This is a genomic window from Roseomonas sp. TF40 (genome assembly GCF_057219975.1).
On record NZ_JBXVVR010000008.1, the window covers coordinates 56,272 to 109,909 of the forward strand.

General features: G+C 70.9%; 57 protein-coding genes (2 of these 57 running past the window's edge). 31 read left to right on the forward strand and 26 right to left on the reverse strand.

Going from position 1 to position 53,638, the window contains the following annotated elements; all coding sequences use genetic code 11:
• Window positions 1–197: the 5' end (the start) of a lactonase family protein gene (locus AC2D9U_RS20005; RefSeq protein WP_484752177.1), read on the reverse strand. 961 nt of this gene lie to the left of the window's left edge; only the first 197 of its 1,158 coding nucleotides appear in the window; it begins with the start codon at window positions 195–197; the stop codon falls past the left edge of the window.
• Between the two features lie 123 nt (window positions 198–320).
• Here AC2D9U_RS20005 and AC2D9U_RS20010 point away from each other — a divergent pair, with 123 nt between their 5' ends.
• The 16 genes from AC2D9U_RS20010 to AC2D9U_RS20085 all read left to right on the forward strand — a co-directional run bounded on the left by AC2D9U_RS20010 (window position 321) and on the right by AC2D9U_RS20085 (window position 14,990).
• Window positions 321–1,223, forward strand: a complete 903-nt coding sequence (locus AC2D9U_RS20010) for a 2-dehydro-3-deoxygalactonokinase (protein WP_484752179.1) — start codon at window positions 321–323, stop codon at window positions 1,221–1,223.
• Window positions 1,224–1,299: 76 nt separating this feature from the next.
• Window positions 1,300–2,343 (forward strand): TRAP transporter substrate-binding protein, encoded by a 1,044-nt coding sequence (locus AC2D9U_RS20015; RefSeq protein ID WP_484752181.1) that lies wholly within the window; start codon window positions 1,300–1,302, stop codon window positions 2,341–2,343.
• Window positions 2,344–2,381: 38 nt separating this feature from the next.
• Window positions 2,382–2,879, forward strand: coding sequence for a TRAP transporter small permease (locus tag AC2D9U_RS20020; RefSeq protein WP_484752183.1), 498 nt, complete (start codon window positions 2,382–2,384; stop codon window positions 2,877–2,879).
• The gene (locus AC2D9U_RS20025; protein ID WP_484752185.1) at window positions 2,879–4,201 is read left to right on the forward strand and encodes a TRAP transporter large permease; all 1,323 of its coding nucleotides are present in this window, start codon (window positions 2,879–2,881) and stop codon (window positions 4,199–4,201) included. Before AC2D9U_RS20020 ends, AC2D9U_RS20025 begins: the two co-directional genes overlap by 1 nt.
• Before the next feature lie 16 nt (window positions 4,202–4,217).
• Window positions 4,218–5,426 (forward strand): 3-oxoadipyl-CoA thiolase, encoded by a 1,209-nt coding sequence (gene pcaF / locus AC2D9U_RS20030; protein ID WP_484752187.1) that lies wholly within the window; start codon window positions 4,218–4,220, stop codon window positions 5,424–5,426.
• A gap of 18 nt (window positions 5,427–5,444) precedes the next feature.
• Window positions 5,445–6,599, forward strand: coding sequence for a bifunctional 3-oxoadipate enol-lactonase/4-carboxymuconolactone decarboxylase PcaDC (gene pcaDC / locus AC2D9U_RS20035; RefSeq protein WP_484752189.1), 1,155 nt, complete (start codon window positions 5,445–5,447; stop codon window positions 6,597–6,599).
• 9 nt (window positions 6,600–6,608) lie between these two features.
• Entirely contained in the window at window positions 6,609–7,319 is a 711-nt protein-coding gene (gene pcaH, locus AC2D9U_RS20040) for a protocatechuate 3,4-dioxygenase subunit beta (protein WP_484752191.1), read from the forward strand.
• Window positions 7,316–7,858: a protocatechuate 3,4-dioxygenase subunit alpha gene (gene pcaG, locus AC2D9U_RS20045; protein ID WP_484752193.1), complete on the forward strand. Its 543-nt coding sequence runs from the start codon at window positions 7,316–7,318 to the stop codon at window positions 7,856–7,858. The genes pcaH and pcaG overlap by 4 nt, the downstream gene beginning before the upstream one ends.
• The gene (pcaB, locus tag AC2D9U_RS20050) at window positions 7,855–9,204 is read left to right on the forward strand and encodes a 3-carboxy-cis,cis-muconate cycloisomerase (protein WP_484752196.1); all 1,350 of its coding nucleotides are present in this window, start codon (window positions 7,855–7,857) and stop codon (window positions 9,202–9,204) included. The genes pcaG and pcaB overlap by 4 nt, the downstream gene beginning before the upstream one ends.
• A gap of 42 nt (window positions 9,205–9,246) precedes the next feature.
• On the forward strand, window positions 9,247–10,227 hold the full coding sequence (locus tag AC2D9U_RS20055; protein WP_484752198.1) for an NAD(P)/FAD-dependent oxidoreductase: 981 nt from the start codon (window positions 9,247–9,249) through the stop codon (window positions 10,225–10,227).
• Window positions 10,224–10,820: a pyridoxamine 5'-phosphate oxidase family protein gene (locus AC2D9U_RS20060; RefSeq protein WP_484752200.1), complete on the forward strand. Its 597-nt coding sequence runs from the start codon at window positions 10,224–10,226 to the stop codon at window positions 10,818–10,820. Before AC2D9U_RS20055 ends, AC2D9U_RS20060 begins: the two co-directional genes overlap by 4 nt.
• Window positions 10,817–11,092, forward strand: a complete 276-nt coding sequence (locus tag AC2D9U_RS20065; RefSeq protein ID WP_484752203.1) for a DUF3253 domain-containing protein — start codon at window positions 10,817–10,819, stop codon at window positions 11,090–11,092. The genes AC2D9U_RS20060 and AC2D9U_RS20065 overlap by 4 nt, the downstream gene beginning before the upstream one ends.
• Window positions 11,089–11,529, forward strand: a complete 441-nt coding sequence (locus tag AC2D9U_RS20070) for a DUF1499 domain-containing protein (RefSeq protein ID WP_484752205.1) — start codon at window positions 11,089–11,091, stop codon at window positions 11,527–11,529. The genes AC2D9U_RS20065 and AC2D9U_RS20070 overlap by 4 nt, the downstream gene beginning before the upstream one ends.
• A complete protein-coding gene (locus AC2D9U_RS20075) occupies window positions 11,529–13,259 on the forward strand; it encodes an ABC transporter ATP-binding protein/permease (protein WP_484752207.1) in 1,731 nt (576 codons plus the stop codon). The genes AC2D9U_RS20070 and AC2D9U_RS20075 overlap by 1 nt, the downstream gene beginning before the upstream one ends.
• Window positions 13,260–13,309: 50 nt before the next feature.
• Entirely contained in the window at window positions 13,310–14,014 is a 705-nt protein-coding gene (locus tag AC2D9U_RS20080) for a tetratricopeptide repeat protein (protein ID WP_484752209.1), read from the forward strand.
• A 40-nt stretch (window positions 14,015–14,054) separates the two neighbouring features.
• A complete protein-coding gene (locus AC2D9U_RS20085; RefSeq protein ID WP_484752211.1) occupies window positions 14,055–14,990 on the forward strand; it encodes an alpha/beta fold hydrolase in 936 nt (311 codons plus the stop codon).
• On the opposite strand, the gene AC2D9U_RS20090 is transcribed toward AC2D9U_RS20085, so the two are convergent.
• Window positions 14,980–15,930: a polysaccharide deacetylase family protein gene (locus AC2D9U_RS20090; protein ID WP_484752213.1), complete on the reverse strand. Its 951-nt coding sequence runs from the start codon at window positions 15,928–15,930 to the stop codon at window positions 14,980–14,982. The genes AC2D9U_RS20085 and AC2D9U_RS20090 overlap by 11 nt on opposite strands.
• 129 nt (window positions 15,931–16,059) lie before the next feature.
• Between AC2D9U_RS20090 and radC the strand changes: the two genes are divergently transcribed.
• Genes radC through zigA form a run of 3 tightly spaced genes read left to right on the forward strand, consistent with a single transcriptional unit; the run spans window position 16,060 to window position 18,831 of the window.
• A complete protein-coding gene (gene radC, locus AC2D9U_RS20095) occupies window positions 16,060–16,941 on the forward strand; it encodes a RadC family protein (RefSeq protein ID WP_484752215.1) in 882 nt (293 codons plus the stop codon).
• 55 nt (window positions 16,942–16,996) lie between these two features.
• Window positions 16,997–17,632 carry a DUF1826 domain-containing protein gene (locus AC2D9U_RS20100; RefSeq protein WP_484752217.1) on the forward strand — a complete coding sequence of 212 codons (636 nt, stop codon included), beginning with the start codon at window positions 16,997–16,999 and terminating at the stop codon, window positions 17,630–17,632.
• On the forward strand, window positions 17,629–18,831 hold the full coding sequence (gene zigA, locus AC2D9U_RS20105; RefSeq protein ID WP_484752219.1) for a zinc metallochaperone GTPase ZigA: 1,203 nt from the start codon (window positions 17,629–17,631) through the stop codon (window positions 18,829–18,831). Before AC2D9U_RS20100 ends, zigA begins: the two co-directional genes overlap by 4 nt.
• A 3-nt stretch (window positions 18,832–18,834) precedes the next feature.
• On the opposite strand, the gene AC2D9U_RS20110 is transcribed toward zigA, so the two are convergent.
• The 3 genes from AC2D9U_RS20110 to AC2D9U_RS20120 are packed head-to-tail and all read right to left on the reverse strand — an operon-like array spanning window position 18,835 to window position 21,640.
• Window positions 18,835–19,296 (reverse strand): SRPBCC family protein, encoded by a 462-nt coding sequence (locus AC2D9U_RS20110; protein WP_484752221.1) that lies wholly within the window; start codon window positions 19,294–19,296, stop codon window positions 18,835–18,837.
• Window positions 19,297–19,310: 14 nt separating this feature from the next.
• Window positions 19,311–21,161: a DNA helicase RecQ gene (gene recQ / locus AC2D9U_RS20115; protein ID WP_484752223.1), complete on the reverse strand. Its 1,851-nt coding sequence runs from the start codon at window positions 21,159–21,161 to the stop codon at window positions 19,311–19,313.
• Between the two features lie 47 nt (window positions 21,162–21,208).
• Window positions 21,209–21,640, reverse strand: a complete 432-nt coding sequence (locus tag AC2D9U_RS20120; protein ID WP_484752225.1) for an OmpA family protein — start codon at window positions 21,638–21,640, stop codon at window positions 21,209–21,211.
• Between the two features lie 123 nt (window positions 21,641–21,763).
• On the opposite strand from AC2D9U_RS20120, the gene AC2D9U_RS20125 reads away from it, so the two are divergent.
• Complete coding sequence (locus AC2D9U_RS20125) at window positions 21,764–22,789, forward strand: hypothetical protein (protein WP_484752227.1); 1,026 nt, start codon at window positions 21,764–21,766, stop codon at window positions 22,787–22,789.
• Between the two features lie 3 nt (window positions 22,790–22,792).
• On the opposite strand, the gene phoB is transcribed toward AC2D9U_RS20125, so the two are convergent.
• The 8 genes from phoB to AC2D9U_RS20165 form a co-directional block, all read right to left on the reverse strand.
• The gene (phoB, locus tag AC2D9U_RS20130; protein WP_484752229.1) at window positions 22,793–23,506 is read right to left on the reverse strand and encodes a phosphate regulon transcriptional regulator PhoB; all 714 of its coding nucleotides are present in this window, start codon (window positions 23,504–23,506) and stop codon (window positions 22,793–22,795) included.
• Window positions 23,507–23,524: 18 nt separating this feature from the next.
• Window positions 23,525–24,247, reverse strand: coding sequence for a phosphate signaling complex protein PhoU (phoU, locus tag AC2D9U_RS20135; RefSeq protein WP_484752231.1), 723 nt, complete (start codon window positions 24,245–24,247; stop codon window positions 23,525–23,527).
• 13 nt (window positions 24,248–24,260) lie between these two features.
• Entirely contained in the window at window positions 24,261–25,100 is an 840-nt protein-coding gene (gene pstB / locus AC2D9U_RS20140; RefSeq protein WP_484752233.1) for a phosphate ABC transporter ATP-binding protein PstB, read from the reverse strand.
• A gap of 11 nt (window positions 25,101–25,111) precedes the next feature.
• Window positions 25,112–26,014, reverse strand: a complete 903-nt coding sequence (pstA, locus tag AC2D9U_RS20145) for a phosphate ABC transporter permease PstA (RefSeq protein WP_484752235.1) — start codon at window positions 26,012–26,014, stop codon at window positions 25,112–25,114.
• A 4-nt stretch (window positions 26,015–26,018) separates the two neighbouring features.
• A complete protein-coding gene (gene pstC, locus AC2D9U_RS20150; protein ID WP_484752237.1) occupies window positions 26,019–27,008 on the reverse strand; it encodes a phosphate ABC transporter permease subunit PstC in 990 nt (329 codons plus the stop codon).
• A 67-nt stretch (window positions 27,009–27,075) separates the two neighbouring features.
• Window positions 27,076–28,143 carry a phosphate ABC transporter substrate-binding protein PstS gene (pstS, locus tag AC2D9U_RS20155; RefSeq protein WP_484752239.1) on the reverse strand — a complete coding sequence of 356 codons (1,068 nt, stop codon included), beginning with the start codon at window positions 28,141–28,143 and terminating at the stop codon, window positions 27,076–27,078.
• A 163-nt stretch (window positions 28,144–28,306) separates the two neighbouring features.
• Window positions 28,307–28,717 (reverse strand): ATP-binding protein, encoded by a 411-nt coding sequence (locus tag AC2D9U_RS20160; RefSeq protein ID WP_484752241.1) that lies wholly within the window; start codon window positions 28,715–28,717, stop codon window positions 28,307–28,309.
• A 1-nt stretch (window position 28,718) separates the two neighbouring features.
• Window positions 28,719–29,060, reverse strand: a complete 342-nt coding sequence (locus tag AC2D9U_RS20165; RefSeq protein WP_484752243.1) for an STAS domain-containing protein — start codon at window positions 29,058–29,060, stop codon at window positions 28,719–28,721.
• 141 nt (window positions 29,061–29,201) lie between these two features.
• Between AC2D9U_RS20165 and AC2D9U_RS20170 the strand changes: the two genes are divergently transcribed.
• Complete coding sequence (locus AC2D9U_RS20170; RefSeq protein ID WP_484752245.1) at window positions 29,202–30,107, forward strand: isocitrate lyase/PEP mutase family protein; 906 nt, start codon at window positions 29,202–29,204, stop codon at window positions 30,105–30,107.
• Here AC2D9U_RS20170 and AC2D9U_RS20175 read toward each other — a convergent pair.
• The 7 genes from AC2D9U_RS20175 to AC2D9U_RS20205 all read right to left on the reverse strand — a co-directional run bounded on the left by AC2D9U_RS20175 (window position 30,095) and on the right by AC2D9U_RS20205 (window position 36,436).
• On the reverse strand, window positions 30,095–30,970 hold the full coding sequence (locus AC2D9U_RS20175; RefSeq protein ID WP_484752247.1) for a polysaccharide deacetylase family protein: 876 nt from the start codon (window positions 30,968–30,970) through the stop codon (window positions 30,095–30,097). The genes AC2D9U_RS20170 and AC2D9U_RS20175 overlap by 13 nt on opposite strands.
• On the reverse strand, window positions 30,967–31,860 hold the full coding sequence (locus tag AC2D9U_RS20180; protein WP_484752249.1) for a polysaccharide deacetylase family protein: 894 nt from the start codon (window positions 31,858–31,860) through the stop codon (window positions 30,967–30,969). Before AC2D9U_RS20180 ends, AC2D9U_RS20175 begins: the two co-directional genes overlap by 4 nt.
• Window positions 31,857–33,311, reverse strand: coding sequence for an aldo/keto reductase (locus AC2D9U_RS20185; protein ID WP_484752252.1), 1,455 nt, complete (start codon window positions 33,309–33,311; stop codon window positions 31,857–31,859). Before AC2D9U_RS20185 ends, AC2D9U_RS20180 begins: the two co-directional genes overlap by 4 nt.
• Window positions 33,311–34,600, reverse strand: a complete 1,290-nt coding sequence (locus AC2D9U_RS20190; RefSeq protein ID WP_484752254.1) for an ABC transporter substrate-binding protein — start codon at window positions 34,598–34,600, stop codon at window positions 33,311–33,313. Before AC2D9U_RS20190 ends, AC2D9U_RS20185 begins: the two co-directional genes overlap by 1 nt.
• 72 nt (window positions 34,601–34,672) lie before the next feature.
• A complete protein-coding gene (locus AC2D9U_RS20195) occupies window positions 34,673–35,083 on the reverse strand; it encodes a DUF4440 domain-containing protein (RefSeq protein ID WP_484752256.1) in 411 nt (136 codons plus the stop codon).
• Window positions 35,064–36,092, reverse strand: coding sequence for an aldo/keto reductase (locus AC2D9U_RS20200; protein ID WP_484752259.1), 1,029 nt, complete (start codon window positions 36,090–36,092; stop codon window positions 35,064–35,066). The genes AC2D9U_RS20195 and AC2D9U_RS20200 overlap by 20 nt, the downstream gene beginning before the upstream one ends.
• Window positions 36,089–36,436, reverse strand: a complete 348-nt coding sequence (locus AC2D9U_RS20205; RefSeq protein ID WP_484752262.1) for a TIGR04076 family protein — start codon at window positions 36,434–36,436, stop codon at window positions 36,089–36,091. Before AC2D9U_RS20205 ends, AC2D9U_RS20200 begins: the two co-directional genes overlap by 4 nt.
• 95 nt (window positions 36,437–36,531) lie before the next feature.
• On the opposite strand from AC2D9U_RS20205, the gene AC2D9U_RS20210 reads away from it, so the two are divergent.
• Genes AC2D9U_RS20210 through AC2D9U_RS20225 form a run of 4 tightly spaced genes read left to right on the forward strand, consistent with a single transcriptional unit; the run spans window position 36,532 to window position 39,873 of the window.
• Window positions 36,532–37,278, forward strand: coding sequence for an ABC transporter ATP-binding protein (locus AC2D9U_RS20210; protein WP_484752264.1), 747 nt, complete (start codon window positions 36,532–36,534; stop codon window positions 37,276–37,278).
• Entirely contained in the window at window positions 37,275–38,000 is a 726-nt protein-coding gene (locus AC2D9U_RS20215) for an ABC transporter ATP-binding protein (RefSeq protein WP_484752266.1), read from the forward strand. The genes AC2D9U_RS20210 and AC2D9U_RS20215 overlap by 4 nt, the downstream gene beginning before the upstream one ends.
• Window positions 38,000–38,920: a branched-chain amino acid ABC transporter permease gene (locus AC2D9U_RS20220; RefSeq protein WP_484752269.1), complete on the forward strand. Its 921-nt coding sequence runs from the start codon at window positions 38,000–38,002 to the stop codon at window positions 38,918–38,920. The genes AC2D9U_RS20215 and AC2D9U_RS20220 overlap by 1 nt, the downstream gene beginning before the upstream one ends.
• The gene (locus AC2D9U_RS20225; RefSeq protein ID WP_484752272.1) at window positions 38,920–39,873 is read left to right on the forward strand and encodes a branched-chain amino acid ABC transporter permease; all 954 of its coding nucleotides are present in this window, start codon (window positions 38,920–38,922) and stop codon (window positions 39,871–39,873) included. The genes AC2D9U_RS20220 and AC2D9U_RS20225 overlap by 1 nt, the downstream gene beginning before the upstream one ends.
• Here AC2D9U_RS20225 and AC2D9U_RS20230 read toward each other — a convergent pair.
• The 4 genes from AC2D9U_RS20230 to AC2D9U_RS20245 are packed head-to-tail and all read right to left on the reverse strand — an operon-like array spanning window position 39,870 to window position 45,228.
• The gene (locus AC2D9U_RS20230) at window positions 39,870–41,099 is read right to left on the reverse strand and encodes a metal-dependent hydrolase family protein (RefSeq protein WP_484752276.1); all 1,230 of its coding nucleotides are present in this window, start codon (window positions 41,097–41,099) and stop codon (window positions 39,870–39,872) included. The two genes, AC2D9U_RS20225 and AC2D9U_RS20230, sit on opposite strands and share 4 nt — an antisense overlap.
• 26 nt (window positions 41,100–41,125) lie before the next feature.
• On the reverse strand, window positions 41,126–42,688 hold the full coding sequence (locus AC2D9U_RS20235) for an acyl-CoA synthetase (protein WP_484752279.1): 1,563 nt from the start codon (window positions 42,686–42,688) through the stop codon (window positions 41,126–41,128).
• Window positions 42,688–44,430, reverse strand: coding sequence for a thiamine pyrophosphate-binding protein (locus AC2D9U_RS20240; RefSeq protein ID WP_484752282.1), 1,743 nt, complete (start codon window positions 44,428–44,430; stop codon window positions 42,688–42,690). Before AC2D9U_RS20240 ends, AC2D9U_RS20235 begins: the two co-directional genes overlap by 1 nt.
• Window positions 44,431–45,228, reverse strand: a complete 798-nt coding sequence (locus AC2D9U_RS20245; protein WP_484752284.1) for a hypothetical protein — start codon at window positions 45,226–45,228, stop codon at window positions 44,431–44,433.
• A gap of 96 nt (window positions 45,229–45,324) precedes the next feature.
• Here AC2D9U_RS20245 and AC2D9U_RS20250 point away from each other — a divergent pair, with 96 nt between their 5' ends.
• Entirely contained in the window at window positions 45,325–46,314 is a 990-nt protein-coding gene (locus AC2D9U_RS20250; protein ID WP_484752286.1) for a thiamine pyrophosphate-dependent dehydrogenase E1 component subunit alpha, read from the forward strand.
• A 1-nt stretch (window position 46,315) separates the two neighbouring features.
• A complete protein-coding gene (locus AC2D9U_RS20255; RefSeq protein WP_484752287.1) occupies window positions 46,316–47,362 on the forward strand; it encodes an alpha-ketoacid dehydrogenase subunit beta in 1,047 nt (348 codons plus the stop codon).
• Here the strand turns inward: AC2D9U_RS20255 and AC2D9U_RS20260 are convergent.
• Entirely contained in the window at window positions 47,295–48,461 is a 1,167-nt protein-coding gene (locus AC2D9U_RS20260) for a multidrug effflux MFS transporter (protein WP_484752289.1), read from the reverse strand. The genes AC2D9U_RS20255 and AC2D9U_RS20260 overlap by 68 nt on opposite strands.
• A 149-nt stretch (window positions 48,462–48,610) precedes the next feature.
• On the opposite strand from AC2D9U_RS20260, the gene AC2D9U_RS20265 reads away from it, so the two are divergent.
• The 4 genes from AC2D9U_RS20265 to AC2D9U_RS20280 are packed head-to-tail and all read left to right on the forward strand — an operon-like array spanning window position 48,611 to window position 52,918.
• Window positions 48,611–49,657, forward strand: coding sequence for an ABC transporter ATP-binding protein (locus AC2D9U_RS20265; RefSeq protein ID WP_484752291.1), 1,047 nt, complete (start codon window positions 48,611–48,613; stop codon window positions 49,655–49,657).
• Between the two features lie 42 nt (window positions 49,658–49,699).
• A complete protein-coding gene (locus AC2D9U_RS20270; protein WP_484752293.1) occupies window positions 49,700–51,016 on the forward strand; it encodes an ABC transporter substrate-binding protein in 1,317 nt (438 codons plus the stop codon).
• A 53-nt stretch (window positions 51,017–51,069) separates the two neighbouring features.
• Window positions 51,070–52,026 carry a carbohydrate ABC transporter permease gene (locus AC2D9U_RS20275; RefSeq protein WP_484752294.1) on the forward strand — a complete coding sequence of 319 codons (957 nt, stop codon included), beginning with the start codon at window positions 51,070–51,072 and terminating at the stop codon, window positions 52,024–52,026.
• Window positions 52,019–52,918: a carbohydrate ABC transporter permease gene (locus AC2D9U_RS20280; protein ID WP_484752296.1), complete on the forward strand. Its 900-nt coding sequence runs from the start codon at window positions 52,019–52,021 to the stop codon at window positions 52,916–52,918. Before AC2D9U_RS20275 ends, AC2D9U_RS20280 begins: the two co-directional genes overlap by 8 nt.
• Window positions 52,919–52,991: 73 nt before the next feature.
• Here the strand turns inward: AC2D9U_RS20280 and AC2D9U_RS20285 are convergent, their stop codons facing one another.
• On the reverse strand, window positions 52,992–53,638 hold the 3' portion of the coding sequence (locus AC2D9U_RS20285) for an SDR family oxidoreductase (protein WP_484752298.1). Its footprint extends 121 nt past the window's final position; 647 of the gene's 768 nt are visible here — the last part of the coding sequence; its start codon lies off the right edge, out of view — the gene reads right to left on this strand; its stop codon occupies window positions 52,992–52,994.

The window sequence follows — 53,638 nt, forward strand, 5'->3', positions numbered from 1 at the left end:
ACCGTCGCCACCAGGCGCGGCGGCATGCTGGCCAGGTCATGCACGGTGATCGTGTCGGCCGGGGGATTCGCGACCACCTGCGTCGCGCCATTCACCAGCCGCACCTTGGCATCGTTGCCCGAGACCATGAGCTGCGCTGCGGCCGGCGGCGCCAGCGCCAGCACCGCGAGGCCCGCCTGAAGCGTCCGCTTCAACATGTCCTTCTTCCTCCCCGAGTGTTGCCGGCGAGCCCGGCAGGCGCCAGCATCCGCCCGCGCTGCGTCACAAGACAAGCAGCCACAGGGTCCACGCAGAAACTTTATGTCACGGAGGCAGGGCGCATGATCGGGCTCGATTGGGGAACCACCAGCCTGCGCGCCTATCGCATCGCCCCCGACGGGGCCGTGCTGGCGCGGCTGGATGTGCCGGGCGGGATCATGACCGTGGCACCCGGCGGCTTTCCCGCCGCGCTGGAGGCCGCGATCGGCCCCTGGCTGGCCGAGGGCGAGGACAGCATCCTGCTGTGCGGCATGGTCGGCAGCCGGCAGGGCTGGGTCGAGGCGCCCTACCTCCCCTGCCCGGCCGGCGCGGCGGAGTTGGCGGCGGCGACCATCGCCCTGCCCTTCGCCCGTGCCCGCGCGCGCCTCATTCCCGGCCTGACCTGCACCGATGCCGATGGCGTGCCCGATGTGATGCGCGGCGAGGAGACGAAGCTGGTCGCCCTGGCCGGGCGGGGCGGCGATGCGCTGGTCTGCCTGCCGGGCACGCATTGCAAATGGGCAAGGCTGGCCGGCGGGCGCGTGATGGGCTTCACCACGCACATGACCGGCGAGGCCTTCGCCGCGCTCTCCCAGCACACGATCCTGGCGCGCACCAGCGAGGACGCCCCGCATGCCCCGGCGGCCTTCGCCAGAGGCGTGGCGCGGGCGCAGCAGGCGGGCGGGCTGCTGCACCACCTCTTCGGCGCGCGCACCCTGCACCTGATGGACCAGCTGCCGGCCGCCGAGACGCGCAGCTACCTCTCCGGCCTGCTGATCGGCCATGAGGTGGTGGCCGCCCTGGCCGAGACCGGCGCGCGCGCGGTGGCGCTGGTGGGGGCCGAGGGCCTCGCCGCGCTCTACCACGCGGCCCTGACGCAGCTTGGCGTGACGGTGCGCCTGCATGAGCCGGACCTCGTCGCGGCCGGGCTGCACGCCTTCGCGGTGAGCCTGGGCTGGCAGGGCGCGGCCGGCGAGCGCGCTTGAACCTTCGGGCAGGTGCCTCTATTGCGGAAACAGGCGCCCGGAGCGGCGCGCGAAGGTCAATCACAGGGGGGCCACCATGCTGATCCAACGTCGCCAACTCGCCGCGCTCGGCGCCGCCGCCCTGGCCGCGCCCGCCCTGGTGCGCCCGGCCAGCGCGCAGGAGCTGACGCTGCGCCTGCATCACTTCCTGCCGGCGGTCTCCAACGTGCACCGGCATTTCCTGATGCCCTGGGCGCAGAAGATCGCGACCGAGAGCCAGAACCGGCTGCGCATCCAGATCTTCCCCTCCATGCAGCTCGGCGGCGCGCCGCCGCAGCTCTTCGACCAGGCGCGCGACGGCGTTGTGGACATGGTCTGGACGCTGCCCGGCAACACGCCCGGCCGCTTCCCCAAGATCGAGGTCTTCGAGCTGCCCTTCGTCGCCAACCCGCTGGCCGCGCCGAACGCCAAGGCCTGCTGGGAGTTCTACACGACGCATCTGCGCGACGAATTCCGCGAGGTGCACCCGATCACCGTCTGGGCGCATGATGGCGGCGTCATCCATGCCAACAAGCCGGTCACGCGGCTCGAGGATCTGCGCGGGCTGAAGCTGCGCTTCCCGACGCGCCAGGCGGGCGAGGCGCTGCGCGCGCTGGGGGCGGCGCCGATCGGCATGCCCGTGCCGCAGGTGCCCGAGGCCGTCTCCCAGGGCGTGATCGATGGCGCGGTGGTGCCGTGGGAGGTCGTGCCCTCCATCCGCCTCGCCGAGCTGGTGCGCAACCATACCGAGATCATGGGCACGCCCACCTTCTACGCGGCGACCTTCATCATCGCCATGAACCCGGCGCGCTACGCCGCGATGCCCGCGGATCTGCGCGCCGTGCTGGATGCGAATTCCGGCATGGTCGCGGCCGAGATGGCCGCCAAGGTCTGGGACGAGCAGGGCCCGGTGGTGCGCGCGCAGGTCGCGCGCCGCAGCCAGAACAGCATCGTGCAGCTCTCGGACGCCGAGAAGCAGCGCTGGATGGCGGCGACGGCCCCGGTCGTCGAGTCCTGGGTCGCGGGCTCGGGCGCGCGCGGCTTCGACGGCGCGGCGCTGCTGGCCGATGCGCGGCGCCTGATCGCCAAGCACAGCGCCTGAACGACACGGCCGGCGAGACCACACCAGGAGCGCCGGCCATGTCCGCGACCAAGGATCCCCCCGGCGGCGTGATCGGCTTCGTGGCGCGCGCCCTCGCCTTCCTGGGCGGCGCGGCGCTGCTGGTCGCGGCCTCGGTCACCTCGATCAGCGTCGTGCTGCGCTGGCTCACCAGCCAGCCGATCCGCGGCGATTTCGAGATGGTCTCGATCGCCGCGGGCGTGGCGGTGTTCGGCTTCCTCGCCTATGGCACGCTGATGCGCGCAAACATCATCGTGGACAGCTTCACCACCTGGCTGCCCGCGCGGCTCAACGCGCTGGTCGACGCCTTCTGGATGCTGGTCTGGGCCGGCGTGGCGCTGTGGCTCGCCGAGCGCATGGCGCTTGGCACCTGGGACACCTGGCGTTCGGGCATGCGCACCATCGGGCTGCTGGCGCTGCCCTATTGGTGGGCGGTGGGCATCGGCGCGCTGTGCTTCGCGGCCATCGCGCTCTGCGCGCTGCTCTGGGCGGTGCGGCTGGGGCGGGGGCGCGGCTGATGGCGCCCGAATTCGTCCTCGCCGCCACGGGCTTCGCCGTGATGCTGGCGCTGATCGCATGCCGTGCCCCTGTCGGACTTGCCATGCTGCTGGTGGGCATCGGCGGCTATGTGCACATCCTCGACTGGGCGGCGCTGGGCAACTACCTCAAGACCACGCCCTATCACCTGTTCTCCAACTACACGCTCTCGGTCATCCCGCTGTTCATCCTGATGGGCGCGCTGGCCGAGCGCGGTGGGCTGGCGCGGGATCTCTTCGCCGCCGCCAATGCGCTGATCGGGCGCAAGCCGGGTGGCCTCGCGATGGGCGTGATCGGCGCCTGCGCCTGTTTCGGCGCGGTCTGCGGCTCTTCGGTGGCGACCACCGCCACCTTCGGCCGCGCCGCCCTGCCGGAGTTGCGGCGCTACGGCTACGACATGGGCTTCGCCACCGGCACCATCGCGGTCGGCGGCACGCTGGGCATCCTCATCCCGCCCAGCGTCATCCTGGTGGTCTATGCCATCAGCACCGAGCAGAACATCGCCAAGCTGTTCATGGCCGCGCTGATCCCCGGGCTGATGGCGACCGCGCTCTACATCGTCGCCATCATGCTGATCATGAAGGCGCGCCCCGAGCTCGGCCCGCCGGGCGAGGCACCGAGTGCGGCCGAGAAGCGCGCCGCCTTCCTCAACGTCATTCCCGTGCTGATGATCGCGGTGGTGGTGGTGGGCGGCATCTATGGCGGCGTCTTCACGCCCACCGAGAGCGCGGCGGTGGGCTGCATCGCGACCCTGCTGGTCGGCGTGCTGCGCGGCACGCTCAAGGGTCGGCATGTGCGCGAGAGCCTCTTCGCCACGGCCGAGACCTCGGCCATGATCTTTGCGATCCTGCTGGGGGCGGAGATCTTCAACGCCTTCCTCGCCCTCTCCCAAGCGCCGGACCTGCTGGCGATGTGGATCACCGAGCAGGAATTCCCGCCCTATGCGGTGCTCGGCATCCTGCTGCTCTCCTACATCATCCTCGGCGCGGTTATGGATGAGCTGGCGATGATCCTGCTGACGCTGCCGGTCTTCTTCCCCGTCGTCACGGCGCTCGATTTCGGCCTGACCACCGAGGAGACGGCGATCTGGTTCGGCATCCTGGTGCTGGTCGTGGTCGGCATCGGGCTGACGGCACCGCCCATCGGGCTCAACGTCTTCGTCATCTCGGGCCTCGCGAAGGACGTGCCGATCAGCGCCACCTATCGCGGCGTGCTGCCCTTCCTGGGCATGGATGTGTTGCGCCTGGGCCTGCTTGTTGCCTTCCCCGCGCTCAGCCTATGGCTGGTGAACCTGTTGAGTTGATCCAAGGAAGCCTGCGATGACCGACGCCTTCATCTGCGACGCCGCGCGCACCGCCATCGGCCGCTATGCCGGCGTGCTGAAGGATGTGCGCCCCGACGACCTCGGCGCGGTGCCGATCAAGGCGCTGATCGCGCGCAACAGCCAGCTCGACCCCACGGCGATCGAGGATGTGATCTTCGGCTGCGCCAACCAGGCGGGCGAGGACAACCGCAATGTCGCGCGCATGTCCGCGCTGCTCGCCGGCCTGCCGGAGGGCATCCCCGGCGCCACCGTGAACCGGCTTTGTGGTTCGGGGATGGATGCGGTGGGCATCGCCGCGCGCGCCATCAAGGCGGGCGAGTGCGAGCTGCTGCTCGCCGGCGGCGTCGAGAGCATGACCCGCGCGCCCTTCGTCATGGGCAAGTCCGCCGAGGCCTTCGGCCGCGCGGCGGAGATCTACGACACCACCATCGGCTGGCGCTTCGTCAACCCGCTGATGAAGGCGCGCTACGGCATCGATTCCATGCCCGAGACGGCCGAGAACGTGGCGCAGGATTTCGCCATCAGCCGCGCCGACCAGGATGCCTTCGCCTATCGCTCCCAGCAGCGTGCCGGGGCGGCCATGGCGCGCGGGCGCTTCGCGGAGGAGATCGTCCCGGTCACCATCGCGCGCCGCAAGGGCGATCCCCTGGTGATCGACACCGATGAGCACCCCCGCCCCGACACCACGCTGGAGGCGCTGGCCAAGCTCGGCACGCCCTTCCGCAAGGAAGGCGGCAGCGTGACCGCGGGCAATGCCTCGGGCGTGAATGACGGCGCCTGCGCGATCCTCGTCGCGTCCGCCGCGGCCGCTGCGAAGCACGGGCTGACGCCGCGCGCGCGGGTGGTGGCGACGGCGACGGCGGGTGTCGCGCCGCGCATCATGGGCTTCGGCCCGGCGCCGGCGGTCAAGCTTGTGCTGGCCAAGGCCGGGCTCAGCCTCGGCCAGATCGACGTGATCGAGCTGAACGAGGCCTTCGCCGCCCAGGCGCTGGCGGTGACGCGCGACCTCGGCCTGCCGGACGATGCGGAATTCGTGAACCCGAATGGCGGCGCCATCGCGCTCGGCCATCCGCTCGGCATGTCCGGCGCGCGGCTGGTGCAGACGGCGGTGGCCGAACTGCACCACCGCAAGGCGCGCTACGCGCTGGTGACGATGTGCATCGGCGTCGGCCAGGGCATCGCCATGATCCTCGAAGCCGTCTGACGACAGGGGATCGAGGCGATGTTCCTCCCGCTCGACGATCTGCTGGCGCATGTGGCCATCGACGCACCCGCGCCGGTCATGCCGGCCGATGACGTGCCGCTGCTGATGCTGCATTCCATCGGCACCTGCCTCAGGGTCTTCGATCCGCAGGTCGCCGCCCTGTCGCGCCGGCATCGCATCATCCGCATGGATCTGCGCGGCCATGGCCTCTCGGGCGTGACCGAGGGCGATTATTCCATGGCACAGCACGCCACCGATGCGCTGAAGCTGCTGGATGCGCTGGGCGTGCGCCGCGCGCATGTGCTCGGCATGTCGATCGGCGGGCGGATCGCGTTGCAGATGGCGGCCATGGCGCCCGAGCGCGTGGCCTCGCTGATCCTGTTCGACACGGCGCTGGAATTCCCCCCGCCCCAGGCCTGGCAGGACCGGATCGATGCCGTGCGCACACGCGGCACCGAGGCGTTGGTCGATGTGGTGATGCCGCGCTGGGTGGTGGACCCCGCGCGGCCCGATTCCCAGGGGCTGCGGCGGATGCTGCTGACCACGGATCGCGCCGGCTATGCAGGTTCGGCCGCGGCGCTGCGCGATGCGCGGGCGGCGGAGATCCGGGGCCGCGTCGCCTGCCCCACCACCGTCGTCGTCGGCGACCGCGATATCGCCACGCCCCCTGCCATGGCGCAGGAGATCGTCGCCGCCATCCCCGGCAGCGCCTATGTCGAGGTGCAGGGCGGCGGGCATCTGATCACCTATGAATGCGCCGAGGCCGCCACGGCCGCGATCATCGGGCATTTCGCGCGCCTCGCGCCGCCCGCGGGGGCAGAGGCCGGGCTCGCCATCCGCAAGGCGGTGCTGGGCGAGGCGCATGTGGCGCGCGCGCAGGGCAACATCACGCCGCTCGACGCCGCCTTCCAGGAATGGATCACGGCGAATGTCTGGGGCGGCGTATGGACGCGCCCGGGGCTCTCCCGCCACCAGCGCAGCCTGCTCTGCCTTGCGATGATGGCGGCACTCGGCCGGCATGAGGAGTTCGAGTTGCATGTGCGCGCCACGCGCCACACCGGCGTGACGCCCGAGGAGATCGCCGAGGTGCTGCTTCAGGTCGGCGCCTATGCGGGGGTGCCGGCGGCGAATTCCGCGCTTAAGATCGCCAAATCCGTTCTCAAGGAAGGCTGAGGCCCGAAGATGAGCGATCCGGTTCCCTACCGCCGGCCCGACCCGGCGACGCAACCGCCCTATGACGCGACCGCCTATGGCAGCACCCGCGCACGCCACCCCAAGCAACCCCTGATCCGCGTGCCGCACAGCCTGACCGAGACCTCGGCGCCGCGCTTCACGCCCGCCTGGTACGCGCCCCATGCCGACATGTCGAAGGTGAACGGCAAGGCCGCGCTGGGCGAGCGCATCATCGTCGCCGGGCGCGTCAGCGACGAGGATGGCCGGCCGGTGGCGAACGCCATGGTCGAGGTCTGGCAGGCGAATGCGGCCGGGCGCTACCACCACCCGCGCGACCAGCATGACGCGCCGCTCGACCCGAATTTCGAGGGCCGGGCGCGGATCTTCACCGATGCCGAGGGGCGCTACAGCTTCACCTCCATCAAGCCGGGCGCCTATCCGTGGCGCAACCACAAGAACGCCTGGCGGCCGGTGCACATCCATTTCGGCCTGCATGGCGCGGGCTTCGCCCAGCGCATGATCACGCAGATGTATTTCCCCGGCGACCCGCTGCTGGCGCTGGACCCGATCTTCCACGCCACGGCGGATGAGGCCGCGCGCAACCGGCTGGTCGCGGGCTTCGACCTCGACATCACGCAGCCCGAATGGGCACTGGGCTACCGCTTCGACATCGTGCTGCGCGGGCGAGAGGCGACCCCCTTCGAGGAGGGCCACGCATGATCCCGGCCACCGCCTCCCAGACCGCCGGTCCCTACTGGCACATGATCGACTTCCCCGAATGGGCCGATCTGCTGCGACCCGATGGCCCCAATGCGGGCGCGGTGGGGGAGCGCGTGGTGCTGACCGGGCGCATCACCGATGGCGATGGCGCCGTGGTTTCCGACGCGCTGGTCGAGATCTGGCAGGCCGGGCCGGAGGGGCGCTACGACGACGCCTTCCACGGCTTCGGCCGCTGCGGCACGAATGAGGCGGGCGAGTTCCGCTTCGTCACGCTCAAGCCCGGCGCCGTGCCGGGGCTGGGCAACGCCACCCAGGCGCCGCACATCCAGCTCACCATCTTCGCGCGCGGGCTGATGAAGCATGTCACGACCCGCGCCTATTTCGCCGGCGAACCGTTGAACGCCACCGACCCCGTGCTCAATCTCGTCGAGGACCCGGCGCGGCGCGCCACGCTGATCGCACAGCCCGGCGCGCCCGGCGAATGGCGGCTCGACATCGTGCTGCAGGGCGAAGGCGAAACCGTCTTTCTCGACGTATGAGCGTCTCGCCCGCGGATGGCGCGGTCTTCGGCGCCGTCTATGGCAGCGATGCGATGCGCGCGATCATGGGAGAGCGCGCCTTCCTCGCCGCCATGCTCGCGGTGGAGGCCGCGCTCGCCCGCGCCCAGGCCGGGCTTGGCCTGATCCCGGCCGAGGCCGCCGCCGCCATCACAGCCGCCGCGCGGGTCGAGATGCTCGACCTGCCGGCCCTGGCCGCCGCCACGCGCAACACGGGCTTCCCGGTGGTGGGGCTGGTGAAGCAGCTCTCCGCCGCCGCGGGGCCCGAGGCCGGGCGCTGGACGCATTGGGGCGCGACCACCCAGGACATCACCGATACCGCCACCATCCTGCAACTGCGCGAGGCCCTCGCGCTGATCGCGGCCGATCTCGACGGGCTGATCGCCGCCCTGGCGCGGCTCGCCACCGCACATGCCGATACGGTCATGGCCGGGCGGACCCATGCGCAGCACGCCTTGCCCATCACCTTCGGCTACAAGGTGGCGCTCTGGCTCGACCCGCTGATCACGATGCGCGAGCGCCTGGCCCAGCTCCGCCCGCGGCTGCTGCGGCTGCAATTCGGCGGCGCGGTCGGCACGCTCGCCTCGCTCGGCGCCGAGGGCCCGGCCGTCGCCGCCGCGCTGGGGCGCGAGCTGGACCTGCCGGTGCCCGCCATCCCCTGGCATGTGGCGCGCGACGGCGTGGCCGAGGCCGGCTGCTGGCTCGCCTTGCTGGCCGGTACCATGGCCAAGCCCGCCACCGACATCCTGCTGCTGACCCAATCCGAGATCGGCGAGCTGGCCGAGCCCGCCGCCCCGGGACGCGGCGGCAGCTCCACCATGCCGCAGAAGCGCAACCCGATCGGCTGCGAATACGTGCTCGCCCAGGCGCGCAGCGTGCAGACCCTGCTGCCGCAGCTCCTCGGCGCCATGGCGCATGAGCATGAGCGCGGCGCCGGCGGGCAGCAGGTGGAGCAGGTCGTGCTGCCCCAGATGCTGCTCTACGCCCATGGCGCGCTGGCCACGCTGCGCCCGCTGGTCGAGGGCCTTGTGGTCGATCCCGCGCGGATGCGCCGCAACCTCGAGGCCGGCGGGGGCTTGATCATGGCCGAGGCGGTGATGATGGGCCTCGCCCCCCTGCTCGGCCGTGCCGCGGCGCATGAGGCGGTGCATCACGCCTGCGATGTGGCGCTGGCGGAGGGCATTCCCCTGGCCGAGGCGCTGGGGCGCGACGGACGGATTACGGCCCATCTGGATGCCGCGGGCATCGCCGCGCTGACCGACCCGGCCAGCTATCTCGGCACCGCCGGAACCGCGCTGGCCGCCACCCTGGCCCGGGCGGCGGGGTGAAGAAGCCCTTGCAGTTTCCCGCCGCACCGCCATAGAGGCAGCATGACCATCGCGAAGGTTGCCATCATCGGTGCGGGCCTCGCCGGCCTCGCCGCCGCCAAGACGCTCGTCGCCCATGGGGTCGGCGTTCGGCTGTTCGACAAGGGCCGTGGCGCGGGCGGGCGCATGGCGACCAGGCGCGTGGAGGTCGAGGGCCAGCCGCTCGCCTTCGACCATGGCGCGCAATACCTGACGGCGCGGCGCAAGATCTTCCAGGCGACACTCGATGCCGTGGGCGCCAAACCCTGGCCCCAGCCCGGCCGCTTCGTCGGCGCGCCGCGCATGTCGCAGGTGGCGCGCGCCCTGGCCGAGGGGCTGGACCTCACCACCGCGCGCCATGTCGTGGCGATCGAGGGCGGGCGCGGTGCCTGGCGGCTCCGCCACGCCGCCGCCGCCCAGGTGAAGCCCGGCCGTCCTGCCCCGACCGAGGGGCTGGCCGAGGAAGGCCCTTTCGACGCCGTGGTGCTCGCCCTGCCCTCGCCCCAGGCGGTCGAACTCATGCACCGCCCGGCGCCGCACCTTGCCGCCCTCGCCGACCTTGCGGTGATGGCGCCTTGCTGGACCCTGATGGTCGCCCTGCCCGAGCGCCCGAACCTGCCCGACTGGCTGCAGCTCGAGGGCGGGCCGATCGCCTGGCTGGCGCGCGACAGCGCCAAGCCTGGCCGCCACGCCGAGGATGAATGCTGGGTCGTGCAGGCGAGCGCCAGTTGGACGCGCGAGCACCTGGAACTGCCGGCGGAGGAGGTGGCAGGGCTGTTGTTCAGCGCCCTCGCGCGCCTCGCGGGCGTGGCGGCCCTGCCCCCGCCGCGCTACCTCGCCGCGCATCGCTGGCGCTACGCGCTGACCGAGGTGCCGCTCGGCGTTCCCTGCGTCTGGGACGCCGAGCTTGCCCTGGGCGCGGCCGGCGATTGGTGCCTGGGCCCACGCGCCGAGGATGCGGTGGAGAGCGGCGTGGCCATCGCCGCCGCGCTGCGCAAGGCATGAGCACGCCAGCCGCAAGCATGCCGACCCATGCGGGCGACCTCGACGCCACCCTGGCCGAGGCGCTGCGCCTGCTGGCGCGCGGCGTGGCCGACCGGCGGCATGGCTTCCACACGCCCACCCTGGCCAGCATCGGCCTCGATGGCGCGCCGCAGGCCCGCACCGTGGTGCTGCGCGCCTTCGATGCCGCCACGCGGCGTTTGCGCTTCCATACCGATGCGCGCAGCGCCAAGGTGGCGGAACTCGCCGCCGACCCCCGCGCCAGCCTGCATTTCTACGATGCCGGCGCGCAGGTGCAGATCCGCACCGCCGGGCGCGTGCGCCTGCATGACACGGACGCGCTGGCCGATGCCGCCTGGGCCGCGAGCCGGGAGATGAGCCGCATGTGCTACGCGATCGAACCCGGCCCCGGCACGCCCATCGCCGCCCCGCCCGCCGCGCCGCGCGACCCGGCGGCCGGCCGCGCGGTATTCCGCGCCGCGGTGCTGGAGGTGCGCCGGCTGGAATGGCTCTGGCTGGCCGCCGCCGGGCACCAGCGCGCGGTCTTCACCTGGGATGAGGCCGGCACGCAAGCAGCCTCCTGGCTCGTGCCATGAAGGCCGTCTCCGCCGAGGCCCTCACGGCCGAGATCCTGCGCCAGACCGCCGCGCGCGGCAGCGACAAGAGCATCTGCCCCAGCGAGGTCGCCCGCGCTTTGGCCGTGGAGGAAGAGGCCTGGCGCCGCCTGCTCGGCCCCATCCGTGCCGCAGCGCTGCGCCTCGCGCGGGAGGGTCGCGTCGAGATCCTGCGCAAGGGCAAGCCCATCGATCCGCAGGAAGAGGCGGTGCGCGGCGTGATCCGCCTGCGCGCCGCGAAGGAGAGCCCATGATCGGCCTGATGCTCGGCCGCGGCATCTCGGGGGTGCCGGAGGCCACGCCGCTCGACATCGCGAGCCTGAAGCTGCCCGCCTCCCCCAACGCCGCGCTGCTCGCCCCGGCGGGGACGACGGGCGAACGACATGAGGCGGTGGCGCTGCGCCCGATCGACCCCGACGCCGCCTGGGCCGTGCTGCGGCGCCTGGGCGAGGGGCGCGAGCGGGTCTGGGTGCAGGCCGAGTTCCCCGCGCTGCGCCAGATCCATTGGGTCGAGCGCTCGCGGATCATGAACTACCCCGACATCATCGTCGGCCAGATCGTGACCCTGCCGGGCGGCACCGGCTATTGGCTCTACTCGCGCAGCCTCGTGGGCTATTCGGACCTTGGCGTGAACGCCGCGCGGCTGGCCCGCTGGCGCGCTGATCTCGACACCCGCCTCGGCGCGCCTTGATGCGCCGGCTCAACGCCTTCCTGCGCGACGCCTGGGCGCTCACCAAGCCCTATTGGACCAGCGAGGAGCGCGGCCGCGCCTTCCTGCTGCTGGGCGCGGTGGTGGCGCTGAACCTCTCGCTGGTGGCGATGACGGTGGTGCTGACCTATTGGCAGCGCGCCTTCTACAACGCGCTGGAGCAGAAGGACGGCGCCACCTTCTGGTCGCTGCTCTTCCTGGGCGGCGAGGCCGAGGGCACCTGGTTCCCCGGCTTCACCGTGGTCGCGGTCGCCTACATCCTGATCGCGGTCTACCAGCTCTATCTGCGCCAGGCCCTGCAGATCCGCTGGCGGCGCTGGCTGACGCGCGACTACCTCGACCGCTGGCTGGCTGACCGCGCCTATTACCGCATCGCGCTGACCGACCCCGCCACCGACAACCCCGACCAGCGCATCGCCGAGGACATCAAGCTCTTCGTGGACGACACGCTGAGCCTCAGCCTGGGGCTGATGAATTCGGTGGTCACGCTCGGCTCCTTCATCTTCGTGCTCTGGGGCCTGTCGGGGCCGCTCGAGGTGCTGGGCGTGTCGATCCCTGGCTACATGGTGTGGGTGGCGCTGCTCTATTCGGCGCTGGGCACCTGGCTCGCGCATCTCATCGGCCGGCCGCTGATCCGGCTGAACTTCCTGCAGCAGCGGGTCGAGGCGGATTTCCGCTACGCCCTGGTGCGGCTGCGCGACAATGTCGAGGGCGTCGCCCTGCATGGCGGCGAGGCGGATGAGAATCGCGGCCTGCAGGCGCGCTTCACCGCGCTGATGACGAATTGGTGGGGCATCATGACCGCCACCAAGCGCCTGACCTTCTTCACCGCCGGCTTCTCCCAAGTCGCCAGCATCTTCCCCATCGTGGTCGCCGCGCCGGCCTATTTCGCCGGCAAGATCCCGCTCGGTGGCCTGATCCAGACCAGCAGCGCCTTCGGCCAGGTGCAGGGCGCGATGTCCTGGTTCGTGGACAATTACGCCCGCCTGACCGAGTGGCGCGCCACGGTCGAGCGCCTGACCGGCTTCACCGCCGCCGTCGCCGCCGCGCGTGTGGCGACGGGCGGCGTGCGGACCGAGACGGGGGCCGAGCCGGCGCTGGTCGTCACCGGCGTCACGCTGCACCTGCCCGATGGCCGGATGCTGGTCGAGGATGCCGCGCTGCGGCTCGAGAAGGGCGAGGCGGTGCTGATCTCCGGCGCCTCGGGCAGCGGCAAATCCACGCTGTTCCGCGCGCTGGCCGGCATCTGGCCCTTCGGCCAGGGGCGCGTGGCGCTGCCCGAGGGCGCGCGCGCGCTGTTCCTGCCGCAGCGGCCCTATCTGCCCCTCGGCAGCCTCCGCCGCGCCGTGTGCTACCCGCTGGAGGCCAGCAGCGTGCCGGATGCGGCGGTGCGCGCGGCGCTGGAGGCGGTCGGCCTGCCGCGGCTGGTCGAGCGGCTGGACGAGGAGGATAGCTGGGACCGGCGCCTCTCCGGCGGCGAGCAGCAGCGCCTCGCCTTCGCCCGTGCGCTGCTGGTGAAGCCCGATTTCCTGTTCCTGGACGAGGCGACCGCGAGCCTGGACCCGGAGGGCGAGGCCGCGCTCTACGCCTTGCTGGCGAGCCACCTGCCCGGCACCGCGGTGCTCTCCATCGCGCATCGTCCGGCGGTGGCGGCCTTCCACGGGCGGCAGCTTCGGGTGGCCGGGGGCAGGCTCTCCGAGGGTTCCGGTTGATTCCGCACCGTTAATCTTTCTACCCTGGGTTTCAGGGTGGGAGAGTGACGGTGAGTCGCTGGGCAGCGTGCATGGCGGGGGGCGTGGGGCTGGTCCTCGCCACGGCTGCGCCCGCCTGGGCCCAGGGCAGCGCCATCGACCGCGTGGTGGAGCTGGTGGCGGAAGCCCGGCGCTCGCCCTGCTTCCAGCCGCCCTCCCGCCCGGCCCAGATGCAGAATCCGCCCCTGGAAATGGTGGTCGCCGCCGCGGAGGGCGATGGCCGGGCCATGCTGCGCGTCGCGGAGGGCTACCTCGCCGATCCGGGCCGGCCGCGCCAGGCGCTGGAATGGCTCGAGCGCGCGGCCCTCGCCGGGGCCATCCCGGCGGCGGCCGATGCGGGCAGCCTGCACGCGGCCGGGCGCGGCACGGCGCAGGACGAACCCCTGGCCGTCGCCTGGTGGCGCTATGGCGCCACGCGCGGAGAGTTGCGCGCCATGGCCTGCCTGAGTGCCGCCTATCTGCTCGGCCGCGGCGTGCCGCAGGATCTGGCGGAGGCGGCGCGCTGGGCGCTGATCCGCGAGACGCGCGCGCCCGGCCGGCTGCTGCTGCGCCCCGCGGCGGCGGATTTCGACCGCACCCTGCCGCCCCAGACCCTCGCCCGTGCGCGGCTGCTGGCGCGCGAGCCGCTCGACCCCGCCCCGCCGCCCGACCCCGCCGCCGCCTGGCCGCCACCCCCCACCCCGAGGTCGGGCCCGCGCACCGCGGAAGGGCGCTGAGCCGCTTGCCGGGGCGCGCCGCCGGCGGCACATGCGGCGCATGGCAAGGATGAAGCGCGTGCTCGGTTGGATCGGTCTCGGAATCGGCGTGCTGATCCTGGGCCTCGGCTGGTGGCTCTGGACGCCCGACAAGCCGCGCGCGGCGCTGGAGGCGCTGCACGCACCGCCGCCGAGCCAGTTCGTGACCATCGACCGGGTGCGCTTCCACCTGCGCGATACCGGCCCGCGCGCAGCCCCCGCCCTGGTCCTGCTGCACGGCTTCGGATCCTCGCTGCATACCTGGGAGGACTGGGCGCGACTGATGGAGGCCGAGCGCCGGGTCATCCGGCTCGACCTGCCGGGCTTCGCGCTTACCGGGCCGGACCCCTCCGGCGATTATTCGGATGAGCGCTTCATCGCCCTGCTGGCCGGGCTGCTGGACCATCTCGGGCTGGCGCAGGTCGATCTGCTCGGCTCCTCCATGGGCGGGCGGCTGGCCTGGCGCTTCGCGGCGGCGCGGCCGGAGCGGGTGCGGCGGCTGGTGCTGATGGCGCCCGATGGCTTCGCCAGCGCGGGCTTCACCTATGGCAAGCCGGCCGGCGTGCCGATGGCGATGCGCGCCCTGCCCTATACCCTGCCCATGCCCCTGCTGCGCGGCGGGCTGGAGCCGGCCTATGCCGACAAGGCGGTGCTGACCGAGGCGATGGCCGAGCGCTACCGCGACATGATGCTCGCCCCCGGCGTGCGCCACGCCATCCTGGACCGGATGCGCCACCATGTGCTGCTGCCGCCCGAGCCGATGCTGCGCGGCATCCGCGCCCCGGTGCTGCTGCTCTGGGGCGAGGCGGATCGCATGGTCCCTGCCCCGCACGCCGCCGACTATGCCCGCGAACTGCCCGACAGCCGCACGGTGATCCTGCCCGGCCTCGGCCATGTGCCGATGGAGGAGGACCCGGCGCGGTCGCTGGTGCCGGTGCTGGATTTCCTCAGGGGGTGACGGGCGGATCCACCGGCGTCAGGGCGCGGCCGGGGCCGAGCGCCCACTCGGCGATCTCGTCGCGGCGCGCGAACCACACGCCCGGATGCTGCCCGGCCCAGGCGAGGAAGCGCTCCACCGAGGGCACCACGGCGGGCCGGCCGGCCACGAAATCATGCAGCGGCAGGCTCATCATGCGCCGGCGCGTGAGGGATTCCGCATAGAGCACCTCGAACTCCTGCTTCAGCGTCTGCTCGTAATCCGCGAGGCTGCGCTGCTGGTTCTGGAAGAAGTTCAGGTCGTTCACATGTCCCATGTAAGGAACGACGCACAGATCCTTGTCGCCGTTCACTTTCTGGATCCAGGGCTCGTCGCGCGTGCGGTCATCGATCGTGTAGATCAGGCCGAGTTCCTGCAGCAGGTCATTGGTGTTGAGGCTGCCCTGCAAGCCCTGGGCGTTGAAGCCCTTGGGCCAGAGGCCGGTGGCGGTCCGCAGCGCCTCGAACCCCTCGCGCAGGAATTCCCGCTCGGCGTCCTTGGCCAGGTGGAATTGCGGCGCGTGGCGGATGGCGCGCCCGCCGGCCTCATGCCCGCGTGCCACGATCTCCCGCGCCAGTTCCGGGTAGCGCTGCACGCTCTCCCCGATCATGAAGGAGGAGACGCGCACCCGCTGGCGATCGAAGAGGTCGAGCAGGCGGGGGATGCCCTCCCGCGCGCCGTAGCGGCGGTTCATCACCATGGGCAGGTTGGGGAAGCGCTGCCCGGCCTGGGGCGTGCCGGGCGGGCCGGGCTGGAAGCTGGCGGGCTGGCCGCCATCGGCCTCGAACATCATGCAGACGCCGATGGCCAGCCGCGCCCCGCCCGGCCAGAAGGGGCCACGCGCGGGCTGGGCGCCGGCAAGGCGCGGCGCGGCCAGGGCGCCGAGGCCAAGGGCGGCGAGGCTGCGGCGGGTCAGGGACATGCGTCATCCTCCGAAGGTCGGTGGCATTCCAAAGCGGGCTGGGCCCTGGGGCAAGCGCCCTGTTGGGGCGGGAAGAACTTCAACCTCTTGTTGATGAGTGCACAAAATACGGACATCATCGGTTGCACCATGGCGCCGATCACCACCCGTCTCGCCGGCTGGTTTCGCCCGGCACGCGACATCCTCCTGGGCGAGACACGCCGCACGGCGCCGCGTCCGCGCGGCTTCGCGGAGGCCCAGGCGCCGCTGCCCGCCCCCGACCCCTCCGCCAGCGCCCCGCGCCGCTACGCCCCCGCCAGCCCGGCCACGCCCGGGGACCTGCCCTTCCCCTCCACCGGCCCGCACGGCCATCGCGCCCGGATGCGCGAGAAGCTGCTGGCCCGCGGGCCCGAGGCGCTGGCGGATTATGAATTGCTCGAGATGCTGCTCTTCCTCGCCATGCCGAAGGGCGACACCAAGCCCCTCGCCAAGGCGCTCATCAACGCGCATGGCAGCTTCGCGGCGGTGCTGACCGCCCCGCAGAGGCAGCTTCTGGAAAGCCGCGGCCTGGGCGAGCATGCCGTCGCCGCGCTCAAGCTGGTGCAGGCGGCCGCCCTGCGCCTGATGCAGGCCGAGCTGCGCGACCAGCCCGTGCTGAACAACACCGAGCGGCTGGACGCCTACCTCGCCGCCAGCCTCTCCCGCGAGAAGGTGGAGCAGTTCCGCGTGCTCTTCCTCGACCCGAAAAACCGCCTCATCGCCGATGAGGTGCAGGGCAAGGGCACGGTGAACCACACGCCGGTCTATGTGCGGGAGGTGGTGAAGCGCGCGCTGGAACTGCACAGCACCGCGCTGATCCTGGTGCACAACCACCCCACCGGCGACCCCACGCCGAGCCGCGCCGACATCGAGATCACCGCCGAGCTGCGGGAGGCCGCGCGGCTCTTCGAGGTGGTGGTGCATGACCACCTGATCATCGGCAATGGCCGCCAGTTCAGCTTCCGGCGGGAAGGCATGATGGGGCGCGCCTGACCCTGCGCCGTCGCGCCGCTTGAGTCCTGCCCGGATGACGTTATGTTATAACGTCATGGACATGCTTCCCCCGACACGCCTGCCCGCCCCCCCGTCGCGCCCCGGTGCGCGCGCCCTGGAGGCGATCCATCAGCCCGGCGCGCGGATCGCGATCTGGCCACGCCGCCTGCCGCCCGGGCTGGCGCCGGCGCTCGAGATCCTCGCCGCCCGCGCGCCCTGGAGCGCCGTGGTGGAAGGCACGCCGGCGGCCTGCCTCGCCGCCCTCGCCCGCCGCCTGCCCAGCGCCGCGCGCCCGGCGCTGCGCGACGACCTGCTGCTGCTGGCCAACACCTTCCTGGCCGTGACCGGCCAGGCCACGCTGCGCCTGCGGCTGGAGGCCTTCCGCGGCCCGGGCTGCCATCGCTGGCACGCCGATGCGGTGGGGCTGCGGCTGCTCTCGACCTATGTCGGGCCGGGCACCGAATGGCTCGACCTGCCGGGCGGCGCCGCGCGCGCCCGTGCCCTCGACCCCGACGCCCTGCCCCTCCCCGCCCAGCGGCTGCGGCGCGGCCAGGTCGCGATCCTCAAGGGCGAGGCGCATCCGGGCAATGCCGGCAATGCCTGCATCCATCGCTCCCCACCCAACACCGAGGCCGGCCCGCCCCGCCTGCTGCTCTGCCTCGACGAAGCCGGACGGATCCCCCTGCCGTGACACGCCCCGACACGCGCCTGCCCGTCACCGTGCTCTCGGGCTTCCTCGGCGCGGGCAAGACGACGCTGCTGAACCATGTGCTCGCCAATCGCGAAGGCCGGCGCGTCGCCGTCATCGTCAACGACATGTCGGAGGTGAACATCGACGCGGCGCTGGTGGGCAATGCCGGCGCGCTCTCCCGCACCGAGGAGAAGCTCGTCGAGATGTCGAATGGCTGCATCTGCTGCACGCTGCGCGAGGACCTGATGCAGGAGGTCGCGAAGCTTGCCGCCGAGGGCCGCTTCGACGCGCTGCTGATCGAGAGCACCGGCATCTCCGAACCCATGCCCGTCGCCGCCACCTTCGATTTCCGCACCGAGGAAGGCTTTTCGCTGGCCGATGTCGCGCGGCTCGACACGATGGTGACGGTGGTGGATGCGCAGGCCTTCCTGCGCGACTACGCCAGCACGCAGAGCCTGCGCGCGCTGGGCCAATCGACCGGCGAGGAGGATACGCGCCTGCTAGTGGATCTGCTGGTCGAGCAGGTGGAATTCGCCGACGTCATCGTGGTGAACAAGGCCGATACGGTGAGCGAGGCTGAACTCGGACGGCTCGCCGGCATCCTCGCCACCTTCAACCCGCGCGCCGAGATCGTCGCAGCCGTGCAGGGCCGGGTGCCGCTGGCGCATGTGCTGGGCACCGGGCGCTTCGACTTCGCCCAGGCCAGCCAGGCGGCGGGCTGGGCGCAGGCGCTCTCGGGCCATCACCTGCCGGAGAGCGAGGAATTCGGCATCACGAGCTTCGTCTGGCGCGCCCGGCGGCCGCTGCACCCGGCCCGCTTCAAGGCGCTGATCGAGGGCGACCTGCCCGGCGTGGTGCGCGCCAAGGGCTTCTTCTGGCTCGCCACCCGCATGCCCTGGGCGGGGTCCTGGCAATTGGCCGGCGCGATCGGGCGGCATGAGGCGGCGGGCTTCTGGTGGGCGGCGCAGCCGGCCTCGCGCTGGCCGAACGACCCGGAATGGCGCGAAGGCGTGCTCCGCAACTGGCAGGATCCCTTCGGCGACCGGCGGCAGGAGATCGTGTTCATCGGCATCGGCATGGATGAGCGCGCGCTGCGCCGCGCGCTGGACCGCTGCCTGCTCACCGATGCCGAGATGCGCGGCGGGGTGAAGGCCTGGGCGAAGCTGCCGGACCCCTTCCCCGCCTGGCGCCAAGGGTAACCTTCAGGGCCCGCCCGCCTGGGCCAGGGCGACAAGCTGGTCGAGCGCGGCGCCCCAGCCGGCATGGAAGCCCATCGCCTCGTGCCGCGCCTGGTCCTCGGCATTCCTGTGCCGGGCGATGGCGGTGTAGAGCGTGCCCTCCCCGGCCTCGAAGGTCAGGATCGCCGTGACGAAGGGCTCGGGCGCGGGCTGCCAGCCGGGCAGGAAGGCGTCGGTCCAGACCAGGCGGTGATGGGGCACGACCTCCAGCCAGCAGCCCGCATTGTCATGCGTCTCGCCCGCCGGCCCGCGCATGACGGTGCGGAAGATGCCGCCGGGGCGAAGGTCCACCTCCGCCTCCTCCGTCCGCCAGGGGGCGGGGGTGAACCAGCGCGTGAGCCAAGCGGGCTGGGTCCAGGCGCGGAACAGCGTCTCGGGCGCGAGCGGCACGCGCCGCTGGAACACCAGGTCGAATGTCTCGGTCATCCTGAGCCTTCCGTTCAGCCGGCCTCGGCCAGCACCTTCAGCACCGCGGACCCATAGCGCTCGAGCTTGGTGCGCCCCACGCCGGGCAGGGCGCCCAGCTGGTCCAGGCTGCGCGGCCGCGCGGCCACGATCTCGGCCAGCGTCCGGTCCTGGAAGATGACATAGGCCGGCACGGATTGCGCCTGCGCCTCCGCCCGGCGCCAGTCGCGCAGCGCCTCGAAGAGCGGGTCACCCACCGGCGCGCCGGCGCCGCCGGAGGGACGCGCGGCCCGCGCCGGGGCCGTGCCGGCGCGCAGCACATCCTCGCGCAGCATCACCTGTTCCTCGCCCTTGAGGATCGGGCGCGCGGCCTCGGTCGGCACCAGCTCGCCATGGTTCTCCACGGCCACGTCCAGCGCCCCGCGCGCCACGAGCTGCCGCGCCACGCCGCGCCAGGCAAGGTCGGAAAAATCCTTCCCCACGCCGAAGGTCGGCAGTCGGTCATGCGCGAATTGCGCGACCTTGTCGGTCATCTTGCCGCGCAGCACGTCCACCACATGCCCCACGCCGAAACGCCTTCCCGTGCGCAGCACGGCGGAGAGGAACTTCTGGGCCGCCACGGTTCCATCGAATAATCGGGGGGGGGACAGGCAGACATCGCAATTGCCGCAGGGGGGCATCTCCTCCTCCCCGAAGCAGCGCAGCAGCAATTGGCGGCGGCAGGTCGCGGCTTCCGCGATCGCCACCATGGCCTCCAGCCGCTGGCGCTCGATGCGCTTCTGCTCGGGCTGGGCGGGGCTTTCCTCGATGCGGTGGCGGGCCAGGGCGATGTCGCCGGCGCCATAGAGCAGCAAAGCCCGCGCAGGCAGGCCGTCACGCCCCGCGCGGCCGATCTCCTGGTACCAGCTCTCCGGCGAGCGCGGCAGGTCGAGATGCGCGACCCAGCGCACATCCGGCCGGTCGATGCCCATGCCGAAGGCGATGGTGGCGCACATCACCACGTCGTCGCCGCGCGAGAAGCGCCGATGCGCCTCGCGCTTCGCCTGGCCATCCATGCCGGCGTGGAAGGCGAGCGCGTCGATACCCTCGCCGCGCAGCCACTCGGCGGTGCTCTCGGTGCGCGCGCGGGTGCCGCAATAGACGATGCCCGCGCCGCCCTTCACGCCGGCCTCGCGGATCAGGGCGCGGATCTGCGCGCGTTCCTGCTCGCGCGGGGCGGCCTCGATGCGGATGTTGGGGCGGTCGAAGCCGCCGCGGAACACCGGGTCGTCCTGCAGGCCGAGCTGGCGGCGGATATCCTCCACCGTGCGCGGATCGGCGGTGGCGGTGAGCGCGAGGCGCGGCGTGCGGGGGAAGCGCTCGGCCAGCACGCCGAGGCCGCGATATTCGGGGCGGAAATGGTGCCCCCACTGGCTGACGCAATGCGCCTCATCCACCGCGAAGAGCGCAATGGGCAGGCCCTCCAGCCGGCTCAGCATGCCCTCCAGCGTCAGCCGCTCGGGCGAGACGTAGAGCAGCTTGAGATCGCCGCTGTGCAGGTCGCGCAGCACGGCGCGGGCATCGGCCTCGGGCAGGTCGGAATGCAGCGCGGCGGCGGCGATGCCCTGCTGGCGCAGCGCCGCCACCTGATCCTCCATCAGCGCGATCAGGGGGGAGACGACGACGCCCACACCCGGTCGGCACAGCGCCGGCACCTGGAAGCAGAGCGACTTCCCGCCCCCCGTCGGCATGAGGACGAGGCCCGAGCCACCCGTCGCGACATGCTGCACAACTTCCGCCTGCCGGCCGCGAAAGCCGGCATGGCCGAAGACGCGGGCGAGGATCGCCTCGGGGCTTTCGCACGCGATCTCGACGCGATGCAACGGGAATCGGGCATCATCGGGCATGGCCACCTCTGCCATGCCGCGCCGCGCGAGTCAGCTACGCGATCGGGCTATTGCGGCCCGATGCGGATCTCGACGCGGCGGCTCTCGGTGGCGATGTCCGCGAATTCCACGGGGCCGCGGGCCGAAACCATGAGACGCGCGGGGGCCACGCCGGCCTCGCGCAGTTCCTCGGCGATCGCCTGGGCGCGGGCATTGGACAGCGCCCGGTTGTAGGCCACGGAGCCGGCCGGGCCCGCGAAGCCGAGCACGCGCACCGGCTGGGACGGGTAGCGGCGGGCGATGGCGGCGGCATCGCGCACCACGGCCATCGCGGCGTCGCCCAGCGCCACGCTGTCGCCCTCGAAGAAGACGATGTGCACGGGCTGCGCCACGAGGTCGGCCCCCAGCGGATCGGCGGCATTGCAGGCCGCGAGCAAGGAGGCGGACATAAGGGCAAGGCCCGTGAAGGTCCCGGCCTTGGCGAAACTGCGGCGGCGCATCATGGAAGGCTCCCGACTCTCTGTTGCGCATAGGTCGCGCGAAGCGGCCATCGCCGTCAACCGCGCCGGTGTGGCTTGGCCCGCACTACCGGGGGTTAACCCTTTCCCGGGCAAGCTGCCGGGGTGGTACCCCTCCCCGACACGGCCGAAGCGGCCGCCGCCTACGCCCTGCCCGATGCGCGCGGCTTCGACCCCGTGCGCTTCCCCGGCGTGCCGCCCGGCGAGGCCTGGCCGCCGCCGCGCCTGGATTTCGCCGCCCCCTGGCTGCACGAGCCCGGCCTGTGCTTCGAGCGCGACTCGGGCGGCGGCATCGGCGTGGTGCGCGCCTTCGCGCATCTGCGCATGGTGGTGGACATCGAGGCAGCGCATCGGCAATTCGACATCGCCCCCGGCTCACGCGACTTCCTGCTGTTGCGCCTGGTGCCGGCGGCGCTGCGCTGCGTCGAGCGAATCGCGCCCGGCGACCCGCTGCCCGGCGCGCTGCTCGACGACGACCCCGAACTGCCCGAGGACCACCACCTCTTCGCCGCCAGCTCCGCGCTGGTGGAGCGCTTGGCCGCCACGGCCGGAGAGGAAGGCCTGGCGCTGGCCGATGCGATGCGCCGCGTGCCGCCCGGACCTGCCATGTTCGAGACCGCGGTGGCGCGCTGCATCACCGAGGGCGGCTTCGCGATGGAAACCATCGCCCCCCTCGCGCGGCGCCTGCAGCGCCTCGCCAATGCCCATGCGCGCGTGCTCTCGGCCGCGGCGACGCAGCCCGACTACGAATCGATGGAACGCATGGTCCGCCGCACGCGGGAGGCGGTGGGGGCGGATCGCCGCTGGGCGGGCGATCTGCTGACCCGCGCGCTCGAGGCGCTGCAGCCGCGCATCGCCCTGCCACGGCGCACGGCCGCCGCCCTCTTCACCGCCGCCGAGGCCGCGATGCGCAAGCCCCTGCCGCTGGAAGCCCCCACGCGGCTGATCCGCGAGCAGGAGGGCTATCGCGACCGGCTGGTGGATCTGGGCATCTTCTGGCGCCGCCTCGCCGCCGCCTGGCTGGCGGTGGATCCCGAGACGACCGACCGGCGGGAGATCGAGGCGCTGTGCCGCAACGCCGTGCGCCGGCTCGGCCTGGTCACGCTGTATCGCGTGACGGAGGAGGCCTGAGGCTCAGCCCTCGGCATCCAGCGCATAGCCGGCGGAGCGGACGGTGCGGATGATGTCCACCTCGCCCTCCCCGTTCACCGCCTTGCGCAGGCGGCGGATATGCACGTCCACCGTGCGCGGCTCGACATGGATGTCGCGCCCCCAGACGGCGTCGAGCAACTGCTCGCGCGAGAAGACGCGGCCCGGGTGCTGCAGGAAGAATTCCAGCAGGCGGTATTCGGTCGGGCCGAGATGCAGCGAACGCGGCCCGCGCGTGACGCGATGCGCATCCTGGTCCATCACCAGGTCGCGATAGCTGATCCGCCCCTTCACCGGCACCGCGCCCGACCGCCGCAGCAGGGCGCGGATGCGCGCGAGCAGCGCCTCCATCACGAAGGGTTTCGCGATATAGTCATCCGCCCCGGTGTCGAGCGCGCGCACCGCGTCCTGGTCCTCGGTGCGCGCGGTGACCATGATGATCGGCAGGTCGCGCGTGTTGGGCCGGCGGCGGATCTGGCGGCAGACCTCGAGGCCCGAGAGCGCGGGCAGCATCCAGTCCAGCACGATCAGGTCGGGCTTCGTCTCGGCGACGCGCAGCAGCGCCTCCTGCCCATCGGCCGCCTCCTCCACGCGGAAGCCCTGCTTCTCGAGGTTGTAGCGCAGCAGGGTCAGCAGCGGCGCCTCATCCTCGACGATCAGGATGGTGGGCTTGGCGAGGGAACCGGAGGCCTCGGGCATGGCGTGCTTCCTGCTCGATTATTCGGGGGCACGAACGACGGCGTAGGCGGAGCTGTCCGATTTCGGCCGGTCCTCGGGCAGCGTGTCGCCGCGCACGGCGTAGTGCACCGTCTCGGCGATGTTGGTCGCGTGGTCGCCGATGCGTTCCAGGTTCTTCGCGATGAACAGCAGATGCGTGGCCGCGGTGATGTTGCGCGGATCCTCCATCATGAAGGTCAGCATCTCGCGGAAGATGCCGTTGTAGACATCGTCCACCGGCTCATCCGCCGCCCAGACGCGCTGCGCGGCCTCGGCATCGCCGCTCAGCAGCGCGTCGATCGCGGCCTTGAGATTCTCCTGCACCAGCTGCGCCATGCGGGTGAAGCCGTTCATGGAGCCGAGCTGCGGCTGCTGCATCACGACGATGCTGCGCTTCGCCCCGTTGCGCGCGTAGTCGCCGATGCGCTCCAGGTTGTGCGCCACCTTCATGGAGGCGATGATGAAGCGCAGATCCGAGGCCATGGGCTGGCGCAGCGCGAGGATGCGCACGCAGAAGGCCTCGATCTCGCGCTCGAGCTGGTCCAGCGCCGCATCGCGGCTGACCACCTCGGCGGCCAGGCGCGCGTCGCGGCGCGTCATGGCGGTGACGCTGTCATGCACCTGGCGCTCGGCGAGGCCGCCCATGCGGGCCACCATGTCGCGCACGCGCTTGAGCTGCTCTTCATAGGATTTGACGATGTGCTCGGGCATTTCGTTCGGCATGATCCTGGGTTCCTCAGCCGAAGCGGCCGGTGATGTATTCCTGGGTCTTCTGCTGCCGCGGCGCGGTGAACATCTGCGCTGCGGGGGCAACCTCGATCAGCTCGCCCAGGAAGAAGAACGCCACCTGGTCGGCACAGCGCGCCGCCTGCTGCATGTTGTGCGTGACGATGCAGATGGTGAAGTCGCGCTTCAGCTCGTCGATCAGCTCCTCGATCTTCAGCGTGCTGATGGGATCGAGCGCGGAGGTCGGCTCGTCGAACAGGATCACCTCGGGCCGCACGGCGATGGTGCGCGCGATGCACAGGCGCTGCTGCTGCCCGCCCGACAGGCCGAGCGCGCTGGACTGCAGCCGATCCTTCACCTCGCCCCAGATGGCGGCGCGCGAGAGCGCCCATTCGACCCGGTCGTCCATCTGCGACTTGCTCAGCTTCTCATGCAGTTTGATGCCGAAGGCGATGTTGTCGTAGATCGTCATCGGGAAGGGCGTGGGCTTCTGGAACACCATGCCGATCTTCGAGCGCAGCTCGTTGAGGTCCACATCGGGGGCGATCATGTTGCGCCCATCCATCAGCACCTCGCCCTCCGCCCGCTGGCCGGGATAGAGGCTGTACATGCGGTTCAGCACGCGCAGCAGCGTGGACTTGCCACAGCCCGAGGGGCCGATCATGCCCGTCACCTGCCGGTCCGGCAGTTCGAGGTTGATGCCCTTCAGCGCCTTGTTGGTGCCGTAGTAGAAGTCGAGGTTGCGCACGGACAGGCGCGAGACCGTGTTCAACACGGCATCGGAGCGGACCTGCACGCCGGCGAAGGAACCGGTCTGGGCCTCGGCCGAAGCGTCGGTGCTGGCGGACATGGGGCTGTTCCTCAGTGGCGGCTGCGCAGCACGACGCGCGCGATGATGTTGATGGCGAGAACGCCGAGCGTGACGATCAGCGCCCCCGCCCAGGCGATCTCGATGAGGTCGGGGAAGCCGGAATTGGCCTGCTGGTAGATGGCGATGGGCAGGCTGGCCATCGCCTTGGTCAGGTCCATGCTGACCACGTTGTTGCCGAAGCTCGTCAGCAGCAGCGGCGCCGTCTCCCCCGCGATGCGCGCGATGGCGAGCAGGATGCCGGTGGCGATGCCCGACAGCGCGGCCTTGTAGCAGACCAGCGTGATCATCTTCCACTTCGGCGCGCCGAGGCCGATCACCGCCTCCCGCAGCGTGTTGGGGATCAGCTGCAGCATGTCCTCCGTGGTGCGCACCACGACGGGGATGACGATGATGGCCAGCGCCAACGCCCCCGCGATGCCCGAGAAGCCGCCCATCGGCAGCACCACCAGCTGGTAGATGAACAGGCCGATCAGGATCGAGGGGGCGGAGAGCAGGACGTCCGAGACGAAGCGGACCACATCGCCCAGCTTCGAGCCACGCGCATATTCCGCGAGGTAGGTGCCTACGAGCAGGCCGATCGGCGTGCCGATCGCGGTACCGATGCCCACCTGCACCAGGCTGCCCAGGATGGCGTGCAGCAGCCCGCCCTTTGGCAGGCTGTCGTCGCCGAAGCGCGTCGGCGCGAATTCGCGCGTGAAGACCACGATGTCGAGCGCCACAAGGCCGCGCCAGAACAGCGTGAGCATGATGGAGGCGAGGAAGAACAGCCCGACCACGGTGGCCGCGATGCAGAACCACTTGATGAGCGAGTCGACGGTCTTGCGGCGGCGCCCGAGCGCGCGCGCAACCTTGAGGTCGCGCGCGGGGCCGGCGGCGATGGTGGTGGCGCTCATCGGATCAAGCCTTCAGCCGGGACCGCAGCAGCCAGCGCGACAGGGCCAGCACCACGAAGGAGATGAGGAAAAGCAGGAAGCCGAGCGCGAAGAGCGCGGATTGCTTGAGGCTGCCTGCGAGGCTCTCGGGGAATTCCATCGCCACCACCGAGGCGATGGTCGTCGCCGCGTCGAAGACCGATCCGGGCATGCGGTTGGCGTTGCCGATCACGAAGGTGACCGCCATCGTCTCGCCCAGCGCGCGGCCAAGGCCCAGCATGATGCCGCCCACCACCGAGATCCGGGTGTAGGGGATGACCACGCCGCTGACGACCTCCCACCGCGTCGCGCCAAGGCCGTAGGCGCTTTCCTTGTAGACCGGCGGCACCTGCTCGAAGACGTCGCGCATCGTGGCGGCGATGAAGGGCAGGATCATGATGGCGAGCACCAGCGCCGCGCTGAACAGCGAGGTGCCGGCGAAGTTGTTGCTCTCGAAGATGAAGCCCAGCAGCGGGATCGCGGCGAGGTTCTCGCCGAAGGCAAGCTGGATGTTCTGCTGCACGAAGGGCACCACCACGAACAGGCCCCACATGCCGTAGATGATGGAAGGCACGGCGGCGAGCAGCTCGATCGCTGTGCCGATCGCCCGCTTGGCCACGGGGGGGCAGAGCTCGGTCAGGAAGAAGGCGATGCCGAAGGCCACCGGCACGGCGAAGATGATGGCGAGCACCGAGCTCGCGATGGTGCCGAAGACGGCGGTCAGGGCGCCGTATTCCTCGCGGTGGTCCTCCACCGGGTTCCAGGCGTCGGACCAGATGAAGCTCACGCCGAAATGCGTGAAGGCGGGCAGCGAGCCGATGAACAGCGTGACGATGATGCCGCCCAGCGTCAGCAGCACGAGATAGCTGGCGCCGTAGCACAGCGCCTCGAAGATCCTGTCGCCCAGGCTGCCGGTCTTGCGGCGGGCGGTCGCGGCGGGGAGATCCGTGGGGCCGGTGGCAGCGGAGGAGGACAAGGGCGCGATCCAGCAGGCGGGTGTCGGAAAGGAAGGGGGCGCGGCCGTGCCGCACCCCCCGCCGGGATCAGGCCACCGGCCAGAGCGCCTGGCCAGCCGGGCCCTTCACCTGGGCGGCCCAGGCGGCGCGCACCGCATCATGCACATTGGCGGGCAACGGGATGTATTCCAGGCGCTGCGCCGTCTGCGCCCCGTTGCGGAAGGCCCAGTCGAAGAAGCGCATGGTGTTGCGGCTGCCGTCGATCTTGTCGGCCGGCGGGTTCGTCGGCAGCAGGATGTAGGTGGGGCTGGTGATCGGCCAGACGGTAGGGCCGTTCAGGTCGATGGTGTCGGCGGCGAAGTTCGGCACCGACCAGTCAGCAGCAGCCGCGGTGGCCAGGAAGGCCGCGGGCTCGGGCTTCACGAAGGCGCCGCTCTTGTTGCGGATCTGCGTGGTCGGCATGCGGTTCACCACGGCGTAGGCATTCTCGATGTAGCCGATGGTGCCGGGGCTGTTGCGGATGATGTTGGAGACACCCTCATTGCCGCGCGCGCCGTTGCCGACCGGCCAACGCACGGAGGTGCCGGCCCCCGGGCCCGCATTCCACTCGGCCGAGATGCGCGAGAGATAGGTGGTCCAGACCCAGGTCGTGCCCGACCCATCCGCCCGGTAGCCCACCGAGAGCGGCAGGTTGGGGATGCGGATGTCGCGGTTCAGCTCAGTGATGCGGCTGTCGTTCCAGCGCGTGATCTTGCCGAGGAAGATGTCGGCGATCACTTCGGGAGTGAGCCGCAGCGTGTTGTCGGCCACGCCGGGCAGGTTGTAGCTCAGCACCACCGAGCCCATGACGGTCGGGAATTGCAGCAGGCTGCGCTCGGTCAGCTGCGCCGTGGTCAGCGGCGCGTCGGAGGCGCCGAAATCCACCGTGCGGGCCGTGATCTGGTTGATGCCGCCGCCCGAGCCGATGGACTGGTAGTTCAGCGAGATGCCGATCGCGGCGCGCGCTTCCGCCGACCAGCGCTCATAGAGCGGGCGGGGGAAGGTGGCGCCGGCGCCAGTGATGGTGACCTGCGCCTGCGCCATGGCGGCGCGGGAGCCGAGAAGGCCGGCACCGAGAACCGCACCGGTGCCGAGAAGAAGCGACCGCCTGTTCACTGGGAAAATCTCCTACTGTCGTTGTGCAGGCAGCGTCCCGGTCGGGGGCTGCCTGCGTTGCCCGCCTTCTAGGCGCAACAGGCGACGTCGCTATTGCAAATTGATGACAGTCCCGTGACAGGCGCTCTGACAAGATTGCAATTCATCCAGATGATCCGCGCCCTCAATCCGGCCTGATCGCCAGCACCGTGCGGTTCCAGCCGCCCTCGATCGGCGCATAGGCCTGGATCCCGGCCATCTGCCGCACCAGGGCCAGGCCGAGCCCCCCCAGCGGCGCCTCGGCGATGCCAGGGGCGGCGGGGGGCTTGCCGCCCTGGCGGGGGTCGAAGGGCGCGGCCGCATCCTCGATCGTCACCTGCGCCGTCGCCCCCGCCAGCGCCACGGCGACCCGCGCGGCGGGTGGCGGCCCGGCGAATCGGCCATGCATCACGAGGTTGACCAGCAATTCCTCCACCACCAGCCGAACGCGCAGGATCAGCGGCTGGGGGGCGCCCTGCGCCAGGAGATAGGCCTCGATCCGCGCCTGCGCATCGGCCAGCGCGGCCATCTCGATCGGGACGTCGAGGCGCAGCACCTCAGCCCGCCAGGCGGGCCAACGCCTGGGCCTCGGTGTCCACCACCGGCAGGATCTCGCCCAGGGCCATCGCCTCGAGCACCTCGGCCACCATGGGCTGCGCGCCGAACAGCACCACCTTGCCCCCCCGGCGGGAGACGACGCGCGTCACCGAGAGCAACAGGCGGATGCCAAGGGAGGAGAGGAACTCCAGGCCGCGCATGTCGAGCACGGCGCTCTTGTTGGCCGCGGCGATGGTCGCGGTGAAGGAGGTCTCCACCAGCCCCACCGTCGTCGCGTCCAGCCGCCCCACCAGCACCAGCTTCAGGGCCTGCGGGCCCAGATCCACCACGTCGAAACGCACCGCGAGACTCCTTCAGAAAGCGAGGCTGATTAGCCGCCCCAGCGCCCAGGCTGCATGACAGTTTCCTGACAGCAGGGCCCGCGCGCCCCGTGGCCGCAGGGCCGCCAGCGTGCCAGCATGACGGCGGAGGGAACACCCATCATGCTCGACCCCGCGCCGGAGGGCCCCCTGCCCTCGCCTGCCGCCCGTCTCCGCGCCGTGCTGGCGAATCCGCGAATAGCCGTCGTGCCCGGCTGCCACGATGCCCTGGGCGCGCGGCTGATCGCCCGCGCCGGCCTGCCGGCGGCCTTTCTGAGCGGCTATGCGGTGAGCGCCGCACGGCTCGGCCTGCCCGATGCGGGGCTGATCTCCTACCGCGAGATGCTCGATGCCGGGCGCGAGGTCTGCGCCGCGACCACCCTGCCCGTGATCGGCGATGCCGATACCGGCTTCGGCAACCCCGTGAATGTCCGGCGCACCGTGGCCGGCTACCACCAGGCGGGCTTCGCCTGCGTGATGATCGAGGACCAGGTCTTCCCCAAGCGCTGCGGCTTCGCCCAGGGCCTGGAGGTCGCGCCGCGGGAGGAAGCGCTGCTGCGCCTGCGCGCCGCGCTCGATGCGCGCGATGCGGTGCGCCGCGCGGGGGGCGACCTGCTGGTGATCGGGCGCACCGATTCCCGCGCCGCGGTGGGGCTGGAGGAAGCGCTCTGGCGCGCCCAGGCCTTCGCCGAGATGGGCGCCGACATCGTCTATTTCGAAGCCCCGCAAAGCACGGCCGAGATGGAGGCGCTGCACCGCGTCACCGGCACCACGCCGACCATGCTCGCGCAGGTTGAGAAACCGGGCCGGCCCTTCCTGACCCCCGCCCAGGCCGAGGCCATCGGCTATCGCGTGCTGCTGCTGGGCATCACGCTGCTGAATGTGGTGCTGCGCGCGCAGCAGGACGCGCTGGCGCTGATCGCCGCCGGCGCGCATCCCGGCCCGGAGCGGCTGCTGCCCTTCGAGGAGCTCTACGACCGCGTCGGCTTCAACGCCTATTATGCGATGGAGAAGACCTACGCGCGCTGAGCGGCCAGGGCGCCGGCGGTGGCGATGTGCAGGTCGCTGCGTGAGGCCACATCCGCCAGCGCCTCCCGCAGGTAGCGGATGCGATGGGGCGCGCCGAGCATCCAGGGGTGGATGCCAAGCCCGAGCACGCGCCCGCCGCGCGTCTCGGCCAGCAGCCGGTCCAGCGCGTCGCGCACAAGACCCGGCCAGCGCGTGACGGGCACGCGGCGCAGCCAGAGCGTCTGCACATCGTCGAACTCGCCAGGCGGCGGCAGCGCGAGCAGGCCGGAGGCGTGGGCGTAGGGTTCCTCGTCATTCGCCCAATCGAGCGCATAGACGAAGCCGGCCTCGGCCAGCAGCCGCGTGGTCGCCTCGGTGGCGCCGTGATCCTGGCCGAGCCAGCCCGTGGCACCGGGCCATATCCTTGCAAGACCATCACGCACCTGGGCGATCTCGGCCGCTTCCTCGGCCTCGCTGTAGCGCGCCGTGACCATGCGGCTGGCGGAGAGGCCATGCGCGACGGGTTCGTAGCCACGCGCGCGGCAGGCGGCGACGATCTCCGGATGGCGCTGCGCGGCCAGTAAATTCACCGCGACGCTCGCGGGTAGGCGCAGCGCGTCGAGCAGGTCGAGGATGCGCCAGATGCCGATGCGGTTGCCGTATTCGCGGTAGGAATAGCCGTGCCAATCCGGCGTGCCCGTGAAGAAGGCGCCCCGGAAGCGCGGATCGCGATGCGTGCCCTCGGGCGGGACGATCTCCGTGTGTTCGAGATGCAGCAGCAGGTAGACGGCCACGCGCTTGCCGCCCGGCCAGCGGAAATCCGGCCGCGCGGGTTGCGGCAGGAAGGGATGCAGCGCGTGGTCAGGACCGCGCGGCGGGATCATCGGCCGAGCGCCGCTTCGTAGTGATGCGCGAGATACCAATCCGCCATCTCCGCGCCCGTGGCGAACCACACGCCCTCATGCCGGCGCAGATGCGCCAGCAGCGCCTCCAGATACCGCACGCGCTGCGGCCGGCCCATGATGTAGGGGTGGAGTGCGATGCACATGACCCGTGGCTGCGCCGCACTCTCGGCATAGAGCGTCTCGAACATGTCGAGGCCGGTACGGAGGAAATCCTCGCCCTCGCCCGCCCCGGCGCCGAGCATCACCGCGTCGTTCAGGTCCATCTGATAGGGCAGCGAGATCAGCCGCCCCTGGCGCACGCGGATCGGCGTGGGCTGGTCGTCATGGTAGAGGTCGCAGAGATAATCGATGCCGGCCTCCGCCACGAGATCGGGCGTGCGCAGCGTGTTGGAGGCCGCCGGCGAGAACCAGCCGCGCAGCCGCCGCCCGGTCATGCGGCGCCAGGCCTCGACACTCAGGCCGATCTCCGCGCGCTCCTCCGCCTCCGAGAGGCCCCAATGGTAGCGCGTGTTGTAGAGGCCGTGGCTGAACACATCCCAGTCGCGCGCCAGCATGGCGTCGAGGATCTCGGGGAACATCTCGCCCACCGCCATGGAGAAGCTGACCGTGCCGCGGATGCCCTGCGCGTCCAGCACCTCCATCATCCGCCACACGCCCGCGCGGTTGCCGTAATCCTTCAGCGAATAGGACAGCACGTCGGGATGCGGCGTACGCGGCCAGGGATCGCGCTGGCGGATGAGGGCGGGGCGGAACTCGTAATGCTCGATGTTCGGGCAGACCCAGACCGCGAGCCGCGCGCCCCCCGGCCAGGTCAGCTTCGGCCGGAAGGGCAGCGGCGCATGGACCAGGCGCTGCTCCGGATCGATCATGTCACGATGGCTTCGGCCTCGATCTCGACCAGGTAGTTGCCGACAAGGCGGGCGACCTCGACCAGCGTATTCGCGGGTCTTGCGCTCTCGAAGACGCGGCCATGCACGCGGCCCACGGCCTCCCAGTCATTGGCGTCGCGCAGCCAGATGCGCGTCTGAACGACATCATCGATGGTCCCGCCCAGGGCCTCGATGGCGGCGGCGATCTTGTCGAGGATATAGACCGCCTGCGACCCGGCATCGCCGGGTGCCACGAGGCTGCCATCGGTATGCGTGGCGGTGGTGCCGCTGACCAGGATGCGATCGCCCACGCGCAGGGCGCGGCTGTAGCCGCAGGCCTTCTCCCAGACGCTGCCGCTGTCCACGCGCAGCCGGCCCGGCCGGAACTCGGTCGCGCTGAAGGCCTTGGGCAGCGCATCGAGGTGATGGCTGAGATCGCCCGAGGCGGTGAGGAAGGGCGGCTTGCGATACTCGTCGCCGCAATCGCCCGGAATCATGCGCCCCGCCGCGAAGGCATGGGCGAGGCGGTCATGATCCTCGGCATCCAGGGCGAAGGTGAAGAGCCGGAGATTGTCCGCGCGATGCTCGGCCTCGGTCAGGCGCGCGCCGACGATCACGGCACCCACCGCCGGGTGTTCCAGCACCCAGCGCGTCGCGACATTGCTGATCGAGACACCATGGCGCTTCGCGATGGCGTCGGCCGCGCGCAGCACGGCCTGGAAGGCAGGCCAGCCGCCCATCGCCTCGATGAAGCGGCGATACTTCATCTTCGACCAGTCGGTGATGTCGGCCTCGGCCGGGGCTTCCCGTCCCAGCCAGCGCTCGGAGAGGAAGCCGCCGCCGAGCGTGCCATAGGCCAGGATCTTCACCCCGTGGCCCAGGCAGAATTCCGACATCGCCCCGCCCGCGCGGCGATCCAGCAGCGAGAAGGAGAGCTGGTTGGTGGCGATCGGCACGCCGTTCTTCACGGCGACGCGCAGGTGGTCCGTGTCGAAATTGGTGACGCCGATATGGTTCAGCGCCCCCTCCGCGCGCATCGCGCCCATCTCGCGTAACGCATCGAGCCAGGCGGGATGGCGGAAGCTCCACCAGTGGAACTGCATCAGGTCCGGGATGCAGCCCAGCCGCTCGATGCTGCGCCCCACGCCGGCGCGCACCACCTCGCGGGTCATCGGCCCCGGCGTGGGCACCCATTTGGTGAAGACGCGGCCCTCGCCATCCTCCTCCCGGAAGATCGAGAAGATCTGCTCCGCGCCGCCATAGTGGTCCGCCATGTCGAAGCTGTCGAAACCCGCTTCGGCATAATCCGCCAGGGCGGCGGCGGCGGCGACATGGTCGAGCACGCGCCCGTCGCGCTCCTGGTCCGCCACCTGCCAGAGACCGGTGATGATGCGGCTCGCCTCCAGCCCGGGGGCGAGCAGCGTGCGTGGCGGCCTGATGCGGTGGGGCATCAGCGGGGCGGCAATTGCCGCTGCACGGCCTGGACCTCATCGGTCGTCATCTGGCCGACCGTGACGATCTCGCCATTCGTGATGCGCCACTTGCGGAAGGGGCCGGTGATGTCGCCATTCGCGTCGAACTCGACCGGGCCGATCACGCCGACATAGCGCACCGGCTGGCCGGCGCGGATCAACTCCAGCGCGCGGCGGAAGCCGGCCGGGCCGGCATGCACCACCTCGCCGCCCGGCGCGGTCACCTGGCGGATCGCCTCGCGGATCGGCCCGGCCTCGAAGCGCCCGGCCTTGGCGATGGCGAGGCCAAGGATGGCCGCCGCATCGAAGGCACGGTCGGCGGCCGGCGCGCCGGCGCCGAAGCCGCCCGACATGGCCGGGTAGGCCTGGGCGAAGAACTCGGTCGAGGGTGTTGAGACAGTGCCGGAGGAGGTGCCGAAGGCGTTGTTGAGGAAGCGCGGCCCGACATCGCGGATGAAGTCGGCGCTGTTCATGCCGTCATTGAGCAGGAAGGTCGCGGGGCCGCCCTGCTGGATCCAGGTGCGCGCGATGGTCGTGCCGTCGCCCGGATAGCTCACCAGGTAGAGCGCAGGCGGATCGCCGCGCAGCGCCTGCGTCACTTCCGGCGCGTAGCTCGCCTGGCTCGGATTGTAGGGGGTGGTGGAGACGATGGTGCCGCCGAGTGCGACATAGGCGCGGCGGAACTCATTCACCATGTTCACGCCGAAATCGTTGTTCACATGGATGATGGCGAGCCGGCGCAGCCCCTGGTCCATCGCATAGCGCGCGGCCGCCGTGCCCTGCAGCGCATCCGAGGTGATGGTGCGGAAGAACCAGCCGCGCGTCTGCCCCTCCACCGCCATGCGGGTCAGCGTGGGCGAGGAGGAGGCGGGGGAGATCTGCACCACCCCGGCCGGGCCGGTCACGGAGGTGACGATGGGGATGGAGACGCTGCTGATGATGCCGCCGATGATGGCCGGCGTGCGGCGCAGATCCACCAGCTGGCGCGCCTGGTCCACGGCGACACTGCCCTGGCTTTGCGCGTCGCGCAGGTCGAAGGCGAGGCGGCAGCCCGCGATGCCCTGCGCCCCGGCGGCGGCGTTCAGCTCGTTGAAGGCCAGTTCGACGGATTTCGCCGCCGCCTGGCCGAAGCGACCGGCCGGCCCGGTGAGGGAGACGACCATGCCGGCCGTATGCGTACAGGTGGGCGCCTGCGCCGCGGCCGGGTTGGCGCCGAGCGCGGCGGCGGCAAGGGTCGCGGCCAAGGCCGCGTGGCGGGCGATACGCATGTTCTGTCTCCGGCTCCCGGTCGGTGTCGTTGCGCCCAGTCTCCCCTTGTGGCCGGGGCTTGTAAACGGGGCTCAGGGTGCGGGCGGGGTGACCCAGGTTTCCTGCACGTAGAGCCAGCGCGGCCCGGATGGGTCGAGGCGAAAGAGCGCGCTTGCCCGCCGCGCCGTCTCCTGCCCGCCGAGCCATTGACGCTCGATATAGTGCATCAGCATCAGCGGTGGGGCGGCGTGCAGCACCGCGGCGTCCTCGATGGCGATGCGGAAGCCAGGGCAGCGGCTGCCGCGGGCGCCGAGCAGGAAGGCGAGCACCCCGTCCCGGTCGAGGCGGCGGCCATTGGGCATGACCATGGCGAAGCCCGGGTCGAAGGCCGACGCGAAGCGGGCGAAATCGCCCTGCCCCGCCGCCCCGAGCCAGGATTCGAAGAGCTCGTGCAGCGCCACGATCTCCGCGACGCAGGCGGCCTCAGGATTTGTTGAGGTCATACTTCATGATCCTGCCATGCGGCCCGTCGCGGTCGCGCTCCAGCGTGTAGGTATCGCCCGCCGGCCCCGGCGCGGCGGCGAGCAGCGGCGCGAGCAGGGCGTGGTCCTCGGCATCCAGCGCGAAGGCGAAGACGCGCAGATTGTCGGGCAGGTGCTCCGCGTAGCGCGCCCCCACGATGGCGCCGGCGACATGCGGCTGCTCCAGTACCCAGCGCGTGGCCACCGCCGTGATGGAGACACCATGCTTGCGCGCGATGGAATCGAGCACGCGCAGCAGCGCCTGGAAGGCCTCCCACCCGCCGAATTCCTCGATGATGAGCCGGTACTTCACCAGGGAACGGTTCGCGAGCGGCTCGGCCGGGTCCGGCTGGCCGAGCCAGCGGGCGGAGAGGAAGCCCCCCGCCACCGTGCCGTAGCAGAGCAGCTTCACCCCCTGTTCGGCGCAGAGCGCGGAGAGCGCGCCGGCCGGGCGGCGATCCAGCAGCGAATACTGCGTCTGCATGGAGACGACCGGCACGCCCGCCGCGCGCATCGCCGCCGTGTGCGGCGCGTCGAAATTCGTCCCCCCGACATGCCGGATCTTGCCCGCCTGCTGCAGACGATGCAGGTGCTGCGCGGCCTCGACCATGCCGGGAATCTCGTAGTTCCACCAATGGAACTGCACGAGATCCAGCGTCTCGGCGCGCAGGCGCATCAGCGAACGGTCGATGATGCGCGTGACATAGGCCAGATCCACGCGCGGCAGGTCCGACCAGTCGGGCACGAATTTCGTGTGCACCCCGAGCCGCGCGCGTTCGGCGGGGCTGAGGGTGGCACGGAACTCGCCGATCATCTCCTCGACGCCGGTGTAGATGTCAGCGCAGTCGAAGGTGGTGACGCCGGCCTCGAGGAAGGCGCGCATGTCGGCGATGGCACGCGCGCGCTCGATGGCGCCATGCCCGCCGGCCAATTGCCAGCCGCCGCGGATGAGGGGGGAAATGGTGTAGCCCGGTGCGAGTTCCACCCTCACGAGTTCATCCCCTTGGGCCGCACCGCCGTCGTCTCGGCATGGCGGAAGCGGCGCAGCCCGGTGCGGGTGATGCGGAAGCGGCTCGGGCAGTTGGGGTCCGGGCAGGCGACCTCGGCGTCGGTGGTCATCCAGTCATTGGCATGGGTCGGCCGCTGCTTCGCCGGCAGCAGGGGCAGGAGCGCGGCGAGGGAATACATCGAGAACCCCTGGCCGGGCGGGAAATGCAGCATCTCGCCATGGACCTCGAAATGATCGCCCACCTTGGCGCCGCACCACAGCTTCGCCCCTTCCGGGGCCACCACCTCGACCCGCAGATCCCACAGGTCGAACCCATCCTCTTCCATCGCCAGCCCTCCGTCTCGCGCCGATATCGGCCGCGAAGGCCGGCGCCGCAAGCCAGGCACTTGACCGGCGCGCGGGCTGCCTGTTGATGCCGCGCATGTTGACCGCGGAAGGATTGACCAAGGGATTCGGGGGGCCGCCCGTGGTGGACGGCGTGTCCTTCACGATGCCGCGCGGCGCCATCATGGGGCTGATCGGGCCGAATGGCGCGGGCAAGACCACGCTGTTCAACTGCCTCGCCGGCAGCCTGCGCCCCGATGCCGGCACCCTCACCCTCGATGGCGCGCGGATCGAGGGGCTGCGCCCGGATGAGGTCTTCGCCCGCGGCCTGGCGCGCACCTTCCAGATCCCCCGCCCCTTCCCTGCCATGACGGTGCTCGAGAACGTCATGCTCGCGCCCCAGGGCCAGCGCGGCGAACGCTTCTGGACGAACTGGCTCCAGCCCGGCGCCGTCGCCGCCGAGGAGCGGCGCTTGCGCGAGAGTGCGCGGCACTGGATCGACTTCGTCGGCCTGTCGCACCTGACCCAACAGCCCGCGCGCGTGCTCTCGGGCGGGCAGCGCAAGCTGCTGGAACTCGCCCGCGTGCTGGTGGCCGAGCCGAAGCTCATCCTGCTGGATGAACCCGCCGCTGGCGTCGCCCCGCCGCTGCTCGCCACCATCATGGAGAAGATCGCCGCGCTGAACGCCCAGGGCACGAGCTTCCTGATCATCGAGCACAACATGGATCTGGTGATGTCGCTCTGCCGGCCGGTGATGGTGCTGGCGCAGGGGCGCAAGCTGCTGGAAGGCGCGCCCGAGGATGTGCGGCGCGACCCGCGCGTGATCGAGGCGTATCTGGGATGACGCCCGCACTCGAGTTCTCCGGGATTGAGGGCGGCTATGAGCCTGGCCTGCCCATCCTGCGCGGCGCCTCGCTCACCGTCATGCCGGGCGAGATCGTCGCCCTGCTCGGCCCCAATGGCGCGGGCAAGTCCACCCTGGTGAAGGCCGCCGCGGGGCTGGTGCCGATCTGGTCGGGCACGGTGCGGCTCGACGGGCGGGACATCACGGCGACTCCCGCGCATCGCATGGTGCGTGAGGGGCTGGGCTTCGTGCCCCAGACGGAAAATGTCTTCGCCAACCTCTCGGTGCTGGAGAACCTCCAGCTTGCCGCGGCGCTGGTGCCGAAGGGCCGGCGCGGCAGCCTCGATGCCATCTTCGCGCTCTTCCCGGATCTCGATCGCCAGCGCCACCTGCCGGCGGGCCGGCTTTCCGGCGGGCAGCGGCAGATGGTGGCGGTGGCGCGCGCGCTCATCGCCTCGCCCAGCGTGCTGATGCTGGACGAGCCCTCGGCCGGGCTCTCGCCCAAGCTGGTCGGCGTGGTGTTCGAGCGCCTGCAGGCGGTGCGCGCCACGGGGGTCACCATCCTGCTCGTCGAGCAGAATGTGAAGGCGGCGCTGGCCATCGCGGACCGCGCCGCGGTGCTGGTGGAGGGGCGCGAAAGGCTGGTCGGCGCGGCCGCCGACCTCGCCGACGACAAGCGCCTCGCCCAGCTCTATCTCGGCGGCGGGCTGGAGGAGGCGTGATGCTGCAACTCGTGGCCGATGGGCTGATCGTGGGCTCCGTCATCGCACTCGGCGCGGTGGGGCTGACGCTGACCTACTCCATCCTGCGCTTCGCCAATTTCGGCCAGGGCGAGTTCATGACCTGGGGCGCCTACCTGGCCGTCTCGGCGCTGGCGGCGGTGCTGGCGCTGACCGGGCTCGGCGTGATGACGCCGATCGAGCCCTTCTCCTTCGGCTGGCCGCTGCTGGTCGCCCTTGCGATCGCCGCGCTGCTCACGGCAGGGCTGGCGCTGCTGCTCGACTGGCTGCTGTTCCGCCGGCTACGCCATGGCAACGCCATCACGCTGGTGATCGCGAGCTTCGGCGCCGCGCTCGCGCTGCGGAACCTGCTGCAATTCCTCTACGGCACGCTGCCCGAATACTACTCGCGCGAGATCCAGATCGCGATCCGCCTGGTGCCGCGGGACGTGATGGGCGGGCTGCGGATCACGCCGGACCAGTTGCTGGTCATCGGGCTGACCGCCGTGGTGGTGGTGGCGCTGCATCTGCTGCTCACGCGCACCACCCTCGGCCGGGCGATGCGCGCCACCGCGATGAACCCGGCCCTGGCCCGCGTGGCGGGCGTGGATGTGGAAGGCGTGGTGCGCGCCACCTGGGTGATCGGCGCGATGCTGGCCGCCATCGCCGGTGTCTTCGCGGGCCTTGTCGGGCAGATCCGCCCGATGCTCGGCTTCGACCTGCTGCTGCCGCTCTTCGCCGCGGCGATCCTGGGCGGCATCGGCAGCGTCTGGGGCGCGGTGCTGGGGGGCTTCATCGTGGGCCTCGCGGAGAGTTTCTCCGTGCCGCTCTTCGGCGCGGAGTATCGCGCGGCCACGGCCTTCCTGGTGCTGATCGCCATCCTGCTGCTGCGCCCGACCGGTCTCTTCGGGGAGAAGCCGTGATGGATCCCGCCGCGCTGCTCTCCTACGCCGCCTTCTTCCTCGTCTTCGTCGGCATCTTCGCCGTGATGGCGCTGGGGCTGAACCTGCAATGGGGGTTCTGCGGCTTGTTCAATGTGGGCGTGGCGGGCTTCGTCGCGATCGGTGCCTACAGCTCCGCCCTGCTCACCGGCCCGCCGGAGCCCGAGCGCCTGGGCGGCTTCGGCCTGCCGATCCTGCTCGGCTGGCTGGGCGCCATGCTGGCCGCGGGCATCGCCGCCTTCATCGTCGGCGTCGCCGCGCTGCGCCTGCGCGAGGATTATCTGGCCATCACCACCTTCGGCATCGCGGTGGTGATCCAGCTTGTCGCGCTGAACGCGCAATCCGTCACGGGCGGGCCGTTCGGCATCCAATCCATCCCGAAGCCCTTCTTCGAGTGGCTCGGCAGCGGGTTGGTCTGGAACCTCGCCTATCTCGGCATCGTCGCCGCGGTTCTGGGACTTGCCTGGTGGGCGCTGGAGCGGCTGGTGGCGAGCCCCTGGGGCCGCGTGCTGCGCGCCATCCGCGAAGATGAGCAGGCCGCCGCCTCGCTCGGCAAGCGCGCCAGCGCCTTCCGCCTGCAGGCCTTCGTACTGGGTTGCATGCTGATGGGCCTTGGCGGCGCGCTCTACGCGCATTTCGTCGGCTACATCGCGCCCGAGGATTTCCTGCCGATCCTGACCTTCCAGATCTGGGCGATGCTGATCGTGGGTGGGTCGGGCAACAACCTTGGCGCCGTGGCCGGCGCGCTGATCGTATGGGCGATCTGGAGCATCTCGGGCGGGCTGCTGCGGGAGGTCATCCCGCAGGCCGAGCAGGCGCGGGGCGCGGCGCTGCAGGTGGTGCTGATCGGCGTGCTGATCGCAGCCTTGCTGGTCGCGCGCCCGCGCGGGCTCTTTGGCGAGCGCGCGCGGGTCTCACGCCATGCGGACGACTAAAGCGCGTCCTTCACGAAGCGGCCGGCCTGCATGATGGCCGACAGGTGCTTGCCCTGGCCGGTCAGCAGCGCAAGGTCCTTCAGCGGGTCGCCCTCGACCACCACCAGATCGCCATAGGCGCCCGGCGCGACGATGCCGATCTTGCCTTCCATGCGCAGCAACTTCGCCGAATGCATGGTGGTGGAGCGGATCACTTCGATCGCCGGCAGCACGCGGCCGCGGATGACGAATTCCTCCGATTGGTGGCGATGCATCTCGCCGAGCAGATCGGTGCCGAAGGCCATGGTCAGGCCGGCGCGCTGCATCTTCTCCAGGCTCTCCAGCCCGGCGAGGCGCACATCGTCGATCTTCGCAACCGAGGCCGCCGGCAGGCCGAGCGAGGCGCCCTCATCCTTCAGCGCCTGGTAGGTCACCAGCGTCGGGCAGGCGATGGCCCCCGCCGCGGCGGCCTTGCGTGCGGTTTCCTCGGTGATGAGGTTGCAATGCTCGAGGCTGTGCACGCCGCATTCCACGGCCCGCGCGATCGCCTGGTCGGTGTAGAGATGCGCCGCCACATAGGTCTGGGCGAGTTCGGCCTCCTCCACCGCCGCGAGCAATTCGGCGCGCGAATAGCCGAGGAAGGCGATGGGATCGGTCGGCGAGGCGACGCCGCCATTTGCCATGATCTTGATGTAGTCGGCCCCCGCCTTGATCTCCTCGCGGCAGGCGCGGCGCAGCGCGTCCACGCCATCGGCGATGCGGCCCAGCGCGCCGAGCCGCCCCTCGACCCAGGTGTTGTCGCGATTGTCGAAACGCCCGCGCGCATCGGAATGCCCGCCGGTGGAGGAGATCGCCTTGCCGCAGATCACCATGCGCGGCGCGTCGAACAGGCCCTCATCGCGCGCGAGGCGCAGCCCCTGCGTCGCACCGCCGAGGTCGCGGATGGTGGTGAAGCCGCGCATCAGCATGGCGTGCATGATCTTCGCGGCGCGGTGCGCGATCAGCGCATCCGGCAGGAAGGCGTTCTGGCCGAGATTCACCATGCTGGCGATGACATGCACATGCGCGTCGATCAGCCCCGGCATCAGCGTGCGCCCGCGCAGATCCACGCGCCGCGCAACGGCGGCCTTGATCGGCGCGTCGGAGACTTCCTTGATCAGCCCGTCCTCGACCAGGACATGGCCGGGCACGGCGCCATCGGCGCGGCCATCCAGGATATGGGCATTCTCGAACAGGGTCGCGGACATGCGAGGGGTCTCCTTGTCCGCCCAGGCTAGAACGCGATTCCCTCTTCCGCCAGACGGGCCCGGATCATCGCCTTGGGCACCTTGCCATAGCCCGATTTCGGCAGGGCATCCCACATCACCACGCGCAGCGGCTGCTTGTAGCGGGCGATCAACGGCGCGAGATGCGCGAGCAGTTCCGCCTCGCTCGCGGCCTGGCCCGCGCGCAGCACGACGCAGGCCACGCCGGCCTCGCCCCATCTGGGATGCGGCAGGCCGACCACGGCGCATTCCGCCACGGCCGGATGCGTCAGCAACGCTTCCTCCGCCTCGCGCGGATACACGTTGGACCCGCCCGAGATGTACATGTCCGAGGCCCGGCCCGTGATGGTGAGGAAGCCGCGCGAATCGAGCGTGCCGAGATCGCCGGTATGGAACCACCCGCCCGCGAAGGCCTTGGCGTTGGCGGCGTCATTCTCGAAATAGCCGGCGAAGACGGCAGGGCCGCGCACGCAGATCTCGCCCACCGCGCCGGGCGGCAGGCGCGCACCGTCCTCGGCCAGGATCGCCACCTCCATCCCCGTGCGCGGCACGCCACAAGTGGCGAGATTCTCGGGCGTGTGCTGGTCCGCGCGCAGGACGGTGATGTTGCCCGTCACCTCGCCCAGACCGAAATACTGCACCAGGCAGGGGCCGAGCTTCCGCAGCGCCTCCTCCTGGTCGGCGCGGTACATCGGCGCGCCGGCGTAGATCACGTGGCGCAGGCTGCTGTGGTCGTGCCGGTCCACGGCCGGATCGCGCACCAGCGCGGTGAGGATGGTGGGCACGGTGAACATGTTGCTCACGCGGTGGCGCTCCACCAGCGCCCAGGCCTCGGCGCCGTCGAGCTTCTCGCCACTCAGCAGCACCGTCGCCGCGCCGCGCGCCACCTGGGTGAGCTGGTGGATGCCCGCGCCATGCGAGAGCGGTGCGACCACCAGCGAGGCATCGCGCTCGCTCGTGCCGGGCACGAGATCGGCGAGGTGGTTCGTCACCACGAAGGCCATCTGCCCATGCGTCAGCACCGCCGCCTTGGGCCTTCCCGTGGTGCCGGAGGTGTAGAAGAACCAGGCGGGATCGTCGTAGGCGACCGCCACTTCATGATCGGCCGGTGGTGGCGTGGCGGCGGCGAGCAGCGCCTCGTACGCCTGCTCGCCCGCGCCGGCATCGCCCACCGCGATGACGTGGCGCAGCGCGGGGCTGGCCGCGCGCACGGCTTGCGCATGCGCCGCGAAACCCGCATCGCGCAGCATCACCACGGCGCGGGAGGAAGCGCCGAGCCAGGCGACCTCGGCCGGGGTCAGCCGGAAATTCGTCGGCACCCAGACGGCGCCGATCTTCCAGCAGGCCCAGAGGCTCTCGAACATCGCGTTGCTGTTGCGCGAATGCACCAGCACGCGATCGCCCTTCGCCACGCCCAGGCCACGCAGCGCCTGCGCGAAGCGATCGACGCGCGCATCGAGTTCCGCGAAGGACCATGACCGCTCGCGCCAGACCAGCGCCGGCGCCTCGGGCAGGCGGCGCGCGGTCTGGGTCAGCAGCCGCGCGAGATTGCTGGCCTCGGCGCCGTGCATCAGACCGGCCTGTCGCCCTTCTCCACCTTCAGGGTTCGGTTGTCGGCGGCGGGCAGCATCCGCGCCGGGTCGCGCGTGACGACGATGTCGAGCACGGTCGGCGTGTCGGTATTCGCCAGCCCCTCGCGCAGCGCGGCGTTCAGCTTCTCCGGATCGCTGACGCGAATGCCCTTGCAGCCCATGGCATTGGCGATGGCGGCGTAGTCCATCTCGATCAGGTCACTGCTCTGGTAGTTGCCCGGGCCGAAGACCGCGTGCTGCAGCGCCTTCACATAGCCGCTCGCCGCATTGTTGAAGACGCAGGCGACGAGCGGGGCGCCGACGCGGCGCGCGGTCTCGAGGTCGCCCATCGACATGTTGAAGCCGCCATCGCCGGTCAGCGAGACCACGCGCCGCCCCTGCCCCACGCCGAGCTGCGCGCCGATGCCACCCGGCACGCCATAGCCGATGGAGGCAAAGCCGCGATCCGCGACGAAGCCGCGCCCGGCCTGCTTGGTGTCGAAGAACAGCGCGCCCCAATGCGCCGCGAAGCCGCCATCGGCCACCAGCACATCCTCGGGCCGCAGCACGGCGTTCAGCTCATGCAGGATGCGCCCCACATTGATCGGGCTCTCCACGCTTTCCAGCCGTTCGCGCGCGCCCTCCCGCCAGGCGGCCATGCGGCGCGGCACCTCGGCGCACCAGCCGGCGCGCGACTCGCGGCGCTTGCCGGAATCGGCGAGCGCCGCCGTCAGATCCGCGAGCCCCGCCCGCGCATCGCCCACCAGCGCCACATCCTGGCGCGTGGTGCGGCCGATCTCCTCGGCGACGATGTCGAGATGGATCAGCGGCACACCGCTGGGCATCAGCGTGAAGCGCTTGGTCGCGATCTCGCCGAGCTTGCAGCCGACCACGAGCAGGCAATCGCTCATGCCGATCATGTCGTTGGCGATGCGCGAATAGCGGCCGAAGACGCCGGCGGAGAGCGCATGGGTGCAGGCGATCGCACCCTTGCCGGACATGGTGTGCGCCACGGGGATGCCCTCGGCCTCCGCGAAGCGGGTCAGCACGGCCTGCGCCTCACTGATATGCACGCCGCCCCCGGCCAGGATCATCGGCCGCTCCGCCTTGGCGAGCAGCGCGCAGGCGCGGGCGAGGTCCGACGAATCGGGGCGCGAGCGCCGCGCCTGGGCGCGCAGCGTGCCGGGATCGACCCAGAAGTCGGCGGCGTCGAAATCATGCTCGCCATGCGCGATGTCCTCGGGCACGGCGAGCAGCACGGGGCCCGGGCGGCCGGAGGTCGCCACCGCGAAGGCACGGCGGAAATGCTCGGGAATGCGGGAAATCACCTCGACGCGGATGGCTTCCTTCACCAGCGGCCGCAGCACGTCGAACTGCCGCGCCTCCTGCGTCATGTTCTTCCAGGCGTGCTGGCGGTTGGCGTCGCCGATGATCGCCACCATCGGCATGCCGGCGTTGAAGGCTTCCGCCAGCCCCGTGGCGAGGTTCGTCGCCCCCGGCCCGAGCGTACCATCGACCAGGCCAGGCTTGTTGGTGACGCGGGCATAGGCATCCGCCGCGAAGGCGCCGCAGCGCTCGTCATTGATCAGGTAGTGCTGCACGCCGAGCGCGCGGCAGGCCTCATAGAAGGGCAGCAGCTGGAAGCCGCCCATGCCGAACATCGGCGCGCTCTCATGCAGCTTCAGCATCTCGGCCATGGCCTGGCCGCCGCTCATGCGGCGGGTGGCGTTCGGTGCAGACATTCACTCATGCTCCAGCAGGGCGGCGACGAACTCGCGCGCCGATTGTCCGATGCGCCCGCCCTTCGCGGCCGCGGTGGCGTTCACGGCCGAGATCCAGCCATCATGCCAGGTCGAAAGCCCCTCGCCGATGCGCGCCGAGAAGCAGGAGACGGTGGCCCCCGCGATGCCCCGCGCATCCAGCGCCGGCAGGCGGGAAAGCCCGGCGCGGTCGATGCCGATTCCCGCATCATTGTAGATCGCGCCGCGCACCGCGGCCTTCACCGCCGTCTCCGGCCGCCCGCCGAGCAGCCCGCCATGCGAGCCGGTGACGACGATTCGCCCGATATCCCCCGGCCCGACCAGCCCGTTCGAGTCGAGGGCGACGACGCCGGGTATCACCTCATGCCGGGCCTCGTCCATCGCCGCCGGGCCAGCGCCGGCGGGCGGGCGCGCGGCGCGCAGACGGCGCATCGCCTCGGCGCAGCCCATCCCGATCTCCAGCCCCAGCGCGACGGCGATGCCATTGACGGCCGAGAGGCGCCCGCGCGCCATCATGTCCGCGCCTTCGCCGATCCGCGCCGTTTCATGGCCGACGCAGGCGCCAGCCAATCCCTGTGCGTCGAGCCAGGCGAGGCCGCCAATGCCGGCCTGCTCGCGCCCGATGCCGGCATCATGCAGGATCATGGCCGCCACGCCGCGCCGCGCGGCGTACCAGGCCGCATAGACGCCGCCATGGCTCGCGCAGCAGGCCACCGCTCCCGGCGCCTGCGCCGGCAGATGCGTCACGCTGTCCAGCACCAGCGGCGCGGCCTCGGCCATCGCATCGCTCCTCCCCGTCTTGATTCCTTCGCGCGCTCCCTCATGCTCCGCAAGCCCCCTTCCCATGGGGGCAGGCTGAGGACCAGGGAAACGGCAATGACCACGGGTGGGGACAACCGGGCGCGTCTGCTGGCGCTCTACGGCACGATGTGCCGGATCAGGGCCTTCGAGGAGACAGCGCTGGCGGCGCACAAGGCGGGCGAGATTCCCGGGCCGCTGCATGTCTCCATCGGGCAGGAAGGCGTGGCCGCGGGTGTGTGCGTCAACCTCCGGCGCGATGACCGGCTGACCTCCAACCATCGCGGCCATGGCCATGCCATCGCCAAGGGGGCGGGCATCCCGGGCATGATGGAGGAACTGTTCGGCCGCGCCGGCGGGCATTGCCGGGGCAAGGGCGGCTCCATGCACATCGCGGATTTCTCGGTCGGCATGCTGGGTGCGAATGGCGTGGTGGCGGGCGGCATCCCGATCGCGGTGGGCGCGGCGCAGGGGCTGAAGCTGCTGGGCTCGGATGCGCTGGTGGCCTGCTTCTTCGGCGATGGCGCGATCAATCGCGGCCCCTTCCTGGAGGGGCTGAACTGGGCCGCGCTCTATCGCCTGCCGGTGCTCTTCATCTGCGAGGACAATGGCGTGGCCGCCTTCACCGCCGCCGCCTCCGTCACCGCCGGGCCGGGCGTGGCGGCGCGCGCCCAGGCGCTGGGCGTGCCCTGCGTCAGCGTCGACGGCAATGACGTGGCGGCGGTGGATGCCGCGACCGGGCGGCTGGTGGCGGAGATCCGCGCCGGCGGCGGGCCGCGGATGCTGCATGCCACCACCTATCGCATCACCGGCCATACGAGCACGGACCCCGCCGCCTGGCGGGACCCCGCGGCGGTGGCCGCGGCGCGGGAGGCCGAGCCCATCGCCCGGCTGCGCGCGCGCCTGCTCGCCGAGGGGGTCTCGACCCGCACGCTCGACGCGCTGGCCGGCGAGGCGGAGGCCGAGATGTCGCTCGCGCGCGCGGCGGCGCTGACCGCGCCCTGGCCGGACCCGGCCGTGGCCTGGGAAGATGTGCAGGATGTCGGCGCGGTCGGGGAGCACGCCTGAGATGGCAGAGATCACCTTGGTGGAGGCCGCGCGCCGCGCCGCGCTGCAGGAAATGCGCCGCGACCCCGGCGTCTGGGTGCTGGGCGAGGATGTCGCGCGCGGCGGGCTGTTCGGCCAGTATCGCGGCTTCCTCGAGGAGTTCGGCGCGGCGCGCATCGTCTCCACCCCCATCTCGGAGAGCGTCATCATGGGCGCGGGGCTGGGGGCGGCGCTGGTCGGCACGCGGCCGATCATCGAGATGCGGATCTTCGACTTCGTGATGTGCGCGATGGACGAGCTGGTGAACCAGATCGCCAAGGTGCGCTACATGTTCGGCGGCCAGGCCAAGCCCGCGGTGGTGGTGCGCATGCCGCACGGCATCTGGCGCAACTCCGCCGCGCAGCACTCGCAGACGCTGGAGAGCTGGTTCACCCATATCCCGGGCGTGGTGGTAGTGGTGCCCTCCAGCCCGGCGGATGCGGCGGGGCTGCTGGTCTCGGCCATCCGCAGCGACGATCCGGTGCTGTTCTTCGACCCGAAGAACCTTTTCCCCGTGACCGGCGAGGTCGAGGAGGTGATCGAGCCCATCCCCTTCGGCGTGGCGCGCCGGCTGCGGGAGGGCGAGGACATCACGCTCGTCACCTGGTCCGCCATCACCCCCGCCGTGGCCGAGGCCGCCGCCACCCTCGGCGCGCGCGGCATCTCCTGCGACGTGCTGGATTTGCGCACCCTCTGGCCCTGGGACGAGGCGGCGGTGTGCGAGAGCGTCGCGCGCACCGGGCGCCTGCTGGTGGTGCATGAGGCCGTGACCACGGGCGGCTTCGGCGCCGAGGTGATCGCCCGCGTGATCGAGAAGCTCGGCCCGCGCGCGATCAAGGCGGTGGGCCGGCTGGGCCAGCCGCGCGTGCCCCTGCCCTTTTCGCCCCCGCTCGAGGATGCGCTGAAGCCGGATGCGGCGAAGGTGGTGGCGGCGGCCGAGGCGCTGCTGGCGCAGGCGCCGGTCAGCCCCGCAATCCGCGATGCGCGGCGAGCCCCGCCAAGCCGGCGAAGGCGAGAAGGCCGCCCATAGAGGCGGCCGAAACGCCCCCGAAGGCGCCCAGCACCAGGCCCACCAGCGCCCCGCTGCCGAATTGCAGCGAGCCGATGAGCGCCGAGGCGCTGCCCGCCACGCGCCCCATCGGCCCCATGGCCATGGCACTCGCCAGCGGCAGCACCATGCCCATGCAGGTGAGGTAGAGGAAGAAGGTCACGAGCAACGGCACGAGCTGGCCCGACAGCGCCGCGAGGAAAGCGAGCACGCCCGCACTCGCCTGCACCCAGAGCGCGCGGTCGAGCATCGCCGCGGGCGGATACCGCCGCACCAGCCGCGCCGTGACCTGGCTCATCAGGATCAGCCCGAAGGCGTTGCTGCCGAAGGCGACGCCATAGGTGGTGGGCGAAAGGCCATGCACCTCCATCAGCACCAGCGGCGAGCCGAAGAGATAGGCGAAGAGCCCGATCATCGGCAGCGCCCCGGCCAGGGCGCAGGAGAGGAAGCGCCGGTCGCGCAGGATGGAGAGATAGACGACCACCACCTGCACCGGGCTGTCGCGCCGGCGCTTCTCGGGCGGCAGGCTCTCGGGCAGGAACATGAGCACCGCGAGCAGCGCCAGCGCCCCATAGAGCGCCAGAGCCCAGAAGATCGCCCGCCAGCCCAGGGCCGCCATCAGCCAGCCGCCGAACATGGGCGCGAGGATGGGGGCGGCGCCCATGACCAGCATGAGCATCGCCATCATGCGCACCGCGCCGCGCTCATCGGTCAGGTCCCGCACCACGGCGCGCGCCACCACCACGCCGACGCAGCCGCCCAGCGCCTGCAGCAGGCGCAGCCAGGCCAGAGCCTCCGCCGAGGCCGCGACGGCGCAACCGACAGAGGCCAGCACGAAGACGCCCATGCCGACGAACAGCGGCCGGCGCCGCCCGATGCGGTCCGACAGCGCGCCATAGGCCACCTGCCCCACCGCCATGCCGAGCAGGAAGGTGGCGAGCGTGCGCTGGATCTCGGCCGGCGTGGCCCCAAGCGCCTCGCCCATCGCGGGGAAGGCCGGCAGATACATGTCGACGCCGAGCGGCCCGAGCGCGGTGAGGGCGCCGAGCAGAAGGGCAAGCAGCCGATAGCGATCCGGCATGAGGGTCCCGTGGCAGTGCCAGGGCGGCGTAGCGCCCCCGCGCGGCCGCGTCCACCGCGGCCTGACGGGCGCTGTTGCGCGATTCCGTATGCCATGTGTAGCCTGCGCCACGGACGCCGCGGACAAGGCCGGCGCCAGGGGGGAAGTGGATGGCGACGGTCTCGGTCCGGCAGGTCCGCAAATCATTTGGCAGCACCAACATCCTGCACGGGGTTGATGTCGAGATCGCGGATGGCGAGTTCGTGGTGCTTGTCGGCCCCTCGGGCTGCGGCAAATCGACCCTGCTGCGCATGATCGCGGGGCTCGAGAACATCACCGGCGGCGAGATCGACATCGGCGGGCGCGTGGTGAACAAGCTGCCGCCGAAGGACCGGGACATCGCCATGGTGTTCCAGAACTATGCGCTCTATCCGCACATGACGGTGCGCGAGAACATGGCCTTCTCCATGACGTTGGCGAAGGCGCCCGCCGCCATCATGGAAGAGGAGGTCCAGAAGGCGGCGAAGATCCTGGGCCTCGAGGCGCTGCTGGATCGCTATCCGCGCCAGCTCTCGGGCGGGCAGCGCCAGCGCGTGGCGATGGGGCGCGCCATCGTGCGCCACCCGCAGGTCTTCCTCTTCGATGAGCCGCTGTCCAACCTGGACGCCAAGCTGCGCGTGCAGATGCGCAGCGAGATCAAGGAACTGCAGCAGCGGCTCGGCACCACCACCGTCTATGTGACGCATGACCAGATCGAGGCCATGACCATGGCCGACCAGATCGTGGTGATGAACCATGGCCGGATCGAGCAGTCCGGCGCGCCGCTCGCGCTCTACGACAAGCCGGCGAATCTCTTCGTCGCGGGCTTCATCGGCAGCCCGGCCATGAACCTCATCCCCGGCCGCGTGGCCGAGGGCGTGTTCCGCACGGCCGGCGGTGGCGCGCTGCCCCTGCCGCCGGGTGCATCGCCCCAGGCCGCGACCTATGGCGTGCGGCCCGAACACCTCTCGCTGGCTGATGACGGGATCGCGGCGACCATCGTGCTGGTCGAGCCCACGGGGTCGGAAACCCAGGTCACGCTGCGCATCGGCGAGGACACGCTGATCGGCGCCTTCCGCGAGCGTGTCTCGGGCCGGCCGGGCGACACGCTGCATGTCAAACCGGATCTCTCCCTGGTCCATCTGTTCGGGCCGGATGGGAGACGCCTCGGCGACTGAGCACGCCTTTGCCCAAAGACAACCAAGGAGGAAGCAAGACCCATGACCCATGACATCACCCGGCGCAGCGCGCTCGCACTTGGCGGCGCGACGCTCATGGCCGGCCAGGCCGGCGCGCAGATCGTCGCCCAGCCGGCGACGCCGCCGAACCTGCCGATCGAGGCCGGTGCGACGCTGCGCATGCTGCGCCCCGTGCGCTTCGTGCAGCCCGACGAGGACACCTGGCGCGCGAACTGCGCGCGCTTCACGGCGCAAACCGGCGTGCAGGTGCGCGTCGATTTCGTGGGCTGGGAGGACATCACCCAGCAGACGGCGGTGACCGCCAATACCGGCGCTGGCCCGGACATCATCGTGGGCTTCGATGCGGGTCCGCACCTGTTCGCCGACAAGGTGCACGACCTGACCGACATCGCCACCTATCTCGGCCAGAAGTATGGCGGCTGGCGGCCGCTCGCGCGAGCCTATGGCACGCGCCAGGGGCGCTGGATCGGCCTGCCCTTCGGTGCCTCCGGCGGCCCGGCGATCTGGCGCACCTCCGCGCTGCGTGAGGCCGGTTTCGAGCGCCCGCCGGAAGACCATGCGGGCTTCCTGCGCCTCTGCCAGGCGCTGCGCCGCATCAACAAGCCGGCCGGCTTCGCGCTGGGCAATGCGGTGGGCGACGGCAATGCCTTCGCGAACTGGCTGATCTGGTCGCATGGCGGCTTCCTGGTGGATGAGGAAGGCCGTGTGGCCATCAACAGCCCGCAGACCATCAACGCGCTGAACTACCTGCGCGAGCTCTACCCGACCTTCGTGCCGGGCACGCTGGCCTGGGGCGACATCTCGAACAACCGCGCCTATGCGGCGAATGAGTGCTTCCTGACGCAGAACGGCGTCTCGCTGTACTTCTCGATGATGAACGACCCGGCGCTGCGCCCCATCGCCGAGGACACGCAGATGACGCCGATGCCCAAGGGCCTTGCGGATGCGGCGCCGAATGCGGGCCTGACGCTCAACGCCATGGTGTTCCGCCACAGCCGCTTCCCGAATGCGGCCAAGGCGCTGCTGGCCTTCCTGATGGAAACGCCGCAATACGACCCCTGGCTGCAGGCGAATATCGGCTACTGGTCGCAGCCGCTCAACGCCTTCGCCGCCAGCGCCACCTGGAACCAGGATCCGAAGGTGGCGGTGTTCCGCGACACCATGAACTCCGGCTTCTACAACGGCTTCAAGGGCCCGATCACCGAGGGCTCCGTCGCCGCCACGGCCGACTACGTCATGGTGCAGATGTGCGCCTCCGTCGCCTCCGGCCAGGCCACGCCGCAGGCCGCGGCGCGCGAGGCCGAGCGCCGCGCGACCCGCTTCTTCCGCGCCCGCTGAGCTGAACTGGTCGCCGGTCCCTTTCGGGGCCGGCGACCGACCCAGGAGCTGCCATGTCCGCCACCACCGCGCCCGTCTGGACCAAAGCCCGCGTGCAACCCGGCGCGCTGGCGCGGCTGTTCGACTGGAAGCCCTTCCTGGCCTTCATCTGCCTGCTGCCGGCCGTCGGCCTGCTGCTGACCTTCCTGACCTATCCGCTGGGCCTTGGCATCTTCCTGGCCTTCACCGACACCACGATCGGCCGGCGCGGCATCTGGGTGGGGCTCGAGAATTTCGAGTACCTGATGACCGACCCGATCTTCTGGAACGCGGTGTTCTTCTCGGTCTTCTACACGGGCATCGCCACGATCGGAAAATTCGCGCTCGGCCTGTGGCTGGCGCTGCTGCTGAACCAGCATCTGCCAATGAAGTCGCTGCTGCGCGCCATCATCCTGCTGCCCTGGATCGTGCCGACCGTTCTCTCCGCCATCGCCTTCTGGTGGATCTACGACCCGCAATTCTCGATCCTGAGCTACCTTGCCATCAACGTGCTCGGCATCCGCGAGACACCTTTCGACTTCATCAACAGCGAGTGGCCGGCCCGCTTCTCGCTGATCGCCGCCAATATCTGGCGCGGCATTCCCTTCGTGGCGATCTCGCTGCTGGCGGGTCTTCAGACCATCTCGCCCTCGCTCTACGAGGCCGCGCTGCTGGATGGTGCAAGCCCCTGGCAGCGCTTCCGCCACATCACCTTCCCGATGCTCATGCCGATCCTGGCGATCGTGATGACCTTCTCGATCATCTTCACCTTCACGGATTTCCAGCTGGTCTATGCCATCACGCGCGGCGGGCCGGTGAATTCCACCCATCTGCTCGCGACGCTGGCCTTCCAGCGCGGCATCCCCGGCGGGCAACTCGGCGAGGGCGCGGCGATCGCGGTGTCGATGATCCCCTTCCTCGTCTTCGCAACGCTGTTCAGCTATTACGGCCTGGCCCGGCGCAAGTGGCAGCAGGGAGAGTCCAATGACTGAGGCCGCCATCGCCAAGCCGGAGAACACCGCCGCCGCCGCGCCGGAGGCGATGGCCTGGGACAGCCGCTCGCGCCGCGTGGTGATGCTCTATGTGCCGCTCGCCTGCTTCCTCATCATCCTGCTGTTCCCCTTCTACTGGATGACGGTGACGGCCTTCAAACCGAATGCCGAGCTCTACAACTTCACCGACCACAACCCGTTCTGGATCTCCTCCCCCACGCTCGACCACGTCTATCATCTGCTCTTCAACACGGCCTATCCGCGCTGGCTGTGGACCACGATGCTGGTGTCGGTCTGCGCCACTTTCCTCTCGCTGTTCGCCAGCACGCTGGCCGCCTATTCCATCCAGCGGCTGCGCTTCAAGGGCAGCCAGTATGTGGGGCTGGCGATCTACCTCGCCTATCTCGTACCGCCCTCCATCCTGTTCATCCCGCTGGCGACGATGGTGGTGCAGCTCGGCCTGTTCGACACGCCCTTCGCGCTGATCCTCACCTACCCGACCTTCCTGATCCCCTTCTGCACCTGGCTGCTGATCGGCTACTTCAAGTCGATCCCCTATGAGCTGGAGGAATGCGCGCTGATCGACGGCGCGACGCGCCTGCAGATCCTGCGCCGCATCACGCTGCCGCTTGCCATCCCGGGGCTGATCTCGGCCGGCATCTTCAGCTTCACCCTGTCCTGGAACGAGTTCATCTACGCGCTCGCCTTCATCCAGAGCAGCGAGAACAAGACCGTGCCCGTCGCGATCCTGACGGAACTCGTCACCGGCGACGTGTACCAGTGGGGCGCGCTGATGGCGGGCAGCCTGCTGGGCTCGCTGCCGGTCGCCATCTTCTACAGCTTCTTCGTGGACTACTACGTCTCCTCGCTGACGGGCGCGGTGAAGGAGTAGCCGCCGATGACCGAAGGGTGCTGCCCGCCAGGGGCGGGCGCGCACCCGCGGGTCTGAATCGGGGATTGCCGCGCTACAGCTTCGCGGCCAGTGCCGAGACGTAGCTGCGGTTCCAGGTCGGGTTGATCCAGACCTCGTTCAGCACGACATGCGCCGGCAGGCAGGCGACGTAGCGCACGAGGTCGCCCACATCGGCGCTCTGGACCATCTTCGCGCGTTCCTCGGCACTCACCGGGTTGGGGCGCTTGTCGAGGATGGGGGTGGCGACCTCGCCGGGGCAGATCACGCAGCTGCGGATGCCGTTCACGCCCTCTTCCATGTTGATCGTGTGGCTCATCGCCACCACGCCATGCTTCGCCGCGGTGTAGCCCGCGCCCGAGAGCATCGAGATGTTGCGCCCCGCCATGCTCGCCGTGTGGATCAGCACGCCGTCGCGCTGCGGGCGCATCAGCGGCAGGGCGACCGTGACCGCGTAGAAGGCGCTGGCGAGGTTGCCGCGCACCAACTCGTCCACGCCTTCGGGCGTCAGCACCGCCCAGCGCCGCGGCGTGATGTTCAGCCCCGCATTGTTCACCAGGATGTCGAGCCGCCCGAAGCGCTCGGTGATGAAGCGGCCCACCGCCTGCACCGCCGCGCTGTCCATCATGTCGGCCGGCTGCACATGGGCGCGCCCGCCCTTCGCGGCGATCCGCGCCGCGACATCCTGCAGCGGCGCCGCGC

What these genes read in the sequence shown, in the direction of transcription:
- AC2D9U_RS20010 (WP_484752179.1), top strand. Translation starts at nt 321, where the DNA reads ATGATCGGGCTCGATTGGGGAACCACCAGCCTGCGCGCCTATCGCATC.
- AC2D9U_RS20015 (WP_484752181.1), top strand. Translation starts at nt 1,300, where the DNA reads ATGCTGATCCAACGTCGCCAACTCGCCGCGCTCGGCGCCGCCGCCCTG.
- AC2D9U_RS20020 (WP_484752183.1), top strand. Translation starts at nt 2,382, where the DNA reads ATGTCCGCGACCAAGGATCCCCCCGGCGGCGTGATCGGCTTCGTGGCG.
- AC2D9U_RS20025 (WP_484752185.1), top strand. Translation starts at nt 2,879, where the DNA reads ATGGCGCCCGAATTCGTCCTCGCCGCCACGGGCTTCGCCGTGATGCTG.
- pcaF (WP_484752187.1), top strand. Translation starts at nt 4,218, where the DNA reads ATGACCGACGCCTTCATCTGCGACGCCGCGCGCACCGCCATCGGCCGC.
- pcaDC (WP_484752189.1), top strand. Translation starts at nt 5,445, where the DNA reads ATGTTCCTCCCGCTCGACGATCTGCTGGCGCATGTGGCCATCGACGCA.
- pcaH (WP_484752191.1), top strand. Translation starts at nt 6,609, where the DNA reads ATGAGCGATCCGGTTCCCTACCGCCGGCCCGACCCGGCGACGCAACCG.
- pcaG (WP_484752193.1), top strand. Translation starts at nt 7,316, where the DNA reads ATGATCCCGGCCACCGCCTCCCAGACCGCCGGTCCCTACTGGCACATG.
- pcaB (WP_484752196.1), top strand. Translation starts at nt 7,855, where the DNA reads ATGAGCGTCTCGCCCGCGGATGGCGCGGTCTTCGGCGCCGTCTATGGC.
- AC2D9U_RS20055 (WP_484752198.1), top strand. Translation starts at nt 9,247, where the DNA reads ATGACCATCGCGAAGGTTGCCATCATCGGTGCGGGCCTCGCCGGCCTC.
- AC2D9U_RS20060 (WP_484752200.1), top strand. Translation starts at nt 10,224, where the DNA reads ATGAGCACGCCAGCCGCAAGCATGCCGACCCATGCGGGCGACCTCGAC.
- AC2D9U_RS20065 (WP_484752203.1), top strand. Translation starts at nt 10,817, where the DNA reads ATGAAGGCCGTCTCCGCCGAGGCCCTCACGGCCGAGATCCTGCGCCAG.
- AC2D9U_RS20070 (WP_484752205.1), top strand. Translation starts at nt 11,089, where the DNA reads ATGATCGGCCTGATGCTCGGCCGCGGCATCTCGGGGGTGCCGGAGGCC.
- AC2D9U_RS20075 (WP_484752207.1), top strand. Translation starts at nt 11,529, where the DNA reads ATGCGCCGGCTCAACGCCTTCCTGCGCGACGCCTGGGCGCTCACCAAG.
- AC2D9U_RS20085 (WP_484752211.1), top strand. Translation starts at nt 14,055, where the DNA reads ATGGCAAGGATGAAGCGCGTGCTCGGTTGGATCGGTCTCGGAATCGGC.
- AC2D9U_RS20090 (WP_484752213.1), bottom strand. Translation starts at nt 15,930, where the DNA reads ATGTCCCTGACCCGCCGCAGCCTCGCCGCCCTTGGCCTCGGCGCCCTG.
- radC (WP_484752215.1), top strand. Translation starts at nt 16,060, where the DNA reads ATGGCGCCGATCACCACCCGTCTCGCCGGCTGGTTTCGCCCGGCACGC.
- AC2D9U_RS20100 (WP_484752217.1), top strand. Translation starts at nt 16,997, where the DNA reads ATGGACATGCTTCCCCCGACACGCCTGCCCGCCCCCCCGTCGCGCCCC.
- AC2D9U_RS20110 (WP_484752221.1), bottom strand. Translation starts at nt 19,296, where the DNA reads ATGACCGAGACATTCGACCTGGTGTTCCAGCGGCGCGTGCCGCTCGCG.
- recQ (WP_484752223.1), bottom strand. Translation starts at nt 21,161, where the DNA reads ATGCCCGATGATGCCCGATTCCCGTTGCATCGCGTCGAGATCGCGTGC.
- AC2D9U_RS20120 (WP_484752225.1), bottom strand. Translation starts at nt 21,640, where the DNA reads ATGCGCCGCCGCAGTTTCGCCAAGGCCGGGACCTTCACGGGCCTTGCC.
- phoB (WP_484752229.1), bottom strand. Translation starts at nt 23,506, where the DNA reads ATGCCCGAGGCCTCCGGTTCCCTCGCCAAGCCCACCATCCTGATCGTC.
- phoU (WP_484752231.1), bottom strand. Translation starts at nt 24,247, where the DNA reads ATGCCGAACGAAATGCCCGAGCACATCGTCAAATCCTATGAAGAGCAG.
- pstB (WP_484752233.1), bottom strand. Translation starts at nt 25,100, where the DNA reads ATGTCCGCCAGCACCGACGCTTCGGCCGAGGCCCAGACCGGTTCCTTC.
- pstA (WP_484752235.1), bottom strand. Translation starts at nt 26,014, where the DNA reads ATGAGCGCCACCACCATCGCCGCCGGCCCCGCGCGCGACCTCAAGGTT.
- AC2D9U_RS20170 (WP_484752245.1), top strand. Translation starts at nt 29,202, where the DNA reads ATGCTCGACCCCGCGCCGGAGGGCCCCCTGCCCTCGCCTGCCGCCCGT.
- AC2D9U_RS20175 (WP_484752247.1), bottom strand. Translation starts at nt 30,970, where the DNA reads ATGATCCCGCCGCGCGGTCCTGACCACGCGCTGCATCCCTTCCTGCCG.
- AC2D9U_RS20180 (WP_484752249.1), bottom strand. Translation starts at nt 31,860, where the DNA reads ATGATCGATCCGGAGCAGCGCCTGGTCCATGCGCCGCTGCCCTTCCGG.
- AC2D9U_RS20185 (WP_484752252.1), bottom strand. Translation starts at nt 33,311, where the DNA reads ATGCCCCACCGCATCAGGCCGCCACGCACGCTGCTCGCCCCCGGGCTG.
- AC2D9U_RS20190 (WP_484752254.1), bottom strand. Translation starts at nt 34,600, where the DNA reads ATGCGTATCGCCCGCCACGCGGCCTTGGCCGCGACCCTTGCCGCCGCC.
- AC2D9U_RS20195 (WP_484752256.1), bottom strand. Translation starts at nt 35,083, where the DNA reads ATGACCTCAACAAATCCTGAGGCCGCCTGCGTCGCGGAGATCGTGGCG.
- AC2D9U_RS20205 (WP_484752262.1), bottom strand. Translation starts at nt 36,436, where the DNA reads ATGGAAGAGGATGGGTTCGACCTGTGGGATCTGCGGGTCGAGGTGGTG.
- AC2D9U_RS20210 (WP_484752264.1), top strand. Translation starts at nt 36,532, where the DNA reads ATGTTGACCGCGGAAGGATTGACCAAGGGATTCGGGGGGCCGCCCGTG.
- AC2D9U_RS20215 (WP_484752266.1), top strand. Translation starts at nt 37,275, where the DNA reads ATGACGCCCGCACTCGAGTTCTCCGGGATTGAGGGCGGCTATGAGCCT.
- AC2D9U_RS20220 (WP_484752269.1), top strand. Translation starts at nt 38,000, where the DNA reads ATGCTGCAACTCGTGGCCGATGGGCTGATCGTGGGCTCCGTCATCGCA.
- AC2D9U_RS20225 (WP_484752272.1), top strand. Translation starts at nt 38,920, where the DNA reads ATGGATCCCGCCGCGCTGCTCTCCTACGCCGCCTTCTTCCTCGTCTTC.
- AC2D9U_RS20230 (WP_484752276.1), bottom strand. Translation starts at nt 41,099, where the DNA reads ATGTCCGCGACCCTGTTCGAGAATGCCCATATCCTGGATGGCCGCGCC.
- AC2D9U_RS20235 (WP_484752279.1), bottom strand. Translation starts at nt 42,688, where the DNA reads ATGCACGGCGCCGAGGCCAGCAATCTCGCGCGGCTGCTGACCCAGACC.
- AC2D9U_RS20240 (WP_484752282.1), bottom strand. Translation starts at nt 44,430, where the DNA reads ATGTCTGCACCGAACGCCACCCGCCGCATGAGCGGCGGCCAGGCCATG.
- AC2D9U_RS20245 (WP_484752284.1), bottom strand. Translation starts at nt 45,228, where the DNA reads ATGGCCGAGGCCGCGCCGCTGGTGCTGGACAGCGTGACGCATCTGCCG.
- AC2D9U_RS20250 (WP_484752286.1), top strand. Translation starts at nt 45,325, where the DNA reads ATGACCACGGGTGGGGACAACCGGGCGCGTCTGCTGGCGCTCTACGGC.
- AC2D9U_RS20255 (WP_484752287.1), top strand. Translation starts at nt 46,316, where the DNA reads ATGGCAGAGATCACCTTGGTGGAGGCCGCGCGCCGCGCCGCGCTGCAG.
- AC2D9U_RS20260 (WP_484752289.1), bottom strand. Translation starts at nt 48,461, where the DNA reads ATGCCGGATCGCTATCGGCTGCTTGCCCTTCTGCTCGGCGCCCTCACC.
- AC2D9U_RS20265 (WP_484752291.1), top strand. Translation starts at nt 48,611, where the DNA reads ATGGCGACGGTCTCGGTCCGGCAGGTCCGCAAATCATTTGGCAGCACC.
- AC2D9U_RS20270 (WP_484752293.1), top strand. Translation starts at nt 49,700, where the DNA reads ATGACCCATGACATCACCCGGCGCAGCGCGCTCGCACTTGGCGGCGCG.
- AC2D9U_RS20275 (WP_484752294.1), top strand. Translation starts at nt 51,070, where the DNA reads ATGTCCGCCACCACCGCGCCCGTCTGGACCAAAGCCCGCGTGCAACCC.
- AC2D9U_RS20280 (WP_484752296.1), top strand. Translation starts at nt 52,019, where the DNA reads ATGACTGAGGCCGCCATCGCCAAGCCGGAGAACACCGCCGCCGCCGCG.